Genomic DNA, 57,671 nt, shown 5'->3' with positions numbered 1-57,671 from the left:
GATCGGCTTCTTGCTCATTTGTCTGAGTAAAGCTGATCATACCCTGCTGGAAACCCGCAAGTGTACCACTGAGCGCAGCCATGCCTGCTTGTGGGCTGGCCATCATGAGCAGAATAGAACCCAATGCGCCGGCCCAGGCCAACGGACTCTTACGTTGTTGATCTTCCATCAAACGTGCTAAATGCCTTTGTGTCACATGGGAGATTTCATGAGCCATAACTGATGCTAATTCACTCTCATTACGGCTATAGCGGAAAAGGGCTGAGTGGAGTACAACATTCCCGCCGAAAAATGCGTAAGCATTAATATTGGGATTATTAATCAAATAGAAATGGAAGGGGGTTTTTACTGAATCGGCGTGGCTAACTAATTTCTGACCTAATTTATTAATGTATTGTGCCAACAAGGGGTCATAAATCAGTGGGACTTGAGCGCGTATCGAACGGATATATAAATCGCCCATTGCCATTTCTTGATTGATGCTGAGGGTCGCACCTGCTGTAGTACCGATATCAGGCAGCGAATCTTCAGCCGGTGTGGAAAAAGCCGGGGGACTTCCTAATAATAATAGGCTAACGAATACAGCTATCAGGGACTTTTTGGATATATTTATCATAAGGTGATTCTCATAAAAACGATCCTCTTAAGGCAATCCTAGTAAAACAATATGCTCCAATTAGCTATCAATTTCATGAATACGTGTATGATAGCAAAGGGTAACTTAAAATCTGTCAATCTTGAAAATTTTTAGTAAAAATAATCACAGAATGCCGCTGTCAAGGAGTTGTATGTATGCTGGATATGATCACGCAATGGTACCGCCGTCGTTTCACTGATCCGCAAGTTGTTGCGTTATCAGTTATTCTGTTGGGTGGTTTTGGGATCATTTATTTCTTTAACGGAATTCTGGCTCCTGTTATTGCTGCCATTGTGTTGGCCTATTTGCTGGAATGGCCAACCGTGCAATTAAAAAAATTGGGTTGTAGCCGCACTCTTTCTGTTTCCATTGTATTAACCGTTTTTATGGGAATTAGTTCATTGGTTATCCTGATTGTAGCTCCAACCGTCTGGCAACAGGGATTAAACTTGGCTTCTGACCTCCCCAATATGCTCAATCGTTTTAATGAATATGCGCATACTTTGCCCGCTCGCTATCCGGCACTGGTTGATGCTGGCATCATTGATATGATAGCCGATAATCTGCGCAGTAAACTCTCTTTAGCTGGCGAATCGGTTTTTAAGTTCTCAGTAGCTTCTTTGATTGGTCTGCTGACACTTGCCATTTATCTGATCCTTGTGCCTTTGATGGTGTTTTTCCTGTTGAAAGACAAAAGTCAAATGGTGATCGCATTACAGCGAATACTGCCCCGTAATCACGGTTTGGCAGGCAAAGTCTGGATCGAAATGAACCAACAAATTACCAATTATATCCGTGGCAAAGTCACTGAAATGGTTATCCTGACGATATGCACATATGCTGTATTTGCTTTCTTTGGGCTGCATTACTCTTTGCTGCTTGCGGTCGTGGTTGGTTTGTCGGTACTCATTCCGTATATTGGCACTGTTCTTGTCACTATTCCGGTAATTATTGTAGCGTTGTTTCAATGGGGACTTGGCGCTGATTTCTGGACGCTGTTTATCGCATATCTGGTTGTACAGGGATTAGATGGCAATATCCTTGTACCCATTCTATTCTCAGAAGCGGTCAATCTTCATCCACTTATTATTATCCTTTCTGTCATTATTTTTGGTGGCTTCTGGGGTTTCTGGGGCGTTTTTTTTGCTATTCCGCTAGCAACCTTAATCAAGGCTGTCATTCATGTCTGGCCAGAAGACAAAATTGAAGGAGAGGAATAATAATAAAAATTAAAATAGGAGAAAAAACGTGCTGAAGAATGGAATGCTAGCGTTGTCGAGTATTGTATTCTGTATGTTTTTAGGGTGGGGATTATCATTATTGGGCTTGCCTCTGGCTTATATGTTTGGGGCGATTACTGCCGTGATTCTTGCATACCGATTTAGAATCCCTGTTGTTATACCCAAACATAGCCTTACGGTGGTTCAGGTTATACTGGGCAGTTCCATCGGATTGATGGTCAAGGGGCTACAAGGGGAAGCGGTACAGGATATTTTTATACTGCTTCCTGCGATGTTGATTTGTCTGATATTGCAATTTGCTACTGGTTATTTATGGTTTCACCGGAAGATGGGCTGGAGCCAAGAAGAAGCGATTTTGGGCGCTATTCCGGGAGCAACGGCAGCGGTGCTGGCTCTTAGTGAACATATACAGACACCACCCCAGAAAGTTGTTATATCCCATGCTATTCGTTTAGTGCTGTTGACTATACTTGCAGGTATTATAACGGGATTGAATCCACCTCCAGTAACAGCAAGTGTGGCACATCCTGACACGCTTAATTCTCATATATTCAGTTTGGATACAATCAGTGCGATTGGCGGGTTATTGCTTATTGCGGCGGGAGGATACTTTCTGGGACTTCTGCTGGAGCGCCTCCATTTTCCTGCTCCCTATATGCTGACTTCATTAGTCGTGGCAATTTCGGTACATTATTTGTCCGATATGATGTTGGTTATGCCTGATTTTCTCAGTTTTTTAGCTATGACTTTGATTGGAATGAGGATAGGTAGGTACTTTACTGCTTTTTCTGTTTCTATGCTTATCAGCAATATGTGGTCTTCCATACAGGCGGTATTTATCAGTCTGACGGTGACTGTTCTGGTGGCTCTGATTACTTCCCGGATAATGGGATATCCAATGGATTTGCTGATCCTGGCATGGGCACCCGGCAGTATGGAAGCGATGTTATTTGCAGCAATGGCAATGAAAATAAATATGGGGATTGTGATGTCAAGTCACATCATACGCATGTCATTGCTCCATACTATCCCTGCCATAATATTGGTTTTTCAGAAACGTCAGCCGCGGGATTAATATTCACTCCCACAGTCAAGCTAAATAATTCCCGCCCTATTTCAATTTGTTGATTGAAATAGGGTGGGAATACAAAAAATCACGATGAATGCTGTTTCAGGTAGTCCAACACAACTTGATGATGGTCACTGGTTTTGAATTTATCAAAAATGTGCTCAATATCACCTTGTGGATTAATCAGAAAGCTGATGCGATGAATACCGTCATAGACTTTACCCATGAACCGCTTCTCTCCCCAAACACCAAATTGCTCAGCAACCTGATGGTCAACGTCAGAAAGCAGAGTGAAATTGAGCATCTCTTTTTCTGTAAAGCGGGATAATTTTTCAGGGGCATCGGTGCTGATACCCAGTACAACAACATTAAAATTTTTCAGTTTATCCATCGTGTCACGCAAGCCACGTGCCTGAACGGTGCAACCAGGTGTCATTGCCTTTGGATAATAATAAACCAATACACGCTGACCTTTGAAGTCAGATAAATTAATGGTTTCACCATCTTGGTCAGGAAGGCTGAATTGAGGTGCCTTATCACCGGCTTTTAATCGGGTCATCACGCATTCTCCGTTTAATCGTTTTGAGTTAGATGATCTTGCACGATAATACTGCCTTGTGCATTTAATTCTGTACAGAGGCACTGGAAAGTTTCTTTAAATATACTGCCATTATCATCCAACGGATGATGGCCTGTAATTTGAATTTGCAAACGAGCGAGCCTATCTTTCTCGGCAGGATGCGTTTTTGATACCAGTTCAGCAATATTAAGGTTTTGAGCAGTGAACAGGCTGGTAAAGCGTTCAACAATTCCCGGTGAATCATCCACATCAACTTTGACGGTGATAGTCGAAGGAAATCGTGTTTGGACACCGCATCGTGTTCGTTTCATCACAATAAGGAGTTCAAGCTCTGCGCCTTTCTGCGGCAGAGTGGATTCGATCAAGGTAATGGCATTCCAACTGCCTGATAGTAACATGATAAAAGTAAATTCTTCGCCAAACATAGCCAGACGGCTGTCTTCAATATTACATCCGCATGTACTGACAAGGCGAGTCATAGTATTGACGATGCCGGGACGATCTGTACCGAGGGCTGTGATCACTAAAAAATGCTGTTCTGATGCTGGCAAAGTGACTTTCCTTTAATTGTAGTAGATGTTTGTTGTGTGTTTATGCTTAAACATAAAAAATGATCAAGAGAAGGTCAATCGCATTTGTTACAGGAAACTCGATTATAATTTCTATTTAATCGGCTACACTTGGTATTAACAAAATTCATTGAAATCGCGTGCTTAAAGAGTTTTCTTCTGTATGACAAGAAAGTACCATGAACTCCTCATTTGCGGTTTAAGGTTTAATTAAGGGGAAATGGCAATGGTGGGCGATCATTCTGGTTTTACGGGCAGTATAGTTGCATTGGTAACACCGATGGATTCAACGGGTCAGATTGATAAAGTCAGTCTGAAAAAATTGGTTGATTATCATATCGCCAGTGGCACATCTGCGATTGTGTCTGTTGGAACGACAGGAGAATGTGCAACACTTAGCCATGATGAACATATTGATGTTGTACTGACAACACTGGAATTGGCGGATGGGCGTATCCCTGTGATTGCCGGGACAGGGGCAAATGCTACAGCAGAAGCTATTTCTCTGACTCGCCATTTTGAAAACTCAGGCGTTGTAGCTTGCCTGTCAGTGACACCTTATTATAATAGGCCGTCCCAGGAAGGTTTATACCTGCACTATAAGGCGATAGCCGAGGATACTGACTTACCACAAATTCTGTATAATGTACCGTCTCGTACTGGATGTGATTTGCTGCCATCAACTGTCGCTCGCTTGGCGAAATTGAAAAATATTATTGCAATTAAAGAAGCGACAGGGAACTTAAGTCGTGTTAGTCAGATCCAAGAATTGGTTAATGATGAAAATTTCATTCTGCTGAGTGGTGATGATGCAAATTTTGTCGATTTCATGCAGCTTGGTGGTAAAGGGGTTATTTCTGTAACAGCAAACATTGCCGCAGCGGAAATGGCACAAATGTGTAAATTGGCTGAGCAGGGCGAATTTTTGAAAGCCCGTCGCCTGAACAGCCGGCTGATGGAATTGCATCATCAATTATTTGTTGAACCTAGCCCGACGCCAGTCAAATGGGCTTGCCGTCAACTGGAATTGATTGCCGATGACACACTGCGTTTACCTATGATCCCATTAACGCAGGAAGGGCAAATTTCAGTGGGTAACACCTTGAAAGTGGCTGGATTACTGTAAAATTTAGGGAATTTTAATGGCAACATTATTGCAAAAATCGAAGGTCATGAAGGTTGCTGGCCTGTCATTGGTAGTTTTTTTGGCAGCCTGCTCCAGTGATCAGCGCTATAAACGTCAGGTAAGCGGGGATGAATCCTATCTAGAAACGCCTCCCCTGAAAACATTGAACATCCCTGAGGGAATGATATTACCGTTGCAAAACGGTGAATATACTATTTCATCAGTGACTTCGACAGGTGCAATAGGCAAAGAGTTGGATATTCGTCCGCCATTGCAGGCTCTTGCGTTATTGACGGGTTCCCGCGTTGAAAATAGTGCACAAAGCAGTAAGCTGTTGCTTGAAAAAACTCCGGAATACAGCAACTTGTGGTCACAGGTCACCAACCTGTTAACGAAGAATAATTACCAAGTCAGCCAGAAAGATGATGCAGCAAAAACATTGACGACTGATTGGATTACATGGTCTCGGGCAGATGAAAACATCCCTTATCAGGGACGTTACCGTATCTCTGTTGCACAGCAGGATTATCAGACAGTATTGTCTGTTTCCAGTGACGGTTTGAAGCATGGAGAAAAAGAGATCAAAGATCCGGCCGAAATCCAGCGTTACAATGTATTGATGCTTAATGAACTGGCGAGTGGTTTAAGTCAGCAGCAGGACGCAGAGAGCCAGAACAGCGCCAAAGATTCTGGTGCGCTGATCGTACAAAGTGGTAGCGATAATACTGGCCTGCCACAGATTATTGTTCGTGCGCCATACAATGTAGTCTGGAACCGATTGCCGTATGCGTTGGAAAGTTTCGGCATGCAAGTGACGGATCGTACCCGCTCCACAGGTGCGATAGCCGTGACTTACAAAGGACTCAGTTCCTCTAATTGGAAAGCATTGGGCGTAGAAGAGCCGTCTATCAGCGAAGGAAATTACAAGTTGCAGGTAGGTGATTTGGATAACCGAAGCAGCCTGCAATTTATCAGCGAGAAAGGCAAACCGCTGACTCAGTCTGAGAATGATCAAATGGTGGCCGTGCTGGAAGCTGTCTTCAGCAAATCCACAGACAAGTAATATATAAAGGGGCTTAGGCCCCTTTATATTTTGGGTGAAATTTTTTGTTTAATTTTTTTATAGTTAAAGATGTCATATCTCTGGAGTGTAAAATGCAGAAAAAAGCTGAGTTGTATCGTGGAAAGGCAAAAACGGTGTATACCACTGACAATTCGGACCTGCTTGTGCTGGAATTCCGCAATGATACATCAGCATTGGATGGTGAACGCATCGAACAATTTGATCGCAAAGGCATGGTGAATAACAAATTCAACCATTTCATTATGAGCAAACTGGAAGAAGCGGGCATCCCGACGCAAATGGAGCAGTTACTGTCAGATAATGAATCCCTGGTGAAAAAACTCGATATGGTGCCTGTTGAGTGCGTTATTCGTAATCGCGCTGCGGGTTCCCTTGTTAAGCGTCTGGGCGTGGAAGAGGGAATGGTGCTTAATCCGCCACTGTTTGATCTGTTCTTGAAAGATGATGCTAAACATGATCCGATGGTTAATGAATCCTACTGTGAAACATTCGGCTGGGTGAGCAAAGAACATTTGGCTGAAATGAAGCGCTTGAGTTACAAGGCCAATGAAATATTGAGTAAGCTGTTTGATGATGCTGGCCTGATTCTGGTTGATTTTAAACTGGAGTTTGGCTTGTTCAAGGGACAGGTCGTATTGGGAGATGAATTTTCACCAGACGGTAGCCGCCTGTGGGATAAACATACGATGGATAAAATGGATAAAGATCGTTTCCGTCAGAGTCTTGGTGGTTTGATTGAAGCATACGAAGAAGTTGCAAATCGCATTGGTGTTATTTTGGATTAATGACGCAAACGATTACTTAGATACTGTTTTTTGAAATATTTTTAAATAGAGGATGCCCTGTTGATTACAGGGCATCCTGCCATTAGTTAGAGAAGGTATTTGGTTTCTTGCTTCCAACCTTTTTGTTGCATGCAACTGTAATAATATTGGTTTCTTGAATCTCGGTTAACATCTATAACATAGCTTTCTGTCATGGGAATGTTCTGGTCGTAATAATTATCTTTCCCACACTGGACATCTTTCATACAGGGTTGTCGTACCGTTCTGAGTTGTGATCTTTGAGCAACTTCATTTTTTACAGGGAATTGTTGCATTGATTCCGCTGAGCATTCTGCTTTTGCCTGACTAAAAGGGGCCGGATTAGAACTCGCAGGAACCCACTGAGTCGTGCAGCCACTCAATAATGTGCTGAGTATGGCAAGTAAAAGTGTTTTTTTCATATTTCCGATACGAACGCATCCTGTTTGTAAGATATCTTTTACAACCTTTCTGCATTCACCTTGATCAAATTATTGGTGTGTAGTGTATTCGATTTTAAAATACAGCAAAAATCTGTTTTATGCTGTATTTATTATCATGTATTTTATTTGTGAATATATTCATTAATAATCATTCTTTCTCTGAATATAAATATTTCCGATTAACTACAGGAATTTTAAGTTATTATCCTACCTCATCTCCGAATGTATGTTGTCTGTGTTGTAAAAAACATCAGATGCTGTTTTGTAGGAAATCAAAATTTATGAACTATATTGATCCCACTTTACTTATTTTACTCGTGCTGGCAGGGCTTGGCATCATCAGTCATAACATGACAGTCACACTCGCTATGTTATTTCTGTTGGTAGTACGCATCACGCCACTGAATCAATTTTTTCCCTGGGTAGAAAAGTATGGTTTAACGATAGGTATCCTTATTCTGACGGTGGGGGTTATGGCTCCTATCGCGAGTGGAAAAATCTCTGCGCAGGAGATCTTCAGCTCCTTTTTGAATTGGAAATCATTACTGGCTATTGCTGTTGGTATCATTGTGTCATGGCTGGGAAGTCGCGGGGTTGCTTTAATGTCTGGTCAGCCTTCTACAGTGGCAGGATTATTGGTCGGCACCATATTGGGAGTGGCTCTATTCAGAGGTGTTCCTGTTGGCCCACTGATTGCTGCAGGTATTTTATCACTCATGATTGGTAAGTCATGATGATACAGGTAACTATTAGCTGTGCAGGTCATTATGCTGGATAGTCAATGGGTAACTAGTCAATGGGTAACATTGCAGACTCAAATGCAACAACAAGGTCAGCGCCGTTTAGTGGTATTGAGTGGTGAACCTGAATGGAGTGAGTCGATTGTTACTCATCTGAAAAAACAATTTCAAGGAGATTGGCTGACCATTTCATCTTATTCACCTGATGCCATTCAGCCAGCCAAAGCCGTTAGTTTGCTTGGTCGTGAATTTTTGCACGGTGTTTTTGATGCGACCCATGGTTTTAATGCTGAAGCACTGGCAATACTGGCAGGAACATTAAAAGCCGGAAGCTGGTTGGTGATGCGTGTACCCGCTTGGGCGCAATGGTCAGTACAACCTGATGAAGATAGTTTACGTTGGAATGAATCAGAGGGAGTCATTCCGACACCTAATTTTATCCGGCATATCCAACAGCAGATCCTAACGTTTCCTGACGTATTATTATGGCGGCAGGGCACACTTTTTCAGGCTCGGTCATTACCTCAGACTGAATCGTGGCAAATGCCTGATGGAAATCCAACTGCGGGTCAGCAAGCGATTCTTGACGAATTGTTACAGGCCGAACGAGGGGTATGGGTGGTCACCGCCTCACGCGGACGGGGAAAATCGGCTTTGGCAGGAATGTTGGTGCGATATTGGCAAGGTAAATGTTGGCTATGCGCACCTGCAAAAATCACGACGGAAGTTATTCGACGTTATTCCGGTATTTCAGAGTCTGCTGAACAGGGATTCTCGGAACGGGAAACGCCATTCTGGGCGGTGGATAATTTACTGAAATACTGTCGTCAGAAAAAAGATGGGCAAAAAAGAAAAGATGACGCCGATTGGTTATTGATCGATGAAGCTGCGGCAATCCCAACACCACAATTGACTGAATTGATCCGTTACTTTCCACGAATCTTATTAACCTCAACGGTTCAGGGTTATGAAGGAACTGGACGTGGTTTTTTATTGAAACTTTGTGCTGCATTGCCTGAATGTCATATCCGTGAATTGAAAACGCCAATGCGTTGGGCTGAAAATGATCCACTGGAAATCTGGTTGGACAGCGCCTTACTGTTTGACGATAAAAAGTTGCTTGATGATAAAAATCTGACTGCTGGTAAAAAACAGTTTGATGAGCAGACGGTCTATTACGATTCGGGAAAAGAGCTGACCTTTCACACTATTTCCCAGTCAATGTGGTTGCAACAGCCTACATTATTGCGTCAATTTTATGGGTTATTAACCAGCGCACATTACCGCACATCTCCCCTTGATTTACGACGATTGTTGGATGGCAACGGAATGACATTTCTTGCTGCGATGGCTCCCTTTTCAGTGGATAAACATCACTTGATTGCGGCTCTGTGGATGGTGAATGAAGGTGACTTATCACCGGCATTAGCACATGAAATATGGGCTGGACGTCGCCGTCCAAGAGGGAATCTGGTGGCTCAATCTCTGGCGGCCCACGGTGGTTTCCCACAAGCCGCGACATTGCGCTCACAAAGAGTCAGTCGTATTGCTGTTCAGGCACAATATCGCCGTCGTGGTATCGCCCAACACTTAATCATCCGGCAATGTCAGGAAGCCAGTAAATACAAATTAGATTTTCTTTCTGTCAGTTTTGGTTATACCGCGGAACTTTGGGCACTGTGGCAAAAGTGCGGTTTCCGATTAGTGAGGATGGGAACTCACCGGGAAGCCAGCAGTGGTTGTTATACTGCGATGGCTATTTTGCCGTTGAGTGAGCAGGGTGAGAGTTTTACGCAATCAGCAAAACAACAATTATCCCGCGATGCACGAGAGTTGGGATCATTACTCGGTTTTGCCTTGCCAATTGCCTATAATGATGACGAATGGCTGAATGGTTGTGATTGGCAGGAATTGGCTGGTTTTGCATTTGCTCATCGTCCTTTGTCCGCATCTTATTTTGCATTGCAGCGACTGTTGCTAACGAGCAATTTAACTTTACCCGCTTTGAGAAAGCATCTTCAGCAGCAAATAGATATCGAACAGTGCTCACGAGATTTATCGCTGAGTGGGCGTAAAGCGTTATTAAAACGTTGGCGGGAGGAAACAGCCCAAGCTTTGGCAAGCATGGATGAAATGCTTGCCAATCAGTGGAAAAATTGGGTTATTTCTTGTGATTCTGTTGAGGCCAATCGTCCTCATCATCCCATTTATCGTTGAGATCCCTATGCGGCGGTAGTTCTGGCTTGTTATCTAAGAAATATTTTTGATCGACGCGACTGAGCGCTTTTACCGCATTAATGATCATGCCGACGAGTACCAACAGAACAACCCACCAATAATCTATCAGCCAATGCATTGTATTTTCCTCGGAATATTAAGAGCCTTTCCCATAAGGCTCTTATACTGCTGCCTTTTAAGCTAAAATCCAAAATTCATAGGGTATAGAACCTAATCGGCTATTGTCTTAATTTATTATCCTGATGTATTTATCAAATATATAGGATAGGTTGGATTGCAACCAATCAATACCGGCAATATCACGGTTTTGCCAGGAACTCAGTAATATTTGCTCATCGAATGAACGTTCAGCTTCGTGGGATATAGGCCAATAGCTTATATGCCACGGTTCATAAGCCACACCCGCGTCGTGACGAGTGAATGGACGATAGAAATCATAATGGGACATGTTTTCTGTCAGCCAGTTGGTTAATGGCTCAAAATAGCCACCATTTTCATATTCCCAGGGCTCTAGCTGCAACTTTTTATCTTGTGGCAGCAGAAATGGATCATAAATATCCAGTTCTGTACCCCAATGGTGTCGGCTTGCTCCCGGCAGGGCAGACCAACGAAGAATCGCTTCACAAAGCTCACCTTCGCTCATTTTTGCAATATCAAGGGGTTGGCTGTTGTTATCCAATACAGGCCGCTGCCCGCGAAATTTCTCATTCCAGATAGTTTGCTGGAGAGTGAAATCGCGGAATGAACTGGCAGGTTGTAGCTTGAATCCTGCTCTGGCGGCATCTTTCTGCATGGCAAGAAATGCTTTGGTGGCATTGAATTGCAAACGATGATTACCAGACAGTGTTACCAAATGGTCTGTAGACAGGCCAGTCAGCATTTCAGGTGTAATCATTTGATTAATTGCTCCATGATACGTTGATAAATCAGGCTTAACTCCTGTAAATCAGACACCTTGACAGACTCATTTACTTTATGGATCGTTGCGTTAATCGGTCCCAATTCCACAACCTGAGCACCCATCTTAGCAATAAAACGCCCGTCTGATGTACCGCCACTGGTTGATAGCTCGGGTTTAAATCCGCAATAATGCTCAATGGCTTCAACCGCTGCATCAACCAGTTGGCCTTCGCAAGTCAGAAAAGGCTGGCCTGATAGCCACCAATCAAGCTCGTATTTAAGTTTATGCTTTTTGAGCATATCTTCAACTTGCTGCCGGATCTCGGTATCCGTCAATTCGGTACTGAAACGAAAGTTAAACTGAACCTTCAATTTACCTGGGATAACGTTATTGCTGCCGGTTCCGGCCTGAATATTGGCGATTTGCATACTGGTGGCAGGGAAAAACTCATTTCCATCATCCCATTGGGTATTGACCAGTTCTTGCAGAAAAGGCAATGCGCGATGAATGGGGTTATCTGCCAGTTGAGGGTAAGCTACATGCCCCTGAATACCAAAAATAGTCAGGTGGGCTGTTAAGGAGCCTCTCCGCCCATTTTTAATGACATCTCCAAGACGTTGTTGGCTGGATGGTTCGCCCACCAAACAGTAATCCAGACGTTCATGGCGCGACATCAATGCTTCAACCACCTTGACTGTTCCATTTATCGCATTAGCTTCTTCATCTGAGGTAATAAGGAAAGCGAGGCGGCCTTTATGCTCTGGATTTTCTGCGACAAAGCGTTCAGCAGCGACAACCATTGCTGCCAGAGAACCTTTCATATCTGCGGCGCCACGACCATAAAGCATCCCATCGCGGATAGTAGGCTCGAATGGCGGTGTTTGCCATTGTGAGGTATCACCGGCAGGAACAACATCAGTGTGTCCAGCAAGGGCAAAAGTTTCACCTGTTCCCCGATAAGCCCAGAAATTCAACGTATCGCCGAAAGGCATTCGTTCTATTGTGAAGCCAATGTTTTGCAGGCGCTGAATAAGAAGCTCCTGACAGCCTTGATCATCCGGGCTGACAGACGGGCGATGGATTAACTGTTGAGCAAGGTCAATTACCGGACAAGTCATGATAAGATCCTTATCTAGTCATGTGAGAAAAATTGTTGATATTGCTCAGCTTTAAAACCGAGCAAATACTTTTCTACTGCTGATACCGTTGCTTTTGTTCCCTTAGTGGTTGAGACCAAGAGAGGGCGTTTTATGATTGAAGGCTGTTCCAACATGAGTACTTTAGCAGCCTCTGGATTATTGATGGCTGTTTTTTGTTCGTCAGACAACTGACGCCAAGTTGTACCACGGGTATTCAGCAAGGATTCCCAACCTGCTTGTTCAATAAATGATTGAAGTAATTCAGAAGATAAACCATCAACACGATAGTCATGAAATTGATAGGGGATCTCTTGGTCTTCTAACCAGCGACGGGCTTTTTTTATGGTATCGCAGTTTTTGATACCGTAGAGGATAAAGGAGGTATGAGAAGAGGTATCCGACATAATGAGATTCCTTGGTCTTGTTTAACATACCCGACATAATGCGGGAAATCTGGCATTTTATCCAGATAGAGATAGGCTAATCATAGAAGGGGATAATAAACTAAACAAATAGTATTTTTGTTTACTATGTATACGATTAATTTATTTTAAATTAATTTGTTATTTTTGATAACTCACAATTTCCCCGCTGACAAAACTTAGGGAAATTGTGTTTCATATTGGGGATGTTGAGAAAGCCTCAATAGTTAGATGAAATCAGTTTCCCTATGTTTTAGATAAATGATAGCGGCTTCAAGGCGGGATCGAGATTTAAGTTTTTTCAATAGGTTACGGGTATGAACTTTCACAGTTTCTTCTGAAATAAAAAGAAAGTCAGCAATCTCTTTATTTGTCATTCCTTCAGAAATTTCTTTTAAGACATCCAACTCACGTTTGGTTAATTTTGATAAAGGATCGACGTAAAGGTGGCGGGTGGTTAAATATTGGTGGACTTTTTCACTAAACACTGCATGACCATCAGCAGCTTTTTTTATGTTACTCAACAGGGGGGGAAGGTCTATGTCTTTTAATAAATAGCCATTCGCTCCCGCATCAACAGCATCATAAATATCACTGCGATGATCTGAATCAGAGAGAACCAGAATATAGGCATCAAGCCCTTTTCGACGGAGTGATTTAATTGTATCAATCCCTGAAAGGCCGTGGATTTTCAAATCAATCAAAATAATATCAGGCTTTATCTGGCAAGCGATATTAATCGCATCTTCACCATTGTCGGTTTCGGCAGTCACAATGAGTTCACGTTCCAATTCGAGCAACCCTTTTAAGCCGTGACGAATGATAGGATGATCATCGACTATCATGACTGAGTGGTTATGCATATTCTTTCTCCCATATAGAAATGCAGATTTTATGTTTGATAAAACATAAAAGACAGGGTTCTGCTTTATGTTAAATTGCTGTGTGATTTTTATGGAGTATATTGAATCTCTCTAATGAGACTCTGAAAATATATCCTGATATAAAAATAGAAATATCGCAAACAAGTTTAACCAATCAGGTGAAATAAAATTCACTTTCATAAGAAAATGCGTTTCCTTAGTTGCTAGTAATTTTCTAAATAAATTTAATATAATATTTTATAGATTATTTTTTGTTTTTGTAAGCTTATTTTAAATTATAACTTTAAAATTCTTCTTTAATTAATTTATCAGGTTATGAATTGAGAATAAAATACCTCCAGATAGGTATCGTTAGGATAATGGCTATATAATATTGGTTAACATAGGAACATTCTTTGTTTATTTTTGCATCTTGCGCTTGGAGATTATGCATAAAATGCCGATAACATCATGATTTAACCCACCGTAACTATTATACTGAGCCGATTTTCACTTCGATATGACGCGTAAAGGATCTGATGATGGACGAAAAACTAAAACAAAGTGCTCTTGATTTTCACGAATTTCCACAACCAGGAAAAATCACGGTTACTCCAACTAAGCCCCTGACAACACAACGTGATTTGGCGTTAGCGTATTCTCCGGGTGTTGCTGCTCCCTGCCTTGAAATAGCAAAAAATCCTTTGGCGGCTTACAAATATACTGCCCGTGGTAATCTTGTTGCGGTTATCTCCAACGGTAGTGCTGTTTTAGGATTGGGTAATATAGGCGCACTGGCTGGTAAGCCCGTCATGGAAGGCAAGGGTGTTCTGTTCAAAAAATTCTCCGGCATTGATGTTTTTGACATCGAAGTTGACGAGTCTAACCCTGATAAATTGATTGATATCATTGCTGCTATGGAACCGACTTTCGGTGGTATCAACCTTGAAGATATCAAAGCACCGGAGTGTTTCTATATTGAGCAGAAACTCCGTGAACGCATGAAAATTCCTGTCTTCCACGATGACCAGCATGGTACGGCAATTATCTGTACCGCAGCGGTACTGAATGGATTACGGGTTGTTGACAAGGATATCGGCAAGGTACGCCTGGTCGTATCGGGGGCTGGGGCTGCGTCAATTGCTTGCATGAACCTGCTGGTAGCACTGGGTCTGAAACGTGAAAATATTGTCGTTTGTGACTCGAAAGGGGTTATCTATCGTGGCCGCGAAGAGAATATGGAAAAAACCAAGGCGCACTATGCGATTGAAGATAATGGCAGCCGCACGTTGGCAGATGTCATTCCTGATGCTGATATTTTCCTTGGATGTTCCGGACCGGGTGTACTGACGCAGGATATGGTAAAAACCATGGCGAAAGCACCGCTCATCATGGCATTGGCTAATCCAGAACCAGAAATTCTGCCACCACTGGCAAAAGCCGTTCGTCCTGATGCGATTATCTGTACCGGCCGTTCTGATTTTCCTAATCAGGTGAATAACGTTCTTTGCTTCCCATTCATTTTCCGTGGAGCATTGGATGTTGGGGCGACTACCATCAATGAAGAAATGAAACTTGCCTGTGTTCGTGCTATCGCCGATTTGGCACTGGCTGAACAAAGTCAGGAAGTGGCTTCCGCTTATGGCGATCAAGACCTGTTCTTTGGCCCTGACTATATTATTCCTAAACCGTTCGATCCGCGCCTGATTGTGAAAATTGCTCCGGCAGTCGCAAAAGCTGCAATGGAATCAGGTGTTGCAACTCGGCCTATTACCGACTTTGGTGCTTATATTGAGAAACTTAATGAGTTTGTCTATAAAACCAACCTGTTTATGAAGCCTATCTTCTCTCAGGCGAAAAAAGAGAATAAGCGCATCGTATTGGCAGAAGGGGAAGATATTCGAGTACTGCATGCTACGCAGGAACTCGTTTCCCTTGGACTGGCATTCCCGATCCTGATTGGTCGTCCCAGCGTCATTGAAATGCGGATTAAAAAGCAAGGTCTGCATATTGAAGCCGGTAAAGATTTTGAAGTGGTGAACAATGAAAATGACCCACGTTTTAAAGAGTATTGGCAAGAATATTATCAAATAATGAAACGTCGTGGCATTTCTCAGGAACAGGCTCGCCGTACAGTGATTGGTAACCCGACACTGATCGGGGCAATCATGGTACATCGTGGTGAAGCAGATGGCCTGATTTGTGGCACAGTTGGCAGCTACAGCGAACATTACCAAGTTGTAAAAGATGTCTTTGGTTTCCGCCGGGGTGTACATACCGCAGGTGCGATGAATGCGTTGATGTTGCCGATGGGGAATACTTTTATTGCTGATACTTACGTCAATGAAGATCCTAGCCCTGAAGAATTGGCTGAAATCACGCTGATGGCGGCTGAAACAGTTCGTCGTTTCGGCATTGAACCTAAAGTGGCACTGCTGTCACGTTCAAGTTTTGGTTCTTCTGACTGTGATTCTGCCCAGAAAATGCGTAAGACACTGGAACTGGTTCAACAAATGGCCCCGTCACTGGAAATTGATGGTGAAATGCACGGCGATGCTGCTCTGGTGGAAAGTATCCGCCGTGATATTATGCCGGACAGCCCGCTAAAAGGTTCAGCGAATTTGTTAATCATGCCAAATATGGAAGCGGCTCGTATCAGCTATAACCTGCTGCGTGTCACCAGCTCTGATGGCGTGACCGTGGGGCCAGTCCTGATGGGAGTGGCGAAACCTGTTCATATTCTGACACCGATTGCTTCCGTGCGTCGTATCGTGAATATGGTGGCATTGGCAGCGGTTGAAGCACAGACTACTCCCCTATAAATAATGCCCGAATTGCCCTGAATAATCCCCGATCTCACGACTGAGATCGGGGATTAATGCCCTATTAACTTGATGGTCAATAGGGTGTTTTATTTGTAAATAATTCTCATTATCTATAAGATGCGGAAAATTTTTCTTTTGATAATGAATACTCATGCAAACATCTACCCGTATCAAATCAACTTTTTTATCCTGTTCTCTTCTGCTTGGCAGTTTTATCTTAGGCGGTTGTGCCGAAACACCAAATGCCACTAAAAATACCTCTAAAGAGGTAATAAAAACTTTGCCGGATGAATTAATGCAATCTGGTGCATTACTTGATATGAAAACAGGTAACGCCATTACCCCCGATGAACTACTTGAACAGCTAAAAAATTATCCTCGCGTCGTTATTGGCGAAAAACATGACAATCCCTACCATCATCAGATCGAGTTATGGTTGGTACAGCAACTTGGGCAAAAACGTCCTCATGGTTCCGTATTACTGGAAATGATTAACCCGAACCAGCAAGAAAAAGTCAATAAAGTGAAAAGTTGGTTGCAGGGCAATCCGATTGTCAGAGATGAACGAGTCGAACAATTATTGGCTTGGCAACAAGGCTGGCCGTGGAAATGGTACGGTGATTTGGTGATGGAGCTGATGAAAGCACCTTATCCCCTGTTAGCTGCAAACTTGGATCGTAGTGAAATCGATCTGGCATATCAAAATCATCGGGCTGGAGATAGAACCTCGTTGGTTTCTGATGAAGTTAAACAACTTATCGAAAAAACGATTAAAAACTCCCACGGTGAAGAGATTGATGAGCAACATCTTTCTGCCATGAGCAAAATTCAACAGATGCGTGATCAACGAATGGCTGAACAATTGGTTAAATCTCCATCACCTGCGTTGTTATTTGCGGGGGGATATCATGCAGTAAAAGCGATGGGTATCCCTCAACATGTGAAAAAAATAGCGCCGAATGAAAAACTGGCAGTATTTATTATTGCGGAACAGGGGGTTTCTTTGAACAACGAATATGCGGATTTTGTCTGGTTTACACCAAAAGTGAGTAAAAATATAACCAAATAATAGTAATTATCACAAGGATGTGAATAACTAATAAATAAAAATAGTTTTCATTTATATATACAATTGATTATCATTCCCACCCATTTATTATTGACATAATGTGCTATTAAGAGATGTTGACTTACAACACGTATCAAAATGCTCACTCAAGCCATGTGGCAAAATCTATTCTCGCTGCGTTCATACTTCATGTTTTGGTCGTAGGCTGGTTAGTCTATAAACCGAAGGATATTGATATAGAAGAGTTTTTACCTCCTCCTGCGGTAATGGTGGAACTGTCAACGCAGACTGAAGCAATACATAAGATACAAAATCAGCCGATTGGTATTGAACAACAGCTATCTGTCGCCAGTAAACAGCAGGAAAGCAAGGTTGATGAAGTCAATATGCCAAAATTGAACATAAATGAAGATGCTTTGCTACTGGTAGATAAACAGAAGAAAAAAAAGAAAGAGCAGGATGCGCCGAAAAAAACACGGGCTGTTAAGCGCGTGAAAGCAGAAGAGCAGGAAAGTGAAAAATCTCGCAGTAGTGCGGCACCAACGACCAGTAATGCAACCGCAAATAATGTGACTGCGCGTACTGCGGCAGCTTATGAAAGTAATTCAGATGCCATTGCTGATGCCAGGGCAGTGTGGCAGGCAGAAGTGACCGGACATTTGAACCGTTATAAAAAATATCCGGATGACGCTCAGAGAAGAAATCGGACAGGGCGTCCAATGGTAAAATTCACTGTCAATCAACTAGGCGTTGTGCTTGACAGTGAGTTAACACGACGTTCAGGGACTAACTCACTCGATAGGGAAGCAAGGATGGTCTTGGAAAGGGCACAGCCTTTGCCTGCACCGCCCGACATTCTTTTAACTAATGGAAGAATTACGGTTGAACTACCGGTAGATTTTTCTTTGTCCCAATAAAAATACAGGACTGATGGCATGTCACAGTATAAAACGGTATTTTCATCACCTATAAAAAAATCATCTATAAAAAAAAGAGTGCGAAGTAAAAGAGTGATGCTCAGTTTTTTGCTGAGTGCTGGTTTGTTGAGCATGAGCAATAGTTTTGCCGCTATCGCAACGGAGGAAAATATGGTGCCACCTATGGCTACGAAACAGCCACATAAGATGGAGATCCACGGGGATACTCGTATCGATAATTACTATTGGCTGCGCGATGATGACCGTCAGGATAAAAACGTCATCGACTACTTAACGGCTGAAAATCAATATACCGAGCAAATGCTGAAATCGGGTCAGGAACTGCGTGAAACCCTGTATAAAGAAATGACTGACAGAATGAGTAAAGAAGATCAGTCAGTTCCTTATACCTATAATGGGTATGTTTATCGTACCGTTTACGAGGCAGGAAAAGATTTCCCGATCTATCAGCGTAAACCGGTCGATAATTCCACTGACTGGCAAGTGATGGTTGATGGTAACGAGCGGGCAAAAGGCCATAAATTCTATCAGATTGGCGGGTTTGTGGTTACGTTGGATAACAAACGTATCGCAGTGGCAGAAGATACCCAGGGGCGTCGTAACTTCCACGTTTCATTTAAGAACTTTGCTGATGCTGACTGGCAGAATAATGCCATAGAAAATACGTCCGGCAATATTTTGTGGGCTAATGATGGCAACACACTGTTCTATGTGCGCAGAGATGCACAAACATTGCTGCCTTATCAGTTATTCCGCCACCAATATGGCACGGATACCAAGCAGGATAAAAAAGTCTATCAGGAAGAGGATGATCGTTTTTATCTGTCAATTTCAGAGAGTACTTCGCTTGATTACATTTTGATTTCGAGTGCGAGCTATTCAACTTCAGAATATCGTCTGATTGATGCTAACCATCCGCAATCAGGGCCACAGATTTTTTCTGCCCGCCAAACGGGACGTGAATATGATCTCGATCATTTCCGTGGGCAATTTTATATCCGCTCTAACCACGAAAATCCATTGTTTGGTTTATATCGGACAAATGCTATCAGTCAGCCGTGGGAAACCGTCATTGCTCCACAGGAAAATACAGATCTGGAAAATTTTGCTCTGTTCAACAATTGGTTGGTTTTACAGGAGCGAACTAAAGGATTGTCATCGATCCGCCAGATTGACTGGAAAACTCAGCAGGAAAAACGCGTACAATTCGATGATCCGGCTTATATGGCATCATTGAGCTATAACCCAGAGCCGGATACAAATTTCCTGCGCTATAGCTATTCATCTTTGACAACGCCAAGTTCTGTATTCCAATGGAATATGGAAGCAGGCGAGCGTGAATTATTGAAACAGCAAGAAGTTAAAGGATTCAACAAAGAAAACTATGAAAGCCAGCGTATTTGGGTAAAAGCCCGTGATGGAGTGGAAGTTCCTGTTTCTCTGGTCTATCGCAAATCCCTGTTCAAAAAGGGTGAGAACCCGATCCTGATTTACGGTTATGGCTCTTACGGCATCAGCATGGACCCTTATTTTAGTTCTGCGCTGTTGAGTCTGTTGGATCGCGGATTTGTATATGCGTTAGTGCATGTGCGCGGTGGTGGTGATTTAGGCAAGAACTGGTATCTGCAAGGAAAAATCGCGAACAAGATGAACAGTTTTCACGATTTTATCGATGCAACCAAAACATTAATTGCTGATGGCTATGGCGATAGTAAGCGGGTTTATGCTGAAGGCGGTAGTGCGGGCGGTTTATTAATGGGTACTGTGATTAATCAGGCGCCGGAATTATATCGTGGTGTAATCGCAAAAGTTCCTTTTGTGGACGCACTGACTACGATGCTTGATTCATCTATTCCACTGACAACGGGTGAATATGAGGAATGGGGTAATCCAAATAACAAAGAAGATTACTTCCGTATTAAATCCTATAGCCCGTATGACAATATTAAACATCAACATTATCCTCATTTGCTCGTTACGACAGGTTTGCATGATTCTCAAGTTCAATATTGGGAACCAGCAAAATGGGTGGCTAAATTAAGAGAAATGAAACAGAGTAATAGTCTTTTATTACTAGAAACCAATATGGACACTGGACATGGTGGAAAACAGGGCCGTTTTAATCGCATAAATGATATTGCCTTTGATTACAGTTTTCTATTGATGTTAGATGATGAAAAAAATTATTTTCCAGAATTAAAATAATAATAAAAAATATATTTAAAAACCATAATACTGATAATTAATTATCAGTGTTATGGATACTTTACACATAAATTTACGAAGCAATGTGAACAACAATAAATATTCTTCTATTTAGGGTAAGGTTAATGAAAATTGTAGCAAAAATAGCTGGAGTCAGCGCTGTGCTGATGGGACTCCAGGGAATCGCTTATGCTGAAAATACGGATAGCAATAAAAAAGAAAAAGTTGTGCGGTTCAGCAGTTTGAAAGTTTCAGGAGCTCAGGATAATAAAAACTCCCCACAAGTTCAGGCAATGGAAAAACCGGGTGCTTATAGTTCTGTGGGTGAAGATAATAAATTGGAATCGATGGATAGTGTGCTGCGTAGTTTACCGGGGACTTATACCCAAATGGATGCCAGTCAGGGAACAGTGAGCGTTAACGTCCGTGGGTTAAGCGGTTTTGGTCGTGTCAATATGATGGTGGATGGCGTTAGCCAGAGTTTTTATGGTATAGCACCGAGTGAGTTTTCTCATGGTAGCCAACCGTATAATCAGTTTGGTACTTTGATTGATCCTAATTTTATTATACGAACAGATATTGACCGTGGACAGGCTAACGATGGCAGTTCAGTCAATGCGCTGGTCGGAAGTGCTAATTTCCGCACAATTGGGATTGATGATGTTATTTTTGAAGGCGATAATCTGGGCATATGGACTAAATCAAGCTATGGTACTAATGGCATCGGTAAAAATGGCATGATTGCAATTGCGGGAAAAACGCAGGCATTCAGTCCGGAAGGTTCTATTGGTGCTATGCTGGCTGTGAGCGGTCACAGTATTGATGCTCATTATAAAAATGGCATGGGTATCAGCAGTGAAGAGTTTGGTACGGATAATACATTTAAACAAAAACCAAACTCACAATTGATGAAAATAAATATTAAACCAAATGAATTTCATGATTTAGATTTGTCTGGACGTTTTTATCATAATAAATTCACTAAACGCCATGTTGATAGTTATGATTACTCCCTAAAATATCATTACACACCATTTAGTGAATTAATTGATACTGAGGTGCTGCTTAGTACGGGACGTGGCGACCAGATGTTGCAGATGGATTCTATACCTGGTTTAGGTAGGACTGAGTCGCATAATAAATCTAATGCTATTAATGTTAAAAATACCAGTCGATTTAATTATGGTGATACTGATTTTGCATTTACCCTTGGCAGTAAATTGATGCACACTGAATATAAAAAGAAAACACTCATTGGTGTTGGTGCTGATAATACAGTAAAAGAAGAAAATAATCAGTTTTCACCAGGCGGAGAACAAAATATTGCCAGTATTTATAGCCGGCTCAAAATAGAACATGGTATTTATACTGCCGATTTAGGGCTGAATTATTTAGATTATAGCCTTAAGGGATTTAAACCAGACTGTGATCTTCGAATTTCCTGTTTCCCTCAAGGGTCTGCACAAGTGAGCTTAAAAGATCGCGCTTTTAATCCAAGTGTTCTGTTATCAGCAGAAATTATACCTGAATTTCAGCCATTTTTGAGTTATACTCATTCAATGAGAGCACCAAATATTCAGGAAGTATTTTATCCTGGTGGAGAAGGTAATTCTGTCAATCCTTTCCTCAAAGGAGAAATAGCGGACACTTATCAAATTGGTTTTAATAGTTATCGCCCAAATCTAATTGTTGATGGAGATACATTCCGTCTGAAAGCAACAATATTTCATACAAAAATTAAAAATTACATAAATGGTGATTTTTATTCACTCTGTGGTGAGAAGAAAATGTGTAAATTGGATGGAACTCAAACCGCAGAAGAGGAAAATGCAGTAAGTGCAGATGTTAATACGTATATATATACTAATAGCCTGACTCCAGTTATTATGAAAGGCTATGAAATAGCGGTTAATTATGATGCAGGTGTATTTTATAGTTCATTAGCCTATAGTCAGCAGAAAACACAACAGCCTGCTTCACAGGCAGCAACTATTATGGGGACAAGCTCTGCTTCTCAGTTACCAGAGAGCTATATGACATTAGATACTGGTGTTCGTTTACTGGAAGAAAAAATGCGTGTTGGTGCAATAGTTAAATATACAGGCCGGTCTTATCACCAAGATCCAGCTGTCGATGGGGATTGGGATATCAGTGAGAAAATGGTCAAAGATAATAAGATACCGACTATTGTTGATTTATATACAGATTATCAAATAAATAAGAATATTTTGATTAAATTTTCAATACAGAATGTAGCTAACAAAAACTACGCTGATGCTTTGAATCGTATGAATTCTTCAGCAAATATATCGAGTGGGGATGCTGTAGCTCAAACAGCCCGTGGCAGAACCTACGTGATGGGTGCTGAGATTCGTTTTTAATAAAATTAGAATGAAATCAAATAGCGGTAAGAGATTACCGCTATTTTTATAGTATCTTGTCAATATTAAAATAAAATCCATAAAAGAAAACTATCATTTTTCTATGGAAGGATTTTTTAATACTCTTGATTTATTTTACTTTCAAAGTAAAAGTTAATGGCTGTTGCTATTGAAGATATAATCATTCGAATAGTAATCTCCAAGCCATGAGAAATCACTCCGAGTTCACTCAAGGTACTAATGATATTTTTAACTGTTATAGATAATCCACTTACTACTGCCTCCATACTTTTCCAAAAATCATTAGTGATAAAAGGTTTTTTTTCTGTATTTATAGCTTTCTTCATGATTTACTCGTAATTTATTTTTTGTGTGTGTTGATAGTAAATAGTTACATGACAGATAATTAAAACAACCACTCTAGCAAATTAGCCAGAATGGTTAATGAGTTTACTTCTTATTTTATCAGGTTGATGCTATATAAAAATAGTATCAGTGTTAACGGGCTAAATTAGCTTATGAAGATTACTTACTCCTCGCTACGCAAGGAGTAAGTAATTGATATAGCATATTCTAATACCTACTGAATCAGTAAAATTTTTTTAAAACATCAACAATAAGATTTAGGAAAAGGACAACTGAGTCTACACTGGAAATTAATATTTTTATTAGCGAATTAGGAACGTTAGTCATACATTTTATTGCAGCAATAATTCCAGTTACACATTTTTTAAATCCATTAATTGAATCACTTATGGCTATCCAAAAAGCATCAGGCAAGACTGAAGATTCCTGTTCTTGTGTTAGTGTACTCATAATTACCTCGTTATTTATAAGAGTAATAAATAATTTCATCGTATGGCTTGTGAAAATCATATTTTATTAATTTAATGTTTTTTAATCATTAAGAGTTAGAGTCTGATTTTTGGTCATTAAGAGTTTTAATAAGACCATCGAAGCCATCCTGGATGGATTTGTTTATACGGGTTACTACTTCATCAGATATATGACCAGAATATTTAAGTGCATTAAATATAGCTTGTGACATCTCTGAAAATCCGTTGGCAATGTAAATCAGATCATCCCAAAAAATATTAGGAATTACTGCTTTGTCTAGTTCGTTCATAATCTACTCACTATTTTTTTGTGTAATATTACTATGTAATGATCATATGAAAATATTTTTTAAAAAAATATATATTTATGAAAATCATTGATAATAAGTGGTGAGAAAAAACCAAATTAAGAGTGCTTATCTATGCTGCTTTTTTGAAATAGAGTATTTTGGAAATTATAAATGAAAGCGGTGTTATCTTAAGGAATGTGCTGTGTACTTAGATAATAATAGCAATCAATTATATAAAAGTTTTCTAAAACAGTCCGGCAGTAATTATTTGAATAATAGTCAGCATCCTTACTTTTCAGTGTAGGATAAATTCATCATTCATCAACCGACAAAGTTAAAAAAATAAAAATAAGGGGCGAAAGTTTAATCTAAACCCCTTATTAATCTAAAATTATTCACATTACCGTAATTTAATTTTTTTTCTTACGGGTCTTCTTCACTTGCGTCACCTGACTCTCAACCCAGCCATCCTGCAACCGCGTTTTCAGCGCATCCCCAACTTTCACCTGCTTAACCTGTTTCAACAACTTTCCGTCAGACGCTTCGCTGATACTGTAACCACGACTCAGTGTCGCCAGTGGGCTAACCGCTTCCATTCGTGAACAGGAAACGGCAAATTTTTCCCGATAGCGTCCTAATTGTCGCTCAATAGCTTGTTTTAAACGAAAATCAAGTTGTTGGATAGATTGGCTATAGTGTCGGATTTCTCGCTCAGGGTGAGTCTGTAACAGCCGTTGACTAACTTTTTCATACGAAATTGAATGCTGTTTTAGGTTACGTAAAAAGGCATCAATCAGCTTTTGTCGTAACTCACTCAAATGATTTTGCTGGCGCGCCAATCGCAAATCAGGACGTTGTTGTTGAAGCCGATGCTGCAATAGATTAAATACCCGTTGTTTTTGGGCGAAGAAGTAATCCATCGCCATTTCGAGCCGTTGTTGCAGGGACTGCACTTGCCTTAATAATTCGATTTGATTACGGCTAACCAGTTCTGCCGCCGCAGAAGGAGTAGGTGCACGCAGATCAGCGACAAAATCCGCAATTGTCACATCCGTTTCATGTCCGACAGCACTGACGATAGGAATACGGCTCTGGAATATTGCCCGTGCAACGTGTTCGTCATTAAAGCACCACAAATCTTCAAGTGATCCGCCGCCACGTCCGACAATCAGAACATCACACTCTTGCCTCGCATTTGCCAGCTCAATTGCCCGAATAATCTGTAAGGGCGCTTCGGTACCCTGAACTGCGGTGGGGTAAATGATAATTGGCAGGGAGGGATCACGGCGTTGCAAGATATTGAGGATATCGTGCAGCGCTGCGCCACTGGCCGAGGTTATAACGCCAAGTCGCTTTGCCGGTGAGGGCAGTAGTTTCTTATGGATCTGATCAAATAAACCTTCTGCGGTGAGTTTTTGCTTCAACACTTCAAATTGTTGTTGTAGCAATCCATCACCGGCAGGTTGGATACTTTCCACGATTAGCTGATAGTCACCCCGAGGCTCATACAGGGTAATTTGTGCCCGAACCAACACCTGTTGGCCATTTTGTGGACGAAATGTTGCCCTGAGATTGTGACTGCGAAACATAGCGGCACGAATTTGTGCACGTTCATCTTTTAATGTGAAGTACCAATGTCCTGATGATGGCTGAGAAAAATTGGACATTTCAGCAGAAAGCCAAATTCTGCCCATTTCCAGCTCCAATAGCTGGCGAACCGTCTGATTCAGGCGGCTGACAGAAAAAATTCCGGTATTGGTAGGTAGTGACATGTGAGCCAGATCAAATTTTAAAACAAGGACTTAATTAACCGATATTAATCTTCTTGTATGACTAATCAAGAATTTTTTTCAGAAAATGCTGGAGGCAACCGATTTCGGCCTGTATAATGCCGCGGCAATATTTTATCCCTCTTATTGCCCCATTGCTTGGTGAGATATTGCCCATGTTACGTATTAAAAAAGAAGCATTAACTTTTGATGATGTTCTGTTGGTTCCTGCCCATTCTACAGTCCTGCCTAACACAGCGGATCTGTCTACTCAATTAACCTCTACTATTCGCCTGAACGTTCCTATGCTTTCAGCAGCCATGGATACCGTGACGGAATCTTCAATGGCAATCGCACTGGCTCAGGAAGGGGGCATTGGCTTCATTCATAAAAATATGTCGATTGAGCGCCAGGCTGAAGAAGTCAGTCGTGTGAAGAAGCATGAAAGCGGTGTTGTTACCGATCCTGTCACTGTGACGCCACAAACGACTCTGCGTGAAGTTCACAAACTGACCGAGCGTAATGGCTTCGCAGGTTATCCTGTTGTGACAGAAGAGAATGAACTGGTTGGTATTATTACGGGTCGTGATGTGCGTTTCGTTACCGATTTAGATCAGCCAGTGACTGCCGTGATGACACCGAAAGAGCGTCTGGTGACAGTAAAAGAAGGCGAAGCCCGTGAAGTTGTCTTGCAGAAAATGCACGAACAACGTGTTGAGAAAGCGCTGGTTGTTGATGATAACTTCCACCTGCTTGGCATGATCACTGTGAAAGATTTCCAGAAAGCAGAGCGTAAACCAAACGCGTGTAAAGATGAGCAGGGTCGTCTGCGTGTTGGTGCTGCGGTTGGTGCAGGCGCTGGCAACGAAGAACGCGTTGATGCGTTGGTCGCTGCGGGTGTGGACGTACTGTTGATCGATTCTTCTCACGGTCACTCTGAAGGTGTTTTGCAACGCATTCGTGAAACCCGCGCTAAATACCCTAACCTGCAAATCATCGGCGGTAATGTCGCGACTGGTGAAGGCGCTAAAGCGCTGGTAGACGCGGGTGTGAACGCGGTGAAAGTAGGTATCGGCCCTGGTTCCATTTGTACAACCCGTATCGTAACCGGTGTTGGTGTTCCTCAAATCACGGCGATTGCAGATGCAGTTGAAGCGTTGGAAGGAACGGGTATTTCTGTTATTGCTGATGGTGGTATCCGTTTCTCTGGTGACATTGCTAAAGCAATCGCTGCGGGTGCTGCATGTGTAATGGTCGGTTCAATGCTGGCTGGCACAGAAGAATCTCCGGGTGAAATCGAGCTGTATCAAGGCCGTTCGTTCAAATCTTATCGCGGAATGGGTTCTCTGGGCGCGATGTCCAAAGGTTCTTCTGACCGTTACTTCCAGACTGATAACGCAGCTGACAAATTGGTACCAGAAGGTATTGAAGGCCGTGTGGCTTATAAAGGTCTGCTTAAAAGCATCGTTCATCAGCAGATGGGCGGCCTGCGTTCCTGTATGGGTCTGACGGGTTGTGCAACCATTGATGAACTGAGAACTAAAGCAGAATTTGTTCGTATCAGTGGTGCGGGTATTCAGGAAAGTCATGTTCATGATGTGACTATTACCAAAGAATCACCAAACTATCGTTTAGGTCTGTAATTTATTTTAGAGTGGCCCGTTATCGGGCCACTGCTCTCTTTATTTTTTTAATTGCCACTTGTTTTTGGAATTCACCTCAAATGACAACTAATATCCATAAGCATCGCATTCTGATCCTTGATTTTGGTTCGCAATATACTCAACTGATTGCCCGCCGCATTCGTGAAATTGGTGTTTATTGTGAACTCTGGACATGGAATGTCACTGAAGAGCAAATCCGCGAATTTAACCCGAACGGTATCATCCTTTCTGGCGGTCCTGAGAGTACAACTGAAAACAATAGCCCACGCGCACCAGAGTATGTCTTTAACGCAGGTGTACCCGTGTTGGGGATTTGTTATGGCATGCAAACCATGTCCATGCAATTGGGTGGTCAGGTTTCCAATTCTGACGAGCGTGAATTTGGTTATGCTCAGGTTGAAATCAAAAATAACTGTGAATTATTCCGTGATATTCAGGATGCCCTGAGCGAGTCCGGCAAGCCTTTGTTGGATGTATGGATGAGTCATGGTGACAAAGTAACCGCTATTCCGGCTGATTTCACAACTGTTGCCAGCACTGATACTTGCCCGTTTGCCATTATGGCAAATGATGAAAAACGCTTTTACGGTGTGCAATTCCATCCAGAAGTGACTCATACTCACCAGGGTTTGAATATCCTGAAACGCTTTGTACTGGACATTTGTCAATGTGAAGCGCTGTGGACAGCTGCTTCTATTATTGACGATATCGTAGAACGTCTGCGTACCCAGATTGGTGATGATCAGGTTATTCTGGCACTGTCCGGTGGTGTGGATTCCTCTGTTACGGCATTGTTGTTGAGTCGTGCAATTGGTAAGCGCTTGACTTGTGTCTTCGTAGACAACGGCTTGTTGCGTTTGAACGAAGCGGATCAGGTGATGGAAATGTTTGAAGGTAAATTTGACCTGAACATTATCCATGTCAAAGCAGAAGATCGCTTCCTGTCTGCATTGGCCGGAATTGATGAGCCAGAAGCTAAACGTAAAACCATCGGTCACGTCTTCATTGATGTATTTGATGAAGAAGCTTCGAAACAAACTCAGATTAAGTGGCTGGCACAGGGCACGATTTATCCGGACGTGATCGAATCCGCTGCATCTGCAACAGGTAACGCGCACGTTATTAAATCTCACCATAACGTAGGTGGCCTGCCGGAAGATATGAAACTGGGCTTGGTTGAACCGCTGAAAGAGCTGTTCAAAGACGAAGTTCGTCGTATCGGTCTGGAACTGGGTCTGCCATATGAGATGTTGTATCGTCACCCATTCCCGGGTCCGGGCCTTGGTGTTCGTGTATTGGGTGAAGTGAAGAAAGAGTATTGTGACCTGCTGCGTCGTGCTGATGCTATCTTCATTGAAGAACTGCATAAAGCGGATCTGTATCATAAAGTCAGTCAGGCATTTACCGTATTCCTGCCGGTTCGTTCCGTAGGCGTCATGGGCGATGGTCGTAAATACGACTGGGTTGTTTCCCTGCGCGCGGTAGAAACCATTGACTTTATGACTGCTCACTGGGCACATCTGCCATATGATTTCTTGGGTCGTGTGTCGAACAGAATCATCAATGAAGTCGGTGGGATCTCGCGGGTAGTCTATGATATCAGCGGTAAACCACCAGCAACGATCGAATGGGAATGATTTAGCGCCTTCCCAAGCCTCACCAAATCATCATGATTTTCTAATTAAGGCCCTGATTTCAGGGTCTTTTCATTTCCAAGCCCCACCAAATCACACCCTACCAGCATGACATTTTTGACGGTATTGCAAAATATAAGATGCAAGCATTGTGGAAGTGACTTACTCAAGGTGAATACTACTGCCGTGGGAAGGTCTTGGTAATGCAGATAGCTTATCCCAAGCGGGGTCTGTTAACATAAACATAGTTCACGGAATGATGGTGAGATCTGATTGTTTTTTGGCGAAAGTCATTATACCAAATCATCATGCTGTTCAGATCCCCCTCACAAAACATCAACACGCTCTAGTGAAATTCATGAAACATTTATCAGCAAAATAAAGTACTGGGATAATAAATTATCCAGTAGTCATGGGAAATAACAGTTTTTCCATGAACTAACCACAAACAAGGAATAATGGAATGAAAAAACGACTAATAGCATGTGCATTGCTTGCCTTAACGGGATGCGGCGAGAACTACAGTGAATATAATGGCGTATATTTCTGCAAAATAGGCCTGACAGTTAATGCTGAGGTAGCGAAGCAAGGAAGTGAATATTCTTTCCCGCTATCGGTAGTAAAAGCCAGAATGACTTTTAAAAATGGGATTATGACGATTCATGGGATGAAATCGGGCGATTATGTCGGTCATGAGATGGCTATGACCGCACCGCCAGTAGCACCGAATGGCAGGAAGCTGATGTCAGAAAGAGAGTTTAAATATGATGATGGTGAATTTAGTGAAGATTTTTTCCCTCACTATGGTATTGCGACAATTACGATTGGTAATCCGCGTTATGACGGCATAATGCAGCAGCTCACTAACTGCAAAAAAGAGTGAAAATAATTCCTTTAAAAGCCAACCAGCTCCATCACGGGGCTTATTCTTTCCTCAATCTTCTTATCTGTGCGTCATTGACTTACACGTTAAAGGTGTCTAATATTAATCCAAACATGCGCCAATGGTGTACTGATATATGATATTCATTGAAACCCCTATCTTCACTGAAGACTGCAAAGAGCTGCTAAGTGATGATGAATACCGTGAGTTTCAGCAATATCTTGCAGATAATCCCGCTGTGGGTGATGTTATTCAGCACACTGGAGGCTTGCGTAAAGTCAGGTGGTCATCTAGGTAAAGGTAAACGAGGCGGTGTGCGCGTTATCTATTACTACAAAGTGGATGCCTCACATATCAGGTTACTGCTGATTTATAAAAAAGCGTCAAAGATGACCTTGGCGAATCAGAAAAGAAAGTCTTGAGAACATTAAATGAGGGGGGTGGTAACAATGGATAGCAAATTATTTTCCAGACTCACTGAAAGTATGACGCAGATGAACGAGATCATGAATGGTGAGCGAGACGCTTCTCGCAAGACTCTCTTTGAAGCAGTGAAAGTAAAAAACATTCGTCAGGCAACCGGTTTAAGTCAGGCGGGTTTTGCTAAATTAATTTCTGTGAATGTTGGAACTCTTCGTAACTGGGAGCAAGGGAGACGAGAGCCAACAGGGCCAGCGAAAGCCTTGTTAAGGGCAATAGAAAAAGACCCTATTCATGTTCTAAAAGCGTTATCTATGTAAGTAACATTTCACGATTGTTAACTGATTTTCATGAATCTATCAGTTTCTGAAAGTTTTAATGAACTACGTAGTTCTGCTGCTTCTTTTTTAAGTCTATTAATTTCTTCATCCTTTCTGACTATGACAGCCTGTGTGTAGCTATGACAAAATCAGGTATAGTCCTGTTTTGACATGATTACTGAATTAATGGATGCAGAGAAACGCTGGCGTTTGGTAAGTATGCTTGCAAGGTGTTTTTTTAGGGGCAGTTATTATTCCTTATTTGATAAAAAATACTGTTAGCAGTATCCGTTGAGTTTACACGCCAACCCATATTTATGATGGTAGATAATCGGATTTTAAAATAGACCACCAGATTTTAAGGCGTATTTGTTACTGCTTTATTGCTCTATATTGAAATAACCCCCCCCTAAGTAATATTAACTGGTTGTTTATTAGTGGAATGAAATGACTGTGAACGTTAATAAATAATAAGTGAGGGATTTATGTCTGAAGTGAATAAACCAGAAATGAATACAGCGGTTAAATGCCCATTCAATCCTGAACAATATAAAAGTAATGAGATTCCTTTCCACGGCTCATTCCCGTGGGCAATGATTCAGGTGTATTTAGGCGGAAGAATTCATCGCAGTAGCTGGAAAACAGCAGATGACAATGTGCGCTTGGTTTCTGTGCCCGGATTTGGGCCAAATCTTGAAAGGTACGATAAAAAAAATGGTGCCAGTATTTGGACACCGACGCAGGATGATATGGTGGAATGTGATTGGGTACGGTTAAAAGAAGATAATAAGCCGGATATTTCATGCCCCTTTAACCTGGGTCAATACACCTTAGCGGTTATCATGGGTTCATTGCCCTGGGCACTTATCCAAGTGTTTTTAGGGAATAAAGTACACCGCAAAGATTGGGATGTTTCTGACGGTTATCTCTATCTTAGCCAGAAATCAGAGAAACCCGGCGGAGGTGAAGAAATTGCCCAGATTGAGAAGATGTTCAAATATGGTCAGTCTCAATCCTGGACACCTACGCAAGGCGATTTAATGGCGTGTGATTGGGTACTGTGGAAGGCCGGTGACAGATAGTGGTTCCGGATATTGAAAAGGCTGAAATGATAAGTCATCTAGTTAAGAATTATTATTTTTATATAAAATTGGATGATGTACTTTATTATATTAATACTAGGGGCTTAGCCTCTACGCCGATGGTGCCAAATGTCTCATCTGGAGGTGCTTATGGGGTACTTATTTATCATAATAGTAATGAAAGTGATGGATTAAGGAAACTTATTGAGGTAATAAAGACAAAAGTAGGGAAACGCGCGCGATTCTCTTGTACTTGGAGTTCTGAACCACTTACACCCTAAATTCAATTGTGTTTCAGGCTAGTCTTATGAGAAAGTCACCTCTACCCTGTAAGTAGTATGCTTGCAGGGTGTTTTTTCAGAGAGTTCCTCATGAAATGTGTGATGCTTATTGCTATAGCTGCTGGAAAATTGCCTTTCACATCCCTTGCCAGAAGAAGACAGTTTAAGGCTATATATAAAAGTTATTTAGAATCAAACGAGTGAATATATTTTCTCTTTGTTCGTGGATATACTGCCGTTCTGTTTTTATGGATTAATGGATTAGTTCTAAATGATAAAAAAATTACCATTACTGTTTGTATTTGCTATTGCAGGATGTTCTATCGGGAAGGTGCCAACAGATCATCTTGTATTACTCAGCAACGGCGACCTCTGCCGTGCTCTTGGAGAAAACTCTGATAACGGTGAAATCACCATCAGAATACAGAACGAGATAGCATCTAGAGAGGGTTCGATAGATATGGAAAAGTGTCATTCCATTGAAGTTTTTACACAAAATCGAATGAATTCCGCCTTAATGGATCCTTGGCATCGCGGAATGGGACCAATGAATGACCAGTTCATAGGAAATCTACAGCAAATAATGGCTGACGGTAAATTATAATCTGTTTAGCGCATTCTACTTGATTTATTGTGATGATAGGGTGTTGTACTTTGTCTTAAATATTCTCCAGTTGGACCAAAAGACTTATAAATGATGTTATCAGAATTTATACGATTTAAGTCTCAAAGCCTATGTTGTCAATAGTTGTTTTTATATTTACAGAGTTTTCCTTGAACAGAAAAATGATAAACAAATGTTATGAAATAAACCAAAAAATAAAAATGCCATATAATTGTTAGTTGAAAATGACCTTTTTCGATGTTATTCATAAATGCTACTTGCATTGAGCGAAGAGGCATCATTATGAGTGAACAGCGACCTATGTCTATCTGGCGTTATTTAGTATCGCGTGATGCGGTAATGACTATCGTTATACCTATAGCGCTTTATAATATTGCGTTCCGATTTGGCGGTGTTGGTGCCGCTTTGCTTCTGACGAGTTTATACTCAATTATTCTCAAATTTATTAGCAAGACCCAAGGTGTTTGGGTGGTTATTGTGCTACTCCTTGTGTCCGGTATTAGTCACTATCTTTATATTCATGGGCATACGCTGTTTGATATCAAAAATGAAGAAATATTCCGTTCTGTTAGTGGTGCTGCTTCTGTTGTAGCGGTGTTCGGTTTTTATTCATTATTGGGACGACCTGCTGTGCAAAGAATGGCAGAGCAAGCCATGCCAAGGTTAAAAACCATTTCTATCTATGGCACTCCGTTGTATACCAATGTGTGGCATGAAGTCTCTATAACTTGGATTCTGGTATATTTGTTTAAAGCAGCAGGGCTTTATGTGATTTCAGACAAGCATAGTTTTCCTATTGATGACATCATCTTTTTCTGTGGCTCCCCATTGACCTTACTGATGGTATTATTTAGTTTCTATTGGCCTAGATATCGTTGGAGATCAAACCGCAAAAAAATGCTATAAATTTCTCTTCCATATTGGTAATAGTGTGAAATAAATCATCTGCCCATTCTGGATGTACACGAAAACAATTGTACACAAAAACAATAGGACGCAATGTTTTCAGAACTTTCAATTACTAACTATTATTCTATTCTCGGTCATCGTATCGTACTTGATTATCTTAATATCATTACCAGTTCCCTAAACAAAGAACACAGAATTAACAGGCACCTACTTTAGTTGCTGCCTTTTGCGGTTGTGAAATTATTAAACAATATCAATAACAACTTTTCTCTGTGCAGATCTTTGTTCTACAAGATCGTGGGCTTCAATGGCCATATCGAGGATAAAACGATGTTCACTGAGCACAGGGTATAATTTTCCTTCTTCCACATAACTAATCAGGTTATGCAGAATTGCCCCATGATGTGCATGTTCTTCCCCCGTTTACTTATTCCGCCCCCAAAGAGAACCGCTCCCTCGTCGTTCAAGCTTATTGCGGGATTTTTTAGTTAATCGGTTTGGAAAGTGAATTCCATAGATTTCAGGTTGCAGCGTTTCTGCTGTTCCATTCATCTTTGGTTATTTCCCAGAGTTCATTGGCATACGTTCCTGAGACATACTCTTTTTTTGTCACATTTATTAGTCTGGCATTTTGTGACAATGAGATTTTCTTCGAACGTTTATTCATGCTGGCTTTTTGTGTTCTCAGAACGGATTGTCCTAATGTATTAAACCAATAATCAGTGACTTTCTCACAGGCTTCGCTCATCAAGCCTTGTCCTTGGTATTCTAAGGAGAGCCAGAAGCCTCTATTATTATTTGGTTTATCATAGAGTCCGATCACTCCAATCAGTTCATTTGGCTTGTTTTTTATTCTAATCGACCATATCCATGCTTTTCCCTCTTGTATTGCAGGTAGTGCTATCATATTGACGAAATATTCTCCGCCATCATCGGGATAGGGCCAGGGAACTGAGTGGCTATCTAAATATTTGACGATATCCCAGTGCGGAAATGTTTGTTGAATTTGGACGGCATCTTCAGAGGCTATTTTTTTCAATAGAAGTTTCTCCGTTTCTAAATCGTCAAATGGCATAGCATCCCCTTGTGTAACAAAAATGTTATTAACTGTGTTATCGCACGATAAGTTGAGCGTTAATCATAGTCAACCGGCTTTTCCGTATTAAGTAAAAAATATGGTATAGTGCGCCTTTGGTTTTTTCCTATCCCACGGAATGTTATGTCTTATCAATGTCCTTTATGTCACTCATCATTACTGTTCACTCATCATCAATGGCGTTGCGAAAACAATCACCAGTTTGATTGTGCAAAAGAAGGGTATGTCAATTTACTGCCCGTTCAGCATAAACGCTCAAAAGAACCGGGTGATAGTGTGGAAATGATGCAGGCGAGAAGGGCATTTTTGCATTCTGGTCAGTATCAGGCTTTGCAACAAAAAACAATTGAACGGCTTAATGAGTTTTTGCCAGAAAGTGCAACAATGTTGCTGGATATTGGTTGCGGTGAAGGTTATTACACAGCAGCAGTGCAAGAACAGTTGAATTTTCATCGAAATTTGGCTGTACACGGATTGGATGTCGCGAAAGTTGCAATTCGTTATGGTGCCAAACGTTATCCGAATGTTAATTTTTGTGTGGCATCCAGCCATCGGTTGCCATTTGCTGATGGTTCACTGGATGGTATTTTACGAATTTATGCTCCCTGCAAAGCAACAGAGTTAGCCCGTGTCGTGAAATCAGATGGAATTGTTTTAACGGTGACACCTGGTCCACGTCATCTTTATCAATTGAAAGAATTGATTTATCAAGAAGTTCATTTGCATCCTGAAAACCATGAACAATGGGATGGTTTCGAATTAATTTCGACGGAAACGCTGGCTTATGATATGTCTTTGGATGGAGAACAAGCGCATAATTTACTGCAAATGACACCTTTTGCCTGGCGGGCATCGGAAAAAGTTAAAGCTGATTTAATGTCGAGAAAACAATTTAATTGTGAAGCGGATTTCACATTGAAAGTATATCGGCGTATCTGATGATAATTTTAAAATTATTTCATTAAGCTGTAATTCTGGGGTAAATATATTCTGATTATTTACCCCATAAAATTGACGGGAAAATATTATTTCGCATACACAAATAAATTAAGATGCTCGAATAATATATTGAAACCAATAGCTATTAATATCAATCCGCCAATTAATTCGGCTCTTTTACCCAACAGAGGGCCAATATAGCGACCAATTAACATTCCCAGTGTGGCCATCATCATTGTCATTAGCCCGATAGTCATTGCGGTATGCAGAATATTAACTTGCAAGAAAGCAAGACCGACACCAATTGCCATTGCATCCAGACTCGTTGCAATGGCAGTGAGAATCAATGTCACTGAACTGTGGCGTTGAGGTGCGGTTTTTTGGGGAGCATCAGGCTCATTCTTGAAACTTTCCATGATCATCCGGCAACCAAGAATGAATAATAATAAGAAAGCAACCCAGTGATCCCATTCCATAATATATTGGCTGGCGTACAATCCTAATAACCAACCGATTAAAGGAGTACAGGCTTCAACCAAACCAAAGATGATACCTGTGCGAATGGCTTCACGGAAATGAGGGCGTTGAAGACTTGCTCCTTTCCCTACAGCGGCTGCGAAAGCATCCATGGAAAGTGCCAGTGCGAGAATAAGTGTTGCGTAGAAGTTCATCAAAGTGGCCTCGGCTGGGTGATTCCATATACACATAACTCACCCCCAACCAAACGGTGTTGTTATGTGTCTATGGTCTTGCCAACCGATTCAGTGCCTCAATAATTTTTATTTTCCAATATTTTCCAAATTGCCGCTGCGCAGCAATCTGAGATTTATTAGCTATATTATTTAGCACTTCAGGTATTCGTACCACGTTTTTATTTTAAACGAGTATGTTGATACGAATTTTCCAGAAAATTTCCGGAACAGGCTACTCCCCAATGACTGAGGCGGACTCTATCATATTCAGGAGGAAAGGCAAAAAATATTTTGTTATATTCCCTATATTAAGTTGATAATGCTTATCATTATCTATTGTTTACAAGGAAGTGGTAAATTTTCTCTAAGTCATCCAGTTTTGTGACGGAGATATATATTTTATTTTTTCCTAATTCCACCATAAGAATACCATCTTCAGATAGATTCATTGCTTTAATATTGTCATAAGAAAAAAAACGGTTGGAATAATAAAAACCATATTTTTTGAAGATTAATTTCGGTGAGCGAATATAACCAAGATATAACGTTACCAAGATGATAAATGATGATAGATAGGTGGTGAACGGACTGCCGTGTGACGAGATATTGTTGTAAATAATAATCGCCATCAAAATAATAAATATTAGGGCATCAATGCGCTGTTTTCTTTTCAGTTTTATATTTAACAGCGTTTTTCCTTTGAGCTGAGTGATAATAAATTCATCATAAATCGCAAAAGCAAGCATTAACACAATTAAACTCATCAAGACGATATCATTCAAACTCATTTTCAATCTCTATTTTTCAGGGTGAATGGGGCTTTCCTATTGTAATAATAGGGGGAGAAAAAATCTCTCCCCCTCTATTTTAGTGAGGTCGGAAAGCCAGATTTAGCCGAGGAAACCAAAGCGGAAACCGACAATACCAAGAATGAAGAAGCCTATGATTATCCACAGAGGGTTGACTTTTTTACGTAGCAACCACATACAGCCGAATGTCAGTAACAATGGCATTAAGCCCGGCATCAATTGGTCAAGAATAGTTTGAACGGTAGTAACTTTCATCTCACCTGTGATTGGGTCAGGGACTTCAGATACGACTAGCGGGATATTTACTTTTGTCCATTTGTTGACCAGAGCGCCCATGACAAACAAGCCGAGAATTGACGCTCCTTCTGTCATTTTCTGCAAGAAGCCACCACCCATATCTTTAACGATATCCAGACCTTTCTTATAACCATAAGCTACGCCTAAATAACGGGTGAGTAATCGTACTAAGTTAAACAAAAGGAAAAATAGAATGGGACCCATAGGGCTGCCACCCATAGCAATCCCTGCACCGAGGGCGGCAAATACCGGACGTACCGTTCCCCAGAAAATTGGGTCACCCACTCCAGCCAAAGGCCCCATTAAACCAACTTTGATACCGTTGATTGCTGCATCATCGATGTCAGCGCCATTGGCACGCTGCTCTTCCATTGCCATGGTGACACCGAGGATTGGTGCTGCAACATAAGGATGAGTATTAAAAAACTCCATATGGCGTTTGAGGGCTTGTTTCCTTTCTTCGGTATTTTCTGGATACAGACGACGAATGACAGGTACTATTGAGAAACAGAAACCGAGTGCCTGCATACGTTCAAAGTTCCATGAACCCTGAAATAAGTTAGAGCGGAGGAAAACACCACGAATATCACTTTGTGTCAGTTTTTTCTGACCCATGTTTGTTGTCTCTGACATGTTGTTCATCCTCTTAATCTAATTCGTTATCAAGGTCGTTTGAAGTATTGCCAGCAGGAACGGCAGCCTGTGATTGGTTATATTTAGGGCTAAGCTGGATATACAGGATTGCCATTACAATACCAATGACACCTAATGCAACAAGGTTGAAGTCAGTGAAGGCAGCAGTCACGAAACCAAGGTAGAAGAATGGCATCAGATAACCTGCGCGCATCATATTAATCACCATGGCATAACCAACAACCACGATCATGCCGCCTGCGATATTCAATCCGCTGGTAACGACTTGTGGGATGGAATTCAACATATGCTGAACTTCAGAAGTTCCGACTGATATGGCAACAATCAGGGCAGGAATAGCGATTCGCATCGCCTGAAGAAGCAGTGCTGAAATATGAATGACACTGATCGCTCGAAGATTACCATTTTCTGCCGCTTTATCTGCCGCATGCTGGAAACCGACGGTTAGGGTACGAACGATGATAGTCAGGACCTGGCCTGCCGCAGCCAGAGGGATAGCCAGTGCGATACCTGCACCAACGTCCTGACCGCCCGCGATAACCAGAATGGTTGAAATGATGGAAGCCAATGCGGCATCAGGGGCAACGGCTGCACCGATATTCATCCAGCCAAGGGCAATCATTTCCAGTGTACCACCGATGATGATACCGGTTTTCATATCGCCCAGCACTAAGCCAACTAATGTACAGGCAATTAACGGACGGTGAAATTGAAATTCATCAAGAATGGAATCCATACCTGCGATACAGGCAACGATGAATATCAATACAAGTTGAACAACGGTAATTTCCATTGTTTTTCTCCTGTAACCAAATGTAATTTGGTAAGAATTTTGTTATTGAGTAATGGTTAGTAAAATGATATTTGTTTTTAAGCTTTTTTGAGCAGATCCATCATATTTAAACGGGTATCGCTCGAGACTTTGCGAGCTTCCAGTTCTATGCCATGAGAATTCAATTTTTCGAAGGCATTGATGTCATCGTTATCAACGGAAATCGCGTTGTTGATCTGGGTTTTTCCTTGACGGAAAGCCATCCCACCGATATTGACCGATTCGAGAGTCACACCGCCGTCTACGATACGCAGAACATCTGTTGGGTTGGTGAATAACAACATTACGCGTTCACCAGCATATTTGGGGTTATTGTAAACACGAACACATTTGGCAACGTCTATAACATGTGCACTGACGCCAGGAGGTGCAACTTGTTTCAACAGGGTAGAACGAACGGTATCCTGAGCCACTTCATCACTGACTACAATGATGCGCTTGACATTAGTTTCTTTCGTCCAACGAGTGGCAACCTGACCGTGGATAAGGCGATCATCAATACGGGCAAGGGCTATTTTCATGTGACCGCCTGCTGTGGGTGCTGAAACAGGGGCAACGATTGGTGTGGCAGGTTTGGCTGGTTCAGGTTTTACGGTTTCTTCTTCTGGTACTGCTTTAAGGGCACGAATGCCTTCTCTCCCAGTCTCCAGTGCAACAGCAACCAGCTCTTCCATGGATGGATCATCGTCACGACACATGAAAGCTTCAACCAGCATCGGGACGTTTACTCCGGTGATGATTTCGTAGTTGTCTTTATCAACAACAATACGGTTTGCAGCATTGAACGGGCTGCCACCCCACGTATCGACGAAAAACAGAACGCCTTGTTTGGTATCAAGCGACTCCAGTTTTTTGTTGTATTTATCGAATAACGTATCAGCATTTTCACCGGGCACGAAGTCGATGTAAGAAACGTTTTCTTGTTCCCCGATCAACATCTCTGTGGTATGAAGCAGTTGTTCTGCCGCTGCCCCGTGTGTGCCAATCATAATGGCTATACTCACTTGTTTTCCCCTTTCTGTAACAATTGAATTCAACCCTGCTTAGAGTTCATACTCAATATTTCTAATGTATTGCACCTTCTATCAGTAAATATGATGGTTACAAACATACCGTGTTATCGAAAACCTATCTCAATATTTTATTTCTTATAGTGATATATTTTGTCACATAAGAAAATATGTCGTTAGATTATCATTAGAAGGCTTTGAGAAAATTGCTATCAGTCAGAAAAATTAATACGGACTGTTTTAATAGGTGAAAATAAGATTTTTAACTTAAGTTACATTATTTATTGTTTTTTTATCTCATAAATTTCTATTTAATTAGTGATTAGAACTGTTTCCGGTAACATTTTGTTAATTTTTGTGTAAAAAAATATGATGTTTTTATCGTGAAAGGAAAAATAATGTACTTCAGTGATCCGTTTCAGCAAAAAAAATATCCCGGCCAAATGGGCGGGATATTTTTCAGGCAGAATATGTTTGTAGTAAAAATAGGCAACTTTACACTCATCACGGGAGAGATGAGTGACAGTTTAGATTAATCACACTGAACTTTGATCGCCAAACCACCACGTGAAGTTTCACGGTACTTCGCGTTCATATCTTTACCGGTTTCATACATGGTCTCAATGACCTTATCAAGCGAAACGCGTGGTTCACTGGTACGGCGTAGCGCCATACGAGCTGCGTTGATTGCTTTGACTGAAGCAATTGCATTACGCTCAATACACGGAACCTGTACTTGTCCTGCAACAGGATCACAGGTCAGGCCCAGATTATGTTCCATGCCAATTTCTGCTGCGATACAAACTTGCTCAGGGCTTGCTCCCTGCAGTTCAGCGAGGCCCGCTGCTGCCATTGAACAAGCAACGCCGACTTCGCCCTGACAACCGACTTCGGCACCAGAAATAGACGCGTTCATCTTATACAGGATACCTATGGCACCAGAAGCCAGGAAATAGCGGATGTACAGCTCAGGCGTTACTGGTTCGATACAATGATTGTAGTAGGCCAGAACAGCGGGCACGATACCACATGCACCATTGGTCGGCGCTGTAACAACTCGGCCACCGGCAGCATTTTCTTCGTTGACAGCTAATGCGAACATGTTGATTAAATCAACAACATTCATCGGGTCATTGGATAAATTGTTGGATGATGTCAACATACGATGCAATGCTGCTGCACGGCGAGGAACTCGCAGTGGGCCAGGCAATACACCTTCGGTGTTCAAACCACGTTCGATACACGCTTGCATGGTCGCCCACACATCAGCAAAATACTCATCAATCTCTTCTTTGCTGTGCAAATCCAACTCGTTTTTCATCATCAAGCCGGATAGGGATAAACCTGTTTTTTTGCAGTTCATCAGCAACTCAGCCGCAGAACTGTACGGGTAAGAAACTGGTTTGGTATCTTGAGATGGTTTGCCGAAATGTTCTTCATCAATAATGAAACCACCACCGATAGAGTAGTAGGTTTTGCTATAGACTTCTTCGTCTCCTGCGAATGCATGAATTTGCATGCCGTTTTCGTGCAGTGACAGATTATCGCTACGGAAGTTCATACCACCATCGCGAGGAAAATCGACTTCATGTAAACCATTTGCCAGCGGCAAACGTTGGGTGTGCTCAACATCACGAATAAAACCTGGAATTAAATCAATATCAACAGTTGCCGGCATATTGCCTGCCAGTCCCATAATGATAGCGATATCTGTATGGTGACCTTTCCCGGTTAATGAAAGTGAGCCGTATACATCAACAGCTACACGCGTGATAGAGGACATTACTCCTTGGTTTACAAGATCATCGACAAATTGTTTGCCTGCTTTCATAGGACCAACAGTATGAGAGCTGGATGGGCCAATACCCACCTTAAACATGTCGAAAACGCTAATCACGCCAGACTCCTTTAAGAAGAAAGAAATATAGTTATTTATATTAAAGCGCGCTACTTTACTGTTATTTAGTAGTGATGATAAAGGAGTTTACAGTTTTTTTTTAATTATAATAGCAATCGATATGATCTTGAATAATAAATGCACATTTCCATGTCATTTTACGTTCAGTCTAGAGCGTTTTTTGAACTTGTTGTGCTAATCGATAAATAATGGCGGCTGTTAATCCCCAGATCATTTTTTCTTGATGCCAATAAAAATAGATTCGATGCTGCCGATCACAGCGTTTTATATCCAAATATTGATAGTGAGGAAGAGATAACACATCAGATAGCGGGACTTCAAAAACTTTTGCCACTTCTGCTGGATTTGTCTTAAACCTAAAGGAAACAGGGGATGAAATCAGCCCTATAACTGGGGTGACAAGATAACCTCCACTGCTGTCCAGCGGGGCTAATTGCCCCAGAATTTGCACTTTGTCCTGAGGGATATTGACTTCCTCTTCTGCTTCACGCAATGCGGTGGCAATAAGGGAATGATCTTCGGGATCAGCGGCTCCGCCCGGAAAAGCAATCTGACCTGCATGGGAGCGGAGGTTCAGAGATCGTTGCGTCAATAAAAGTGTTGGCTCTGGCTTACATATAATCGGCAGTAATACTGCTGCATTCCGTTGATTGCTCGCTAATTGCGTTGTTTTTGCAGGAAGTTGCAATTGGAACCGATAAATGAAGTCCGAAAGCGATATCATGGTATGTGAAGTCTCCCTAATTGAGGTAAGATTCGTCCAAGTTTATCAAATGTTTCCTGATATTCTTTTTCAGCTATACTGTCTGCAACAATACCCCCTCCAGCCCAACAGTAAATTTTTCCATTTTCTGTCAGTAAGGTACGGATAGTGATATTGCTGTCCATTGTGCCACAGAAACTAATATAGCCAATAGCACCGCAATATCCATGTCTGCGATGTGGTTCTAATTCTTCAATAATTTCCATGGCACGGATTTTTGGGGCACCGGTAATTGAACCGCCAGGAAAACAGGCTCGCAGTAAATCGCTGGCATGATATTTATCAGGTAAAGTGGCCGTAATAGTGCTGACCAAGTGATGCACAGCCGGAAAAGGTTCCACAACAAACAGCTCAGGAACTTTGACAGAACCCGGAATAGCAACCCGACCGATGTCATTCCGCAAAAGATCAACAATCATCAGATTTTCAGCACGATCTTTTCGTGAATTGGCTAATTTTTCAGCCTGCAATCGATCTTCTGTTGGATCTTGTAATCGTGGCAGGGTTCCCTTGATTGGGCGGGTTTGAATTTGTTTATCTTCCAGCAGAATAAAACGTTCAGGTGAAACGCTGATAATGCAGTGTTCAGGCAAACGAATAAAGGCAGAAAAAGGCGCCCGATTGCTTTCATTGAGTTGAGTGAATGCCTGCCATTCATCTCCTTGATAATCAGCATGAAAACGCTGTGATAAATTGACTTGATAACAATCACCATCCCGTAGATAGCGATGGATTCGAGCAATCTTTTCGTAGTATTGTTGTTCCGTCATGTTGGATTGCCACTGGCTTGTCAGAGAAAAATTGTTTTCCTTGTTTGCCGGTAGGGATTCTAACCATGCCAGTCGTTCATCAATATCGTGGTAACTCAGTAAAGTGGCTTTTTTTTGTTGATGATCTATAACTAGTCCCCAATCGTAGATCCCAACAGCCATATCAGGAAAGCTCAGCTCATTGGCAGTGATTGTTGGCAATTTTTCAATCCGTCGCCCAAGATCATATCCCCATATACCTAATGCTCCTCCCTGAAAAGGCAGGTCTGGATCAAATTGGGGGAAAATATCACAGGAATGAAGATAATTTTTTAGTAATAGAAAAGGGTCTTCTTGTGAAAGAGAAACCTCACCAGCATGACTAATTTCGGTAGACTCACCGCATGTCACAAGAGTTGTCACTGGCTCGGCAACGAGAATATCAAATCGATTATGTGAGTGTTCAGCCGCTCCTGAGTGCAACAACATCGCCCAGGGGGATGCAGAGAGAGGGGCAAAATAGTGAGTGGCAAGATCAGGAGAATAAGGTATTTGTTGTTTTCGTAGTACAGTCTTCATGATGGAATTAGTATTGAGGTTGAGCTATTCACGGTAAATAACGCATTAATCAACGGAGGTTATCACAGAATCCCACTCCTGACTTGAGATAAAAAAGACTATAATCCTAGTTTGCCATTAATTGTTATATTTTTTTGAGGTTATTGCCATGTTTTCAGGTATGCCAGCATTATCCCACGAAGAGCAGCAAGCCGCTGTAGAAAGGATCCATCAGTTTATTTCAGAAGGAATGAGCAGTGGGGAAGCTATCGTCATCGTTGCTCAGGAATTGCGCGAAAAACATCAGGATGATGAACAGATCCATGTTTTATTTGAAGATGATGAAGAATAGTTGCAACGTATTTTTAACAAAACTCACATAATTACTTTCTAGGCCATGTTAATTTATCGTAACTTTTAGTCCATATAATTTGGATGGTCAATATGAAGACAAGTCGGTTTATTCATCACATTGGGTTATTGAGTGCTGGGGTTCTGCTTTCTGCTTCATTTACTGCGATGGCTGCTGAGAATGAGCGCGTGGCAAAGTTTATTTCTTGTAACAATTTAACTAAAGGGCAAGTTGCCGCTCAGGTTAAGCAAGATTTTTTACAAAATCGCATTAACCATTGGGATACAGACAAGCGGGAGTTAGGTACTTCAAAACCGATTGCATGGGTAAATGTCAATGATATTAGTGGTGATAGAAGCGCATTGCAGGTTCCACTTATTGTCCGTGGCTCGAAAAAAGACAAAAGTTACAATGTTACAATCGATTGCCAAAAAGAAACTATAAGTTATAGTGAAGTAAAGTAAATAATTTGTCATGCTATCTTCAAAATATAGGCGGGATACTGGTGAAGTATCCCGTTTTGTTTAAACAGTGAGAGGGCTTTATGACGGAACTACGGAAACTCTATCCTGCTTATAATGCATATCGAACAGGATATTTAGATACTGGAGACGGACATCAGGTTTACTGGGAGTTGTGTGGCAATCCGAAAGGTAAACCAGCAGTATTCATTCATGGTGGCCCGGGTGGTGGTATCGCAAATTATCATCGGCAGTTATTTGATCCTGAACGTTATCATATTATGTTGTTTGATCAGCGTGGCTGCGGGCGATCTAAACCCCATGCCAGCCTGGAGAACAACACCACGTGGCATCTGATAGATGATATTGAGCGGCTGCGTAATCTGATGGGGGTTGAGAAATGGCTGGTTTTTGGCGGTTCATGGGGCTCAACTCTATCTTTGGCTTATGCGGAAAAACACCCGGAGCGAGTATCAGAATTGGTATTGAGGGGGATTTTTCTGCTCCGTCCACAAGAGCTGCATTGGTATTATCAGCAAGGCGCTTCTCATTTTTTCCCAGAAAAATGGGAACGTACGTTATCCATTCTATCCGAAAAAGAGCGGAAAAATGTGATAGCTGCTTATAACAAACGATTGACAAGTGATGATCGGCAAGTGCAGTTGGAAGCTGCGCGTTTATGGAGCCTCTGGGAAGGAGAAACGGTAACGTTATTGCCTTCTTCAAATGCAGATTCATTTGCAGAAGATAAATTTGCCTTAGCGTTTGCACGTATTGAAAACCACTACTTTATCAATAACGGTTTTATAGATGAAAACCAGCAGTTATTGGATCATATTGATGTGATTAGGCATATTCCGGCCGTTATTGTACATGGGCGTTATGATATGGCGTGTCAGGTGCAGAATGCATGGGATCTGGCACAGGCATGGCCGGAAGCTGAATTGCACATTGTAGAAGGTGCGGGACACTCTTTTGATGAAGCGGGCATTTTGCATCAGTTAATCAATGCTACTGATAAATTTGCCGGGAAATAGCTTATATCCGTCGTCTTTCAAGCCGTATCTTTGTTGGCTACGCTCACCCACCCCAGTCACATAGCCTGCTATGCTTCTGGGGATTCGTTCCTTTGTCGCTGCGCTGTAACTTGAAATCTATTGGATACAGATAACCACCCGCTAAGTGGTGGTTATCTGTTAACGATTTTTAACGGCTTCTAGGCTCATACGGCAAGCGTGACAGGAACCTCGATTGCTGGCGGTAGTACTGTAAACGCTGTTGGAAATATTCCTTCAGATGCGATGGCTGTGATTGTTCAACAATGTCAGGAATGATAGGCATATTATACCGTTCTTTGAAAGCAACACTTGATGCGGCTAAATCGACATTAACCTTATCCATCTCGTCTTTAGGTAACTTAGCTAAGTTATATTCCATAATGATCTCTCCGAAAACTTAGAATCTATCCCATTAGGCTATTTTATTTGGCAGGGAAGAAAATTAATCGACTCTTTTTTGTTTAGCAAGTGATTTAATAAGTGCAAAAAAACGCCTGATAAACATAAATAATATCTATTCTCATTTTTATTAAAAAGTTATTTTTTTAGAAAATATTAAAATAAATAAAAGTGATTCTTATTTCCCTATATTTAATGAGATTTATTCTTATTGTAAAATTTTAATAAAATGATAATTATCAAATGGTTATATATTTTTATTTTATTTTTGTTTTATGTGTTTTTAATTGGCATAATACGCGCAGTTTAATTATTCATTAGGAGGGAAGATCGATGTTAAAACAAGAAATGATCAAAAAATTAAATGAGCAGTTAAATTTAGAATTTTACTCTGCTAATTTATACCTGCAAATGAGTGCATGGTGTAGTGACAAAGGATATGAAGGTGCAGCGGCATTTCTGAAAACTCATTCACAGGAAGAAATGCAGCATATGCAGCGTCTGTTTGATTATTTGGGTGATACCGGCTCAATGCCTGTATTGGGCGCAATTCAGGCTCCTCCTGTTGAATTTAACTCTATTTCAGATGTGTTTCATCAAACTTACGAGCATGAAAAATTGATCACAGAAGAGATCAACAAGCTTGCTCATGTGGCGATGATGACACAGGATTATTCTACTTTTAACTTCTTACAGTGGTATGTTGCAGAACAACATGAAGAAGAAAAACTGTTCAAATCTATTCTGGATAAACTGGATCTGGTGGGCGAAAGTGGTAAGTCACTATTCTTGCTGGATAAAGATCTGAAAGGTTTGTCTATGGCTCCGACCCATGCTTAATGAGCTGTCATAATAAGTTGATTTGAAATGTTTTTACCGTAGTTCCTGCTTTTTCGTTTATTTTTGAGGCAAGAATTACGGTTCTTTTCTTTTTTGTTCTTAATTTTGCGCAGTGCTTCACAGGTCAAGACATTACTTGTCTGTTAGCGCAGATTAAACAGATTATTTGATATAGAATCCCTGCCTGAGTATAAAAAATTCAACTACATATTAAAGGGTTATCTATATGTCCACTCTCAGCATCCGTTCATTCTGGGCCAAATTATCTACTCTTGTGGTTCTGTTTGTCGGTATGTCCTGTCAACAGGCTTTGGCTCATGCTCATTTGAAAGACCAGACTCCCGCAGAAAATACAACAGTTGAAGCAGTTCCACAGGCTATAACCTTGAGTTTTTCAGAACGTATTGAACTTGGGTTCAGTAAGGTGAAATTGATTGGCCCAGAAAAAACCGCTGTTAAAACAGGTAAACTGGAACTTGATCCTGAAACAAAAACTAAATTAATCCTGCCAGTTGAAGCCAAACTTGCTGCGGGAGAATATAGTGTCGACTGGAGTGTGCTTTCTGTCGATGGTCATAAAACAAAAGGTGCATACAGCTTTACTGTAAAATAATGATCTCATTAGAGGCTCTATACATATTCTGCCGTTTTTCTCATTTTGTGGCTGTCATGCTGATGTTTGGCCTGAATTTATTCACGATAATGCTCATTTCTGGCCATTTTTCGACTCTGATGAGAGAGCGGTTAAAGATAGGGGTTTCAATCAGTACAGTGCTAGCTTTGGTGACCTCCATAGTCTGGTTTATCGTACAAGCCGGGTTGATGGGGGATGGCTGGACTGATACCTATGTGCCAGCTATCTGGCTCGCTGTATTGGAAACCGCTTTTGGGCAAGTCTGGAAATGGCAATTATTGATTGCTGTTCTTGCTGTTGGAGCGCTGTTTCTCTCCCATGCGAAGGTCAGAAATGTTCTGTTGTTGAGTTGTTCAGTTATTCTGCTCTCCAGCCATGCTTTCATTGGTCATGCAGCCATGCATGAAGGAAATATTGGGCTATTATTTCAAATCAATCAGGTTATCCATTTATTGAGTGCTGGTTATTGGTTTGGTGGATTATGGCCATTCTTGTTGTGCCTGCAATTTTTGCGTTTGAGAAAGGTATCAGAAGAAAATTTATACCTTAATAGTAAATATGTAGATAGTAGTCAACACGAAGGAAAGACCGGCTGTAGTGGGAGAAGTCATAGTGAGAGAAGTAATAGTGAGAGAAGCCATAGTGGGAGAAGCAATAGCGGAAATGGCTCTACGAGCCTATATGCGGAAAGCATTGCTGCAATGAGAAAATTTTCCTTTTATGGGCATTTTGCTGTTTTTCTGGTGATCGTGACAGGGATTGTGAGCAGTGCTATTTTAATTCCTGGCTGGCCTATTTTCAGTCGCGTTCTTTCTGAATATCAATCCATGTTGTGGCTGAAGATAGTTCTGATTGTTGGCATGGTACTTTTGGCATTGAGCAACCGTTATATTTTAGTGCCTAAATTAAGGCAGCAAAGATGCTATCAATTATTGATAATTAACAGCTGGCTGGAAATTATCCTTGGGACATCTGCATTATTATGCGTAGCGATTTTTGCAACGCAATCTCCTGCGTGATCTCTGAATTATAGATGCAAATCAGGGTACATAAATGAAGGCATTGGCGATAAAATTAGGTTTTGTGTCTATCAGGGGAATGATAATGAAACGAGTATTTTGGATTTTGCCTTTTTTCCTTCTCTCTTTTCAGGGAGTTGCAGCACCGATACAAACCATCAGTAAGCTCCAGTTTGGAAAACAATGGGCATTTACCCGTGAAGAAGTAATGCTTGATTGTCGTTCAGATGGAGCGTTATTTGTGATAAATCCCAGTACATTGATGCAATACCCGTTGAATGATCGAGCAATAGAACTTGTGGAATCCAATAAAGTTATTGCAAAATCATTAAATACGATCCTCTTAGATAATCCTGAAGATCCTAATAAAAAGATGAGTATTGAGCCATTCCAGAAAGCAGCGTTGGTATTATGCGATCATGTGAATGATAAAAAGCAATGACGGATTAATGCTCCCATCGGACAAGGGACAAAATTTGGTAAATCATCGCATGTCAACTACGCTTTAAATGGTAAGTTGTTCTACGTCTCAATGGCAACTTTTGCGCACGGCTCTTTAATGGAGCCATTTTCCCTAGGCCGAGTAGAGGAGTTGACTCGGCCTTTTTTTGCTTATCGCAAGGAAAGATGATTTTTACACTCTTTTCAATAAATTATTTCATTTTTTCATATATATAATAAGCAAATGAGAATAAAACAACCATACGGAATATCGCGAAGATGTTTTATAATAAGAACATGAGCAAGGGCACGATTCTGACTGCAAGTCAGAATCATTTTTGATATAAGTTGTGATATTTCCCTAAATCTCATCAGTGAATACGGGTAAAAATAATTAAAGAAAATTTTAATTTAGGGAAACAGACGATATTCTGAAAAAGAATTTACGTCATGCTGATGAATTACTCGTCAAAAATACTCTGGCAGACACGGTAACAAACCTTTAATGTAAAGGAATTGTTTTTATTTTGTTATATTACTTGCGGTTTCATAGGGCGTATGAATAAGAATGAATTTTATCGAGAGTTAACAGATAGCTTGGTATCACTATTGTCAGGTGAATATGATTTTATCGCTTCTCTTGCTAATGCGAGTGCGTTGTTATATGAACGTTTAGATAGTGTTAATTGGGTTGGCTTTTATTTAGTAGATGATGATACCCTAGTTTTAGGGCCATTTCAGGGTAAGATTGCTTGCGTTCGCATCCCTGTCGGAAAAGGTGTGTGTGGAACGGCTGTTGCAAATAAAAGAATTCAGCGTATTTCTGATGTGCATATTTTCCCCGGTCATATAGCTTGTGATACAGCCAGTAATGCTGAGATTGTTCTCCCTTTAGAAATAAATGGGCAAATTATTGGGGTTTTGGATATCGATAGCACGGTTTTTGATCGGTTTGATGAGAACGATGAAAATGGCTTGAAAGCGCTTGTTATCAAGCTTTGTAAACATTTGGGGCAATGTGTTGTGTCAAAATATCTAAAACAGAACGTAACTTAATATACGTATGACGTGGCATTTATTAGCAACACTATTATAATGTCGCCTGTTCATGCCTGCGCTGATTGGCAAAACCGTTGTAATCAGGAAATTTCATGGAAAATCAACCTAAGTTGAACAGTAGTAAAGAAGTCATAGCTTTCTTGGCTGAACGCTTCCCGTTGTGTTTCGCAGCAGAAGGTGAAGCACGTCCTTTAAAGATCGGGATCTTTCAGGATATCGTTGAACGTATTCAGGGCGAAGAGTGTTTGAGTAAAACACAACTTCGTTCTGCTTTGCGTTTGTATACCTCCAGTTGGCGTTACCTTTATGGTGTAAAAGAGGGTGCCCAGCGTGTTGATCTTGATGGAAATGCTTGTGGTGAGCTGGAAGTTGAGCATATCGAACATGCGCGTCAGCAATTGGTGGAAGCAAAAGCACGAGTACAAGCCCAACGAGCTGAACAGCGTGCCAAGAAACGTGAAACAGAAAACGTATCTGATAAGAAAAGTGAACGGCCTGTGAATAAAAAAGCGGTTTCTCGCCGCCAGACATCAGGTGATGGTGAAAAACGACCATCTCGTTCGCAAAATCGTCTGCAACAATCGAATAAACCAGCAGATAAAACCACAAAGAAAACTGTGCAACCTGAGTTAATCTCAGTCACAGATGTATCCTCTTTGAAAGTCGGTCAGACAATCAAAGTAAATGTAGGAAAAAGCCTAATGGATGCATCTGTGCTTGAAATTGCAAAAGATGGTGTAAGAGTGCAGTTACCGACTGGTCTGGCAATGATTGTACGCGCAGAACACTTAAAGTTCTGATACGGAGGCCAACTTGGGCATGAACAAACTCATTACATTGGCTTTCGTTTTAGGTCTATCATTTTCGGGTACAGGGTATGCGGATGCTGTTAATGACAATACGGTCATCAATAGCAGTACCGCCAGTGGTAGTGTCATCAGTAGTAACAGTACAGCCAGTAAATCTGTTATTAGTCTGAATCAGTTGCCAGATCTCAAGCCAGAACCGCAACATTCCACAATAAGTCAGCGGATTGCTTCCCGCTTTCTTCATTCTCATTACCGCCAGTTCTATTTGGATGCGGATTTCTCAGGAAAAATTTTTGATCGCTATCTGAATCTGCTGGATTATGGGCATAATGTTTTTCTGGCATCGGATATTGCACAATTTGAAACTCAAAAGGGTGCTTTAGGAAAAGAGCTTGAAAACGGCAATTTAAAACTCCCTTATGCCTTATTTAATCTGGCGCAAAAGCGTCGTTTTGAGCGCTATCAATATGTTCTCTCTCGTTTGGAGCAGCCTGTCAATTTAGATGGTCATGACACAATTGAAACAGAACGTTCCAAAGCACCGTGGCCAACGAGTGTTGAGGCGTTGAATAAGCTTTGGGATGCTAAGATTAAATCTGATTGGATAAACCTCAAGTTGTCCGGCAAAAGCGACAAAGAAATCAAAGAAACACTGACCAAACGTTATAGAATGTTTTTGAAACGCCTCACTCAAACTAAAAGTGAAGAGGTTTTTCAAACTATTATGATGGCGTTTGCTCGTGAAATAGATCCTCATACCAGTTATCTCTCCCCGCGTGACACAGAGCAGTTTAATTCAGAGATAAACCTCTCTCTTGAAGGTATAGGTGCTGTTTTACAATATGAAGATGAATATGTCGTCATTCGTTCACTGGTCACGGGAGGCCCTGCGGCTAAGAGCAACTTGCTGAAAGTCGGTGATAAGATCATTGGTGTTGGGCAGGTTGGTAAGCCGATAGTGGATATCGTCGGGTGGCGTCTGGACGATGTTGTAGCTCTGATAAAAGGGCCGAAAGGGAGCAAAGTCCGTCTTGAAATCATTCCGAGTGCGAAAGGGGCAAAAAACCATATTGTCACCTTAACCCGTGAGAATGTTCGTCTCGAAGATAATGCGGCCAAGATGTCGGTGAAAACAATTGGCAAAGAGAAAGTAGGTGTCATTGATATACCGAGCTTCTATGTCGGTCTGACTAATGATGTAAAAGTACAGTTACAGAAGCTGGCTAAGCAAAGTGTTTCCGCGATTGTCATTGATTTACGTGGTAATGGTGGCGGGGCATTGACAGAAGCAGTATCGTTGTCTGGCTTGTTTATTTCTACTGGTCCGGTTGTTCAGATCAGAGATAATACCGGTAAAATTAAAGAAGAATCGGATACGGATGAGGCAATATATTATAAAGGCCCTCTGATTGTTCTCGTTGACAGTAGGAGCGCTTCTGCTTCTGAAATTTTTGCTGCGGCGATGCAGGATTATGGTCGGGGATTGATTGTTGGAGAACCTACTTTCGGTAAAGGTACGGTTCAGCAATATCGTCCTCTGAATCGAATTTATGATCAGATGCTTACTCCCAATTGGCCAAAGACTGGGTCTATACAATATACCATTCAGAAGTTCTATCGTATAAATGGTGGCAGTACTCAGCTTAAAGGTGTCACACCTGATATAGTTATGCCAACAGGGGAAGAGCCTGCTGAGATAAGCGAGAGCCAAGAGGACAATGCATTACCTTGGGATAGCATTCAACCTGCACCTTATACTCCCTCAACGGTAATTTCAACGTTAACGCCGCAACTGCTTAAATTGCATAACCAACATATAGCCAATGATCCTGAATTTAAATATATCAAACAGGATATTGCCTACTATAAAGTTATAAAAAATCGCAACGGCATTTATTCTTTGAATTATGCTCAAAGAGAGAAAGAAAATAAGGAATACGAAGCAATTAAGTTGAATCGTATTAATGAGCGTTTTAAAAGGGAAGGAAAAAAACTGCTCAAGTCACTTGATGATTTACCAAAAGATTATAAAGGGCCAGATCCTTACTTAGATGAATCGGTAAAGATTGCGCTGGATTTGGCGCATCAGCCTGCTGAAATGGCTATTACGAAGTAATTTCAACGTTCGTTTAAAGAAAAAGGCCGGCTTGAGAGCTGGCCTTTTTTGTCATATTGTAAAGTTATGTTGATTTTATCGCTTAACGTCTTAAAACACTTGAATAATATGGGTTTAGTTCCCATTTTATGGCTCAACTCTTAGTTGAACTGTTTGATTATTAAAGGAAGCAAATTTATATGATAAGAATAGCCTTGTTCCTTCTCACTAACCTTGCTGTCATGGTGGTGTTTGGGATAATACTTTCACTTACCGGAGTTCAGCGGAGTAGTGTTACTGGCCTCATGATTATGGCGGGTTTATTTGGTTTTGGTGGTGCATTCATTTCTTTATTAATGTCGAAATGGATGGCTCTGCGTTCTGTTGGTGGTCAGGTTATTGAAAAACCATCCAACGAAACAGAACATTGGTTGATGGAAACGGTACGTCGTCAGTCAGATCAGGTTGGCATTACTATGCCACAAGTTGCTATCTATGATGCTCTGGATATTAACGCATTTGCGACAGGAGCTCGCCGTAATGCTTCTCTGGTGGCTGTCAGTACGGGGCTGCTAAACAACATGAGCCGTGATGAAGCTGAGGCTGTCATTGCACATGAAATTAGCCACATCGCTAATGGTGACATGGTAACAATGACGTTGCTACAGGGTATTGTGAACACATTCGTTATTTTTATTTCACGTATCATTGCACAAGCAGCGGCAAGCTTTCTTTCCAGCAATGATGATGAAAGCGAAAGTAGCAGTAATGGCAATCCAATCGTTTATATGGTGCTTTCTATGGTGCTGGAGATCGTGTTTGGTATTCTGGCGAGTATTATTACCATGTGGTTCTCTCGTTATCGCGAATTTCATGCTGACGCAGGATCAGCGAAACTGGTTGGACGTGAAAAGATGATCGCCGCGTTGCAACGCCTTAAGACCAGTTATGAACCTCAGGAAGAAGGGCGCATGATGGCATTCTGTATTAATGGCAAATCAAAGAGTTTCAGTGAATTGTTCTTATCTCACCCGCCGTTGGATAAGCGCATTGAAGCTCTTCGTAGTGGTGAGTATATAAAATAATGCCGTAATAGGCTGCAACTGCCTGTAATTAGTCACAAATAAAAAGCGGGGGATTATATGGTCCCCCGCTTTTTTTAATCACAATTTTGAGTGGATCTGATTCAGTCAGTCAGATAGCTGGTTTTTAAGAGTGGCTTAATACAGCTTCTTCATCTTGTTCAAATACTTCTTTATTGGTTTTACCCATTAATTGACTGGTGATTGTACCCGCAGTCATTGCTCCATTGACGTTTAATGCTGTACGACCCATATCAATAAGAGGTTCAACAGAAATCAGCAGGGCAACTAATGTGACCGGCAGACCCATTGCAGGTAAAACAATCAATGCTGCAAACGTTGCTCCACCACCGACACCAGCAACACCCGCTGAGCTGATGGTCACAATCCCGACAAGAGTAGCAATCCATAGAGGGTCGAAAGGATCAATACCTATGGTAGGAGCAACCATCACTGCCAGCATGGCCGGATAGATGCCCGCACAACCATTTTGACCGATAGTAGCACCAAAAGAAGCAGAGAAGCTGGCGATAGATTCAGGCACACCAAGGCGGCGGGTTTGAGTTTCGATATTCAGCGGAATACTCGCTGCACTTGAACGGCTGGTAAATGCAAATGTCAGTACAGTTCCTGCTTTTTTGAAGAATTTCAGCGGATTAATACCAGTCATTGCCAGAAGACCACCATGTACTACAAACATTAAACCGAGGGCAATATAAGAGGCAACGACAAAGTTACCTAATTGTTTAATGTCATGAATATTGGAGCTGGCAACGACTTTAGTCATCAAGGCCATCACACCGTATGGCGTCAGGCGCATAACCAATCTAACTAGTTTCATTGTCCATGCTTGCATAGTATCAATGGCAACGAGTGCTCTCTCACCCCGCTCATGATCATCTTTAAGCATTTGCAATGCTGCAATACCTAAAAATGCCGCAAAAACCACAACACTAATAATGGAAGTAGGGCTTGCTCCGGTCAGGTCAGCAAAAGGATTTTTAGGGATAAAAGAGAGAATGATCTGTGGCACACTCATATCTGCAACTTTGCCAATATAATTGGTTTCAATAGCGGATAAGCGAACAGTTTCTTGAGTACCTTGAATTAATCCGGCAGCGTTTAGACCGAATAAATTGGCCATTATGATGCCGATTAAAGCCGAAATAGCTGTAGTTAATAATAAGGTGCCAATTGCCAGAAAACTGATTTTTCCTAAAGAAGATGCTTTATGTAAACGAGCAACTGCACTTAGGATCGATGCGAAAACCAATGGCATAATGACCATTTGCAGTAGCTGCACATAACCATTACCGACAATGTTAAACCATTTAATTGATTCTTTTACTGTAATATTATCTGTGCCATAAATGATGTTCAATGCAAGTCCAAAAATGACTCCCACAATTAGAGCTACAAGAACTTTTTTGGATAAGCTCCACTTATTTGAACTTGTTTTTGCTAGTAAAATAAGTAGTGCTATGAAAACAAGCACGTTAATAATGAGTGGTAAATTCATCCCTAGTCTCCAAACTTCTAGCTATTATATCTATGCCTTTGATCTTTCAAGCTGTTGCTTTGATTGGCTGTGTGCAGCTTGGGATCTATCGGACTCATGCCATGAAAAGTATAAGAGTAAATGGTATCAGCATAAGAATAAGCTTACTTATAATTAAATGGAATTTAATATAATTATTTTTTACTAATTAGCTTAATTGGTTATATGTATTAAACTAAGTTTGTTTTATTTTTGTACGGATGTGGGGATTAAGTGATATAATTTAGCTGGTTATGGCTATTCATGAAGAAGTACCAATCGATAATTGATAAAAATAGTTTTTATATAATAAATATTTGGTACGCATCTCTGGTGCAAATTAATGCCGCCTTCTATGAAGGCGGATTTTTACAAATTTATATATTGAACGAAAAACAAGCTACCTGTAGATATTCTGTAGCTTATCAATTTGTAATTTATCGATCTGTAATTTGTTCAACTCTAATTGATCAAAGTAGTGGGTAAATGATGAAAAATTGATATGCTGTGGCAAGAGAATTGCACCTACCATGACTAGCACGGCAATAAACCGCTCCGCTTTTTTACGGTCTTTACCTCTAAGAATAGGAATGCAAAAACGTATTCTCAGTGGCCATAAAAGTGGAATGCCTGCTGGCGTCAGCATATCGGCAATGAGGTGGCTGATATAACCAACTATCATTGCATGGAAAAAATCAGTTGGGATAGGCCAGTTTGATGGTATTTCAGTCTGGAATAGAGTAATGCCTACGATTAATGCCAATAAACTATGTGTAAACCCACGATGTCCACAGAGTTTCGCAATTGGTAGGGATATGAAACGAAATAATCTACCCAATGTTGAACTTGGATGATCAATATCAGGTAACAATGAAGCCAAAAGTACGCCAGGGAGCATATGTAGCCAATCTCCCTGTGCTATTTCTGGTGTAATTTCTAGCTGGTGAGCCAATACAAGGCTGGCAACTGAAAAGAGAAGATGTCCTTCTGCTGTCATAACGATTTATACGAATTATATTATGGTGATTGCTGTTTATAAATACAGTGGCAGTATAGAGGGTTTTTTCTAAGGAAGATAGGGGGTAAATAGGAAAAATCTTTTATTTATTAGTATATAACACTATTATTTAAACGATTTTTATCTAGAACAGCTAAAAAAATAGTATGGCGGTCAATATTTGCGCTGCCAGATGTGTGAGGATATATATTGGAAAATGGCAGCGCAGCAGGTATTAGGTAATATTTTCTATCGTTAATTCTTTCAGTGAATTTAATTTGATATCAGCTATATAACTTTCCATAATCATGAAACATTCATATTTCCTATTCCTTTCCAGTTAATTGCGGAGGCTGCATTTAAAAAAATCTTAACTTTTTGATGAGTTGCCACATGTATTGGCAACAATGATTCTGTGTGACCGTTTCATGCAATGACTGCCATAACCGTTCTATTTTATTCAGCCAGGGAGAATATACCGGAAGAAATAACAGCTTCACTGTCGGATTTTGCTCCAACCAGGCCTCGACCCGTCGGCTGGTATGAATTTTGTAGTTGTCTAAAATGTAGCGGTCAAGCATTTCC

58 protein-coding genes, 1 pseudogene and 1 riboswitch (1 of these 60 running past the window's edge) are annotated in these 57,671 nt (G+C 41.2%); of the genes and pseudogenes, 32 read left to right on the top strand and 27 right to left on the bottom strand.

Annotated elements, in window-relative coordinates; genetic code table 11:
- Positions 1–616, bottom strand: the start of a protein-coding gene (gene bepA / locus FE394_RS12870) for a beta-barrel assembly-enhancing protease (RefSeq protein WP_319926776.1). Its footprint begins 848 nt before the window's first position; 616 of the gene's 1,464 nt are visible here — the first part of the coding sequence; the start codon lies at positions 614–616; its stop codon lies off the left edge, out of view.
- A 176-nt stretch (positions 617–792) separates the two neighbouring features.
- Between bepA and FE394_RS12865 the strand changes: the two genes are divergently transcribed.
- The gene (locus tag FE394_RS12865; protein WP_319926775.1) at positions 793–1,857 is read left to right on the top strand and encodes an AI-2E family transporter; all 1,065 of its coding nucleotides are present in this window, start codon (positions 793–795) and stop codon (positions 1,855–1,857) included.
- Positions 1,858–1,885: 28 nt separating this feature from the next.
- Positions 1,886–2,953 (top strand): AbrB family transcriptional regulator, encoded by a 1,068-nt coding sequence (locus tag FE394_RS12860; protein WP_319926774.1) that lies wholly within the window; start codon positions 1,886–1,888, stop codon positions 2,951–2,953.
- 79 nt (positions 2,954–3,032) lie between these two features.
- Here FE394_RS12860 and bcp read toward each other — a convergent pair whose 3' ends face one another.
- Both bcp and FE394_RS12850 read right to left on the bottom strand, forming a co-directional pair.
- On the bottom strand, positions 3,033–3,506 hold the full coding sequence (bcp, locus tag FE394_RS12855; RefSeq protein ID WP_319926773.1) for a thioredoxin-dependent thiol peroxidase: 474 nt from the start codon (positions 3,504–3,506) through the stop codon (positions 3,033–3,035).
- A 14-nt stretch (positions 3,507–3,520) separates the two neighbouring features.
- Complete coding sequence (locus FE394_RS12850; protein ID WP_319926772.1) at positions 3,521–4,078, bottom strand: glycine cleavage system transcriptional repressor; 558 nt, start codon at positions 4,076–4,078, stop codon at positions 3,521–3,523.
- Between the two features lie 244 nt (positions 4,079–4,322).
- Here FE394_RS12850 and dapA point away from each other — a divergent pair, with 244 nt between their 5' ends.
- From dapA to purC, 3 genes are all read left to right on the top strand, one after another.
- The gene (dapA, locus tag FE394_RS12845) at positions 4,323–5,222 is read left to right on the top strand and encodes a 4-hydroxy-tetrahydrodipicolinate synthase (protein WP_319926771.1); all 900 of its coding nucleotides are present in this window, start codon (positions 4,323–4,325) and stop codon (positions 5,220–5,222) included.
- 16 nt (positions 5,223–5,238) lie between these two features.
- Complete coding sequence (bamC, locus tag FE394_RS12840) at positions 5,239–6,285, top strand: outer membrane protein assembly factor BamC (protein WP_319926770.1); 1,047 nt, start codon at positions 5,239–5,241, stop codon at positions 6,283–6,285.
- Between the two features lie 92 nt (positions 6,286–6,377).
- Entirely contained in the window at positions 6,378–7,091 is a 714-nt protein-coding gene (gene purC / locus FE394_RS12835) for a phosphoribosylaminoimidazolesuccinocarboxamide synthase (protein ID WP_319926769.1), read from the top strand.
- An 86-nt stretch (positions 7,092–7,177) separates the two neighbouring features.
- Here the strand turns inward: purC and FE394_RS12830 are convergent, their stop codons facing one another.
- A complete protein-coding gene (locus tag FE394_RS12830) occupies positions 7,178–7,531 on the bottom strand; it encodes a hypothetical protein (RefSeq protein ID WP_319926768.1) in 354 nt (117 codons plus the stop codon).
- 302 nt (positions 7,532–7,833) lie between these two features.
- Between FE394_RS12830 and FE394_RS12825 the strand changes: the two genes are divergently transcribed.
- The gene (locus FE394_RS12825; protein ID WP_319926767.1) at positions 7,834–8,286 is read left to right on the top strand and encodes a DUF441 domain-containing protein; all 453 of its coding nucleotides are present in this window, start codon (positions 7,834–7,836) and stop codon (positions 8,284–8,286) included.
- A gap of 33 nt (positions 8,287–8,319) precedes the next feature.
- Positions 8,320–10,509 (top strand): tRNA(Met) cytidine acetyltransferase TmcA, encoded by a 2,190-nt coding sequence (locus tag FE394_RS12820; protein WP_319926766.1) that lies wholly within the window; start codon positions 8,320–8,322, stop codon positions 10,507–10,509.
- On the opposite strand, the gene FE394_RS12815 is transcribed toward FE394_RS12820, so the two are convergent.
- The 5 genes from FE394_RS12815 to FE394_RS12795 form a co-directional block, all read right to left on the bottom strand.
- Positions 10,454–10,648, bottom strand: a complete 195-nt coding sequence (locus tag FE394_RS12815; protein ID WP_319926765.1) for a YpfN family protein — start codon at positions 10,646–10,648, stop codon at positions 10,454–10,456. The two genes, FE394_RS12820 and FE394_RS12815, sit on opposite strands and share 56 nt — an antisense overlap.
- Before the next feature lie 108 nt (positions 10,649–10,756).
- A complete protein-coding gene (locus FE394_RS12810) occupies positions 10,757–11,425 on the bottom strand; it encodes a M15 family metallopeptidase (RefSeq protein ID WP_319926764.1) in 669 nt (222 codons plus the stop codon).
- Positions 11,422–12,549 (bottom strand): succinyl-diaminopimelate desuccinylase, encoded by a 1,128-nt coding sequence (dapE, locus tag FE394_RS12805; protein ID WP_319926763.1) that lies wholly within the window; start codon positions 12,547–12,549, stop codon positions 11,422–11,424. Before dapE ends, FE394_RS12810 begins: the two co-directional genes overlap by 4 nt.
- A gap of 14 nt (positions 12,550–12,563) precedes the next feature.
- Complete coding sequence (locus tag FE394_RS12800; RefSeq protein WP_319926762.1) at positions 12,564–12,974, bottom strand: ArsC family reductase; 411 nt, start codon at positions 12,972–12,974, stop codon at positions 12,564–12,566.
- Between the two features lie 245 nt (positions 12,975–13,219).
- Positions 13,220–13,855, bottom strand: coding sequence for a response regulator (locus FE394_RS12795; RefSeq protein WP_319926761.1), 636 nt, complete (start codon positions 13,853–13,855; stop codon positions 13,220–13,222).
- Between the two features lie 542 nt (positions 13,856–14,397).
- On the opposite strand from FE394_RS12795, the gene maeB reads away from it, so the two are divergent.
- The 5 genes from maeB to FE394_RS12770 all read left to right on the top strand — a co-directional run bounded on the left by maeB (position 14,398) and on the right by FE394_RS12770 (position 23,273).
- On the top strand, positions 14,398–16,677 hold the full coding sequence (maeB, locus tag FE394_RS12790; RefSeq protein ID WP_319926781.1) for an NADP-dependent oxaloacetate-decarboxylating malate dehydrogenase: 2,280 nt from the start codon (positions 14,398–14,400) through the stop codon (positions 16,675–16,677).
- A 154-nt stretch (positions 16,678–16,831) separates the two neighbouring features.
- Positions 16,832–17,749, top strand: a complete 918-nt coding sequence (locus FE394_RS12785; protein WP_319926760.1) for a ChaN family lipoprotein — start codon at positions 16,832–16,834, stop codon at positions 17,747–17,749.
- Positions 17,750–17,862: 113 nt separating this feature from the next.
- On the top strand, positions 17,863–18,666 hold the full coding sequence (locus FE394_RS12780; protein ID WP_319926759.1) for an energy transducer TonB family protein: 804 nt from the start codon (positions 17,863–17,865) through the stop codon (positions 18,664–18,666).
- 96 nt (positions 18,667–18,762) lie between these two features.
- Complete coding sequence (locus tag FE394_RS12775) at positions 18,763–20,892, top strand: S9 family peptidase (RefSeq protein ID WP_419836340.1); 2,130 nt, start codon at positions 18,763–18,765, stop codon at positions 20,890–20,892.
- A gap of 125 nt (positions 20,893–21,017) precedes the next feature.
- Complete coding sequence (locus tag FE394_RS12770) at positions 21,018–23,273, top strand: TonB-dependent receptor domain-containing protein (RefSeq protein WP_319926758.1); 2,256 nt, start codon at positions 21,018–21,020, stop codon at positions 23,271–23,273.
- Between the two features lie 116 nt (positions 23,274–23,389).
- Here the strand turns inward: FE394_RS12770 and FE394_RS12765 are convergent, their stop codons facing one another.
- From FE394_RS12765 to xseA, 4 genes are all read right to left on the bottom strand, one after another.
- The gene (locus tag FE394_RS12765; protein ID WP_319926757.1) at positions 23,390–23,620 is read right to left on the bottom strand and encodes a hypothetical protein; all 231 of its coding nucleotides are present in this window, start codon (positions 23,618–23,620) and stop codon (positions 23,390–23,392) included.
- A 241-nt stretch (positions 23,621–23,861) separates the two neighbouring features.
- Positions 23,862–24,089, bottom strand: a complete 228-nt coding sequence (locus FE394_RS12760; protein ID WP_319926756.1) for a hypothetical protein — start codon at positions 24,087–24,089, stop codon at positions 23,862–23,864.
- Positions 24,090–24,177: 88 nt separating this feature from the next.
- Entirely contained in the window at positions 24,178–24,399 is a 222-nt protein-coding gene (locus tag FE394_RS12755; RefSeq protein WP_319926755.1) for a hypothetical protein, read from the bottom strand.
- 410 nt (positions 24,400–24,809) lie between these two features.
- The gene (gene xseA, locus FE394_RS12750) at positions 24,810–26,171 is read right to left on the bottom strand and encodes an exodeoxyribonuclease VII large subunit (RefSeq protein WP_319926754.1); all 1,362 of its coding nucleotides are present in this window, start codon (positions 26,169–26,171) and stop codon (positions 24,810–24,812) included.
- Positions 26,172–26,344: 173 nt separating this feature from the next.
- On the opposite strand from xseA, the gene guaB reads away from it, so the two are divergent.
- The 8 genes and pseudogenes from guaB (at position 26,345) to FE394_RS12710 (ending at position 33,983) form a co-directional block, all read left to right on the top strand.
- Entirely contained in the window at positions 26,345–27,811 is a 1,467-nt protein-coding gene (gene guaB / locus FE394_RS12745; RefSeq protein ID WP_319926753.1) for an IMP dehydrogenase, read from the top strand.
- Positions 27,812–27,891: 80 nt separating this feature from the next.
- Positions 27,892–29,469, top strand: coding sequence for a glutamine-hydrolyzing GMP synthase (gene guaA, locus FE394_RS12740; protein ID WP_319926752.1), 1,578 nt, complete (start codon positions 27,892–27,894; stop codon positions 29,467–29,469).
- Positions 29,470–29,929: 460 nt separating this feature from the next.
- Entirely contained in the window at positions 29,930–30,349 is a 420-nt protein-coding gene (locus FE394_RS12735; protein WP_319926751.1) for a hypothetical protein, read from the top strand.
- 136 nt (positions 30,350–30,485) lie between these two features.
- Positions 30,486–30,806: pseudogene (locus FE394_RS12730) on the top strand (type II toxin-antitoxin system RelE/ParE family toxin).
- Positions 30,799–31,089, top strand: coding sequence for a NadS family protein (nadS, locus tag FE394_RS12725; RefSeq protein WP_319926750.1), 291 nt, complete (start codon positions 30,799–30,801; stop codon positions 31,087–31,089). Before FE394_RS12730 ends, nadS begins: the two are co-directional and overlap by 8 nt.
- A 485-nt stretch (positions 31,090–31,574) precedes the next feature.
- Positions 31,575–32,171: a Thoeris anti-defense Tad2 family protein gene (locus tag FE394_RS12720; protein WP_319926749.1), complete on the top strand. Its 597-nt coding sequence runs from the start codon at positions 31,575–31,577 to the stop codon at positions 32,169–32,171.
- Positions 32,172–32,723: 552 nt separating this feature from the next.
- Positions 32,724–33,056, top strand: coding sequence for a hypothetical protein (locus FE394_RS12715; RefSeq protein ID WP_319926748.1), 333 nt, complete (start codon positions 32,724–32,726; stop codon positions 33,054–33,056).
- Positions 33,057–33,359: 303 nt separating this feature from the next.
- Complete coding sequence (locus tag FE394_RS12710; protein WP_319926747.1) at positions 33,360–33,983, top strand: hypothetical protein; 624 nt, start codon at positions 33,360–33,362, stop codon at positions 33,981–33,983.
- A 246-nt stretch (positions 33,984–34,229) separates the two neighbouring features.
- Here FE394_RS12710 and FE394_RS19950 read toward each other — a convergent pair whose 3' ends face one another.
- Together FE394_RS19950 and FE394_RS12705 are read right to left on the bottom strand one after the other, a co-directional pair.
- Positions 34,230–34,379, bottom strand: a complete 150-nt coding sequence (locus FE394_RS19950; protein ID WP_419836339.1) for a zinc-binding dehydrogenase — start codon at positions 34,377–34,379, stop codon at positions 34,230–34,232.
- Positions 34,380–34,506: 127 nt separating this feature from the next.
- Complete coding sequence (locus tag FE394_RS12705) at positions 34,507–35,061, bottom strand: GNAT family N-acetyltransferase (RefSeq protein ID WP_319926746.1); 555 nt, start codon at positions 35,059–35,061, stop codon at positions 34,507–34,509.
- Between the two features lie 144 nt (positions 35,062–35,205).
- On the opposite strand from FE394_RS12705, the gene rlmA reads away from it, so the two are divergent.
- A complete protein-coding gene (gene rlmA, locus FE394_RS12700) occupies positions 35,206–36,021 on the top strand; it encodes a 23S rRNA (guanine(745)-N(1))-methyltransferase (protein ID WP_319926745.1) in 816 nt (271 codons plus the stop codon).
- A gap of 86 nt (positions 36,022–36,107) precedes the next feature.
- On the opposite strand, the gene mntP is transcribed toward rlmA, so the two are convergent.
- From mntP to pabB, 8 genes are all read right to left on the bottom strand, one after another.
- Positions 36,108–36,692: a manganese efflux pump MntP gene (gene mntP, locus FE394_RS12695; protein WP_319926779.1), complete on the bottom strand. Its 585-nt coding sequence runs from the start codon at positions 36,690–36,692 to the stop codon at positions 36,108–36,110.
- A gap of 132 nt (positions 36,693–36,824) precedes the next feature.
- A riboswitch (yybP-ykoY riboswitch) is annotated at positions 36,825–36,968 on the bottom strand.
- A 74-nt stretch (positions 36,969–37,042) separates the two neighbouring features.
- Positions 37,043–37,501, bottom strand: a complete 459-nt coding sequence (locus FE394_RS12690) for a DUF986 family protein (protein WP_319926744.1) — start codon at positions 37,499–37,501, stop codon at positions 37,043–37,045.
- Between the two features lie 102 nt (positions 37,502–37,603).
- Positions 37,604–38,452, bottom strand: a complete 849-nt coding sequence (locus FE394_RS12685; protein ID WP_319926743.1) for a PTS mannose transporter subunit IID — start codon at positions 38,450–38,452, stop codon at positions 37,604–37,606.
- 13 nt (positions 38,453–38,465) lie between these two features.
- Positions 38,466–39,266: a PTS mannose/fructose/sorbose transporter subunit IIC gene (locus FE394_RS12680; RefSeq protein WP_319926742.1), complete on the bottom strand. Its 801-nt coding sequence runs from the start codon at positions 39,264–39,266 to the stop codon at positions 38,466–38,468.
- 77 nt (positions 39,267–39,343) lie between these two features.
- Complete coding sequence (gene manX / locus FE394_RS12675) at positions 39,344–40,309, bottom strand: PTS mannose transporter subunit IIAB (protein ID WP_319926741.1); 966 nt, start codon at positions 40,307–40,309, stop codon at positions 39,344–39,346.
- Positions 40,310–40,847: 538 nt separating this feature from the next.
- Entirely contained in the window at positions 40,848–42,212 is a 1,365-nt protein-coding gene (locus tag FE394_RS12670; protein WP_319926740.1) for an L-serine ammonia-lyase, read from the bottom strand.
- A gap of 169 nt (positions 42,213–42,381) precedes the next feature.
- Positions 42,382–42,957, bottom strand: coding sequence for a CoA pyrophosphatase (locus FE394_RS12665; protein WP_319926739.1), 576 nt, complete (start codon positions 42,955–42,957; stop codon positions 42,382–42,384).
- The gene (gene pabB / locus FE394_RS12660; protein ID WP_319926738.1) at positions 42,954–44,324 is read right to left on the bottom strand and encodes an aminodeoxychorismate synthase component 1; all 1,371 of its coding nucleotides are present in this window, start codon (positions 44,322–44,324) and stop codon (positions 42,954–42,956) included. Before pabB ends, FE394_RS12665 begins: the two co-directional genes overlap by 4 nt.
- A 148-nt stretch (positions 44,325–44,472) precedes the next feature.
- Here pabB and FE394_RS12655 point away from each other — a divergent pair, with 148 nt between their 5' ends.
- From FE394_RS12655 to pip, 3 genes are all read left to right on the top strand, one after another.
- Positions 44,473–44,655 (top strand): YoaH family protein, encoded by a 183-nt coding sequence (locus tag FE394_RS12655; RefSeq protein ID WP_319926737.1) that lies wholly within the window; start codon positions 44,473–44,475, stop codon positions 44,653–44,655.
- Positions 44,656–44,747: 92 nt separating this feature from the next.
- Positions 44,748–45,119, top strand: a complete 372-nt coding sequence (gene yebF, locus FE394_RS12650) for a protein YebF (RefSeq protein ID WP_319926736.1) — start codon at positions 44,748–44,750, stop codon at positions 45,117–45,119.
- An 80-nt stretch (positions 45,120–45,199) separates the two neighbouring features.
- Positions 45,200–46,153 (top strand): prolyl aminopeptidase, encoded by a 954-nt coding sequence (gene pip, locus FE394_RS12645; protein WP_319926735.1) that lies wholly within the window; start codon positions 45,200–45,202, stop codon positions 46,151–46,153.
- A 169-nt stretch (positions 46,154–46,322) separates the two neighbouring features.
- On the opposite strand, the gene FE394_RS12640 is transcribed toward pip, so the two are convergent.
- Positions 46,323–46,553, bottom strand: coding sequence for a DNA polymerase III subunit theta (locus tag FE394_RS12640; protein ID WP_319926734.1), 231 nt, complete (start codon positions 46,551–46,553; stop codon positions 46,323–46,325).
- 353 nt (positions 46,554–46,906) lie between these two features.
- On the opposite strand from FE394_RS12640, the gene ftnA reads away from it, so the two are divergent.
- The 8 genes from ftnA (at position 46,907) to htpX (ending at position 54,555) form a co-directional block, all read left to right on the top strand.
- Positions 46,907–47,413 (top strand): non-heme ferritin, encoded by a 507-nt coding sequence (ftnA, locus tag FE394_RS12635; RefSeq protein WP_319926733.1) that lies wholly within the window; start codon positions 46,907–46,909, stop codon positions 47,411–47,413.
- Positions 47,414–47,639: 226 nt separating this feature from the next.
- Positions 47,640–48,026, top strand: a complete 387-nt coding sequence (gene copC, locus FE394_RS12630) for a copper homeostasis periplasmic binding protein CopC (RefSeq protein ID WP_319926732.1) — start codon at positions 47,640–47,642, stop codon at positions 48,024–48,026.
- The gene (locus FE394_RS12625) at positions 48,026–49,066 is read left to right on the top strand and encodes a CopD family protein (RefSeq protein WP_319926731.1); all 1,041 of its coding nucleotides are present in this window, start codon (positions 48,026–48,028) and stop codon (positions 49,064–49,066) included. The genes copC and FE394_RS12625 overlap by 1 nt, the downstream gene beginning before the upstream one ends.
- Positions 49,067–49,151: 85 nt before the next feature.
- Entirely contained in the window at positions 49,152–49,508 is a 357-nt protein-coding gene (locus FE394_RS12620) for a YebY family protein (RefSeq protein WP_319926778.1), read from the top strand.
- Between the two features lie 557 nt (positions 49,509–50,065).
- On the top strand, positions 50,066–50,563 hold the full coding sequence (locus tag FE394_RS12615; RefSeq protein ID WP_319926730.1) for a GAF domain-containing protein: 498 nt from the start codon (positions 50,066–50,068) through the stop codon (positions 50,561–50,563).
- 95 nt (positions 50,564–50,658) lie between these two features.
- Entirely contained in the window at positions 50,659–51,366 is a 708-nt protein-coding gene (gene proQ / locus FE394_RS12610) for an RNA chaperone ProQ (protein ID WP_319926729.1), read from the top strand.
- Between the two features lie 19 nt (positions 51,367–51,385).
- Entirely contained in the window at positions 51,386–53,491 is a 2,106-nt protein-coding gene (gene prc, locus FE394_RS12605; protein ID WP_319926728.1) for a carboxy terminal-processing peptidase, read from the top strand.
- Positions 53,492–53,670: 179 nt separating this feature from the next.
- Positions 53,671–54,555, top strand: a complete 885-nt coding sequence (gene htpX, locus FE394_RS12600; protein WP_319926727.1) for a protease HtpX — start codon at positions 53,671–53,673, stop codon at positions 54,553–54,555.
- Between the two features lie 124 nt (positions 54,556–54,679).
- On the opposite strand, the gene FE394_RS12595 is transcribed toward htpX, so the two are convergent.
- The 3 genes from FE394_RS12595 to FE394_RS12585 all read right to left on the bottom strand — a co-directional run.
- Positions 54,680–56,071: an L-cystine transporter gene (locus FE394_RS12595; RefSeq protein ID WP_319926726.1), complete on the bottom strand. Its 1,392-nt coding sequence runs from the start codon at positions 56,069–56,071 to the stop codon at positions 54,680–54,682.
- A gap of 418 nt (positions 56,072–56,489) precedes the next feature.
- On the bottom strand, positions 56,490–57,086 hold the full coding sequence (locus tag FE394_RS12590) for a metal-dependent hydrolase (RefSeq protein WP_319926725.1): 597 nt from the start codon (positions 57,084–57,086) through the stop codon (positions 56,490–56,492).
- Positions 57,087–57,445: 359 nt separating this feature from the next.
- On the bottom strand, positions 57,446–57,671 hold a 226-nt coding region (locus FE394_RS12585), incomplete at its 5' end, for a transposase (protein WP_319926724.1).

The organism is Xenorhabdus littoralis, from assembly GCF_033949345.1.
In the GTDB taxonomy this organism is placed as follows: Bacteria; Pseudomonadota; Gammaproteobacteria; order Enterobacterales; family Enterobacteriaceae; genus Xenorhabdus; species Xenorhabdus littoralis.
This window is presented reverse-complemented; position numbering and strand designations above follow the sequence as displayed.

Coding starts and splice junctions, on each gene's coding strand:
- FE394_RS12770 (WP_319926758.1), top strand. CDS start 21,018: ATGAAAATTGTAGCAAAAATAGCTGGAGTCAGCGCTGTGCTGATGGGA.
- FE394_RS12615 (WP_319926730.1), top strand. CDS start 50,066: ATGAATAAGAATGAATTTTATCGAGAGTTAACAGATAGCTTGGTATCA.
- FE394_RS12590 (WP_319926725.1), bottom strand. CDS start 57,086: ATGACAGCAGAAGGACATCTTCTCTTTTCAGTTGCCAGCCTTGTATTG.
- dapA (WP_319926771.1), top strand. CDS start 4,323: ATGGTGGGCGATCATTCTGGTTTTACGGGCAGTATAGTTGCATTGGTA.
- maeB (WP_319926781.1), top strand. CDS start 14,398: ATGGACGAAAAACTAAAACAAAGTGCTCTTGATTTTCACGAATTTCCA.
- yebF (WP_319926736.1), top strand. CDS start 44,748: ATGAAGACAAGTCGGTTTATTCATCACATTGGGTTATTGAGTGCTGGG.
- purC (WP_319926769.1), top strand. CDS start 6,378: ATGCAGAAAAAAGCTGAGTTGTATCGTGGAAAGGCAAAAACGGTGTAT.
- FE394_RS12680 (WP_319926742.1), bottom strand. CDS start 39,266: ATGGAAATTACCGTTGTTCAACTTGTATTGATATTCATCGTTGCCTGT.
- FE394_RS12655 (WP_319926737.1), top strand. CDS start 44,473: ATGTTTTCAGGTATGCCAGCATTATCCCACGAAGAGCAGCAAGCCGCT.
- FE394_RS12865 (WP_319926775.1), top strand. CDS start 793: ATGCTGGATATGATCACGCAATGGTACCGCCGTCGTTTCACTGATCCG.
- guaB (WP_319926753.1), top strand. CDS start 26,345: ATGTTACGTATTAAAAAAGAAGCATTAACTTTTGATGATGTTCTGTTG.
- FE394_RS12665 (WP_319926739.1), bottom strand. CDS start 42,957: ATGATATCGCTTTCGGACTTCATTTATCGGTTCCAATTGCAACTTCCT.
- rlmA (WP_319926745.1), top strand. CDS start 35,206: ATGTCTTATCAATGTCCTTTATGTCACTCATCATTACTGTTCACTCAT.
- FE394_RS12735 (WP_319926751.1), top strand. CDS start 29,930: ATGAAAAAACGACTAATAGCATGTGCATTGCTTGCCTTAACGGGATGC.
- FE394_RS12710 (WP_319926747.1), top strand. CDS start 33,360: ATGAGTGAACAGCGACCTATGTCTATCTGGCGTTATTTAGTATCGCGT.
- FE394_RS12715 (WP_319926748.1), top strand. CDS start 32,724: ATGATAAAAAAATTACCATTACTGTTTGTATTTGCTATTGCAGGATGT.
- ftnA (WP_319926733.1), top strand. CDS start 46,907: ATGTTAAAACAAGAAATGATCAAAAAATTAAATGAGCAGTTAAATTTA.
- nadS (WP_319926750.1), top strand. CDS start 30,799: ATGGATAGCAAATTATTTTCCAGACTCACTGAAAGTATGACGCAGATG.
- FE394_RS12820 (WP_319926766.1), top strand. CDS start 8,320: ATGCTGGATAGTCAATGGGTAACTAGTCAATGGGTAACATTGCAGACT.
- FE394_RS12720 (WP_319926749.1), top strand. CDS start 31,575: ATGTCTGAAGTGAATAAACCAGAAATGAATACAGCGGTTAAATGCCCA.
- FE394_RS12690 (WP_319926744.1), bottom strand. CDS start 37,501: ATGAGTTTGAATGATATCGTCTTGATGAGTTTAATTGTGTTAATGCTT.
- FE394_RS12785 (WP_319926760.1), top strand. CDS start 16,832: ATGCAAACATCTACCCGTATCAAATCAACTTTTTTATCCTGTTCTCTT.
- FE394_RS12620 (WP_319926778.1), top strand. CDS start 49,152: ATGAAACGAGTATTTTGGATTTTGCCTTTTTTCCTTCTCTCTTTTCAG.
- pip (WP_319926735.1), top strand. CDS start 45,200: ATGACGGAACTACGGAAACTCTATCCTGCTTATAATGCATATCGAACA.
- pabB (WP_319926738.1), bottom strand. CDS start 44,324: ATGAAGACTGTACTACGAAAACAACAAATACCTTATTCTCCTGATCTT.
- FE394_RS12705 (WP_319926746.1), bottom strand. CDS start 35,061: ATGCCATTTGACGATTTAGAAACGGAGAAACTTCTATTGAAAAAAATA.
- xseA (WP_319926754.1), bottom strand. CDS start 26,171: ATGTCACTACCTACCAATACCGGAATTTTTTCTGTCAGCCGCCTGAAT.
- FE394_RS12825 (WP_319926767.1), top strand. CDS start 7,834: ATGAACTATATTGATCCCACTTTACTTATTTTACTCGTGCTGGCAGGG.
- guaA (WP_319926752.1), top strand. CDS start 27,892: ATGACAACTAATATCCATAAGCATCGCATTCTGATCCTTGATTTTGGT.
- proQ (WP_319926729.1), top strand. CDS start 50,659: ATGGAAAATCAACCTAAGTTGAACAGTAGTAAAGAAGTCATAGCTTTC.
- FE394_RS12795 (WP_319926761.1), bottom strand. CDS start 13,855: ATGCATAACCACTCAGTCATGATAGTCGATGATCATCCTATCATTCGT.
- FE394_RS12640 (WP_319926734.1), bottom strand. CDS start 46,553: ATGGAATATAACTTAGCTAAGTTACCTAAAGACGAGATGGATAAGGTT.
- prc (WP_319926728.1), top strand. CDS start 51,386: ATGAACAAACTCATTACATTGGCTTTCGTTTTAGGTCTATCATTTTCG.
- FE394_RS12815 (WP_319926765.1), bottom strand. CDS start 10,648: ATGCATTGGCTGATAGATTATTGGTGGGTTGTTCTGTTGGTACTCGTC.
- FE394_RS12760 (WP_319926756.1), bottom strand. CDS start 24,089: ATGAGTACACTAACACAAGAACAGGAATCTTCAGTCTTGCCTGATGCT.
- FE394_RS12685 (WP_319926743.1), bottom strand. CDS start 38,452: ATGTCAGAGACAACAAACATGGGTCAGAAAAAACTGACACAAAGTGAT.
- dapE (WP_319926763.1), bottom strand. CDS start 12,549: ATGACTTGTCCGGTAATTGACCTTGCTCAACAGTTAATCCATCGCCCG.
- bamC (WP_319926770.1), top strand. CDS start 5,239: ATGGCAACATTATTGCAAAAATCGAAGGTCATGAAGGTTGCTGGCCTG.
- htpX (WP_319926727.1), top strand. CDS start 53,671: ATGATAAGAATAGCCTTGTTCCTTCTCACTAACCTTGCTGTCATGGTG.
- FE394_RS12810 (WP_319926764.1), bottom strand. CDS start 11,425: ATGATTACACCTGAAATGCTGACTGGCCTGTCTACAGACCATTTGGTA.
- mntP (WP_319926779.1), bottom strand. CDS start 36,692: ATGAACTTCTACGCAACACTTATTCTCGCACTGGCACTTTCCATGGAT.
- copC (WP_319926732.1), top strand. CDS start 47,640: ATGTCCACTCTCAGCATCCGTTCATTCTGGGCCAAATTATCTACTCTT.
- FE394_RS12595 (WP_319926726.1), bottom strand. CDS start 56,071: ATGAATTTACCACTCATTATTAACGTGCTTGTTTTCATAGCACTACTT.
- FE394_RS12625 (WP_319926731.1), top strand. CDS start 48,026: ATGATCTCATTAGAGGCTCTATACATATTCTGCCGTTTTTCTCATTTT.
- FE394_RS12830 (WP_319926768.1), bottom strand. CDS start 7,531: ATGAAAAAAACACTTTTACTTGCCATACTCAGCACATTATTGAGTGGC.
- bcp (WP_319926773.1), bottom strand. CDS start 3,506: ATGACCCGATTAAAAGCCGGTGATAAGGCACCTCAATTCAGCCTTCCT.
- FE394_RS12780 (WP_319926759.1), top strand. CDS start 17,863: ATGTTGACTTACAACACGTATCAAAATGCTCACTCAAGCCATGTGGCA.
- FE394_RS12755 (WP_319926755.1), bottom strand. CDS start 24,399: ATGAACGAACTAGACAAAGCAGTAATTCCTAATATTTTTTGGGATGAT.
- FE394_RS12775 (WP_419836340.1), top strand. CDS start 18,763: ATGCTCAGTTTTTTGCTGAGTGCTGGTTTGTTGAGCATGAGCAATAGT.
- FE394_RS12800 (WP_319926762.1), bottom strand. CDS start 12,974: ATGTCGGATACCTCTTCTCATACCTCCTTTATCCTCTACGGTATCAAA.
- FE394_RS12765 (WP_319926757.1), bottom strand. CDS start 23,620: ATGAAGAAAGCTATAAATACAGAAAAAAAACCTTTTATCACTAATGAT.